Raw genomic sequence first — 57508 nt, 5'->3', positions numbered from 1 at the left:
AAGTGCATAATCAATCGCTTGCTGTTTAAATTCGGGACTAAAACGTTTAGCCATTTCTTGAATCTCCAAAGATTAAAGTTACGTTATCTTTAGAGGCACGTGCTGTCCATTATTTTGTCTAGGATCACCATGAGAGAAACAGCAAGGATGACAAGGAAAATAATGCCGCATATTTTAAAGAGATACATATCCAGAACCTAAAGCAAAAACTATACTTTCAAGAAGCAATATTTGTTCCTTTTTTAAATAATTTTTATATTTATTATCTATATAAATTGATCAACATTCTATCTATTAGTACGAAGCTAGAATATGAAATACAGATCTATTCAGTAACCATATTTCGAACAAAATTCAGAAATCCAGACATTAAAAAGCCACTCTAAAAAGTGGCTCAATGATCAAATGTTTTTATTGATATTCAATTATAGCGGTCACTATTTTCAAATAAGAATTTTAATAAATATTCTTTCTTTACCCGAAATAATCACGACATGCATTCCTCCATGAAAGGTCAAAATATTCCTGATCGACCTGCCGTCTTTCAATCAGCACAATATTTTTATTCACTACAATAAACCTCCGATGCTTCATTTCATTCGTAGATTTATCTCTGAAACTAACCTCACCACATTCTCCCTCTTGTTGATGAAATTGAACCAGGTCTGAATTCGGTAAAGCATTCCTTACCATCTCCCTAAATTTTTTTAAATCCTCATCCTGTAGGATCTTAGAGTCAGCTTCTTGCTGTGTATTTGGTTGACTACACCCCAGAAGTATTAAAGCTACAAGAGGCAAGATAATTAGTTTTTTCATAAGCTGTCCTCCTGAGAAAGAGGATCACATTATTTTTAAAGTATGGCTATTATTAAAATGAATAGTTTTGTAAACCATTCAACTTTATCAATAAATTTAATCAGGAAAATTTAGAACAGATGAAAAGGTATAATAGCTAAAAAGAGCTTGCTGTTTCTCTGAAAATATCAAAGTTCTGAATATTATATAACCCGAATCATGGATAAGAAATTCAGTTGAAAAAAAAGATGGCTAAGTTGATAAGTGAGTTACCACACAAACTATTTAACCAGCCATCCTATGTTCGAGTTTACAACTTTATTCTGTACGATTGACGATTTTTTTCAGAAAAATGAAGCCATCCATTGGCAATATTTAAAACAAGAAAATCCGAAGGTCAGGCAGAGATCAGGGGTTCTTTGTTTATCTGAAATCATTTTTATCGCGGTCTGGTATAAGAACTCTCAACTTCATCATTTCAAAGCCTTTTATGGCATGATACAGCGCTTTTATTATAAGCTTTTCAAGGCCCTCCCATCCTATCAGCGGATGGTTCATTTAATCAATCAACATCAACTCGCACTTCAAGCATTGCATATTTCTCTAACTTCTAGCGCTCAAACAGCTTGTGCCTGGGTTGATTCTACAACTTTACCCGTATGTAAGAATCAGCGTATCCAACGTCATAAATCTTTAAAAAAGATTGCCACACGAGCTAAAAGCTCAATGGGGTGGTTCTATGGATGTAAATTACATGTATTAGTAGATGCTCAGGGTCAATTTATTCAGACCCAACTGTCAAATGGCCATACTTCAGATATAAAAATTCTGCCGAAGCTAGCTCAAGGCTACATCGGTAAAATCTTTGGTGATCGTGGCTACATCAGTGAAACTTTAAAAGAAAAATTGGTAAAGCAGGATATTGAATTAATTACCTATCATCGCAAGAATATGCGACCAGTGAAGCTATCATCAGAAGATGAAATGATGCTAAGACAACGCAATAAAATAGAGACCATCTTTAGCTTACTGAAGCAACAATATAACTTGGTAAGCAGTCGCCATCGTTCCATTTCAGGTTATTTGGCTGGGATTTATGCATCCTTGTGTGCTTATCAAATCTGTCATCACAATAAGCCTCAATTTACAACGATGTAAAACTAGGCTTATCCATGATTGGGGTTTATATAAGACTTGTCAGAGATGACTCTACTGAAAGAATGGGAGACCTCACAACCTTTTCTTGCTAGTTGTGAGGCCCTTTAAAGGCATTATTCAACAGGGTTTGCTGCTTGACTGTCTACCTGTTCATTCTGAGGAGTAGGATTGTTTGAACCGTCCTTTTTGTATTTCATTTTCTTATAACAATAACCTGCAAGTACACCTGCACCAATTAACGTTAACAACTTCATCTTTCACCTCATGCTCATAAATGCAAGCCTATATAACTAACATCTATATTTGTAGCTTTCCAAAGCCATTTAGAGTGTTTTTTTAAATAAAAAGTTAAATTATGTATATCTGTATAGATTAGACCTCTTTCATAAATCATTTTTTGCTCAGTTCCAAGTTGTAGATTCCAGCGATTAAATTGAATCTCAAACCAAGCCTTTTACCTCTATTTCGATAACGCTCAGCAAGAATTTTGAAGGTTTTCAGGCTGCCAAATACATGCTCAATTCCGATTCTTCTTTTATTGATTTCTTGATTATAGATTTTCAATTCAGGATCCAATTTACAGTGTCTTTTGGCTTTTAATGGCAACAGGCTATTCGGATACAACACATAAATCCCCTGATAGCCTTTATCTGCAAGGATAAAAGCCCCAAAAGGAATCTGGTTTAAATTGCGTTTGAACAACTCGAAATCATGCACTGCACCGCGACTGGTACATAAACTCAGGATTTTTTGAGTTTGATAATGAATGATGGCCTGTACTTTAAAGGTATGGGTCTTTTTCTTGCCGCTATAGCTTTTCTTCTGTTTTTTTAGGCCTTTGGATTGGAATTTCCGTGGCATCCACGATTACAACATTCCAGTCGATGCCTTCGCCCTCGGGTAAATCTTTGGGTAAATTAAACAGATTGGACCGAATCAGGCAGTCTTCAACATGACGGACAATTCTTGAGGCTGTGGGCTCTGAAACCCCGTAACTCGTCGCAACGTGAAATAAGGTTCGGTATTCCCGCCAATAGCTCAGACAGAGCAGAACCTGATCCTCCAGGCTTAACTTGGGCGGTCTGCCTTTGGCAGAGACATGCTTCTGCAATTGCTCAACCATCAAATAGAAAGTTGACCATGAGATGCCTGTGTATCGCTTGAACTGAGGATCAGAAAGCTTGTTTGAATCGATGTATTTCATCCGCAGATTATGCACGAATGCTAAGAAATCCGGAGTGCAAATATTAACCAAAAAGAAGATCGTTTTTTGATTTATGAAAGATATCTAGTGAAAATATAAAACCAAGAATCAGGAGATACATAATGAACGAAGCATACATCTACTGCGATAGAAAAATTATCAAGTGTTCTATTTGTGAAGCACAGGATGACTATAGCTTTAATGATACTCAGCAATTTTCTATTATTGCTGCTGCAGAAGGCAAGCAAACTCATGGGCGCTACTCTATTGAAAGTATCAAGTGCAAGAACTGCAATAAAGTGGCAAAAAACAGTCAGGATCCCTATTTTTATTATTAAGTTGAATTAAAAGTAAAAACCTACTTTGAAATAGAGTATCTAATAAAGAATGATAATCAAACAAATATGATCATTATTATTGGTCTAAAGGGCCTTCAAAGAATTTCAGATCATAAGTTAAAACTAACTTTAGCGGTATATCAAGGAGATACTCAATGCCTGACTTTATAAGAGCTGTAGGCTTGGGCCTACTTTACCTCCCGCTGATGACCATCAATATCTTTAACACTATATATGCTGATACCTCGCCTATAACCCCTGAATCTCCCAAAGCTATCACATATTCCAATATAGATCGTGGTTTAAATGAAAGCCTTTATCCTGATGAAGAAATCACAGCTAAAAAGATCGCAGACATTATTGAGAAATCTATTCGGAAAGAGTATTCGACCGGTATCGCGCTACGTGATGCACACCCTAAGGCACACGGTTGTGTACGCGCAGAGTTCAAGATAGCTGAAGCACTTCCCAAAGAGTTGGCACAAGGTATTTTTCTTCCCGGAAAAACCTATCAAGCCTGGATACTTTTTTCTAATGGATCTAGTAATGCTCAACAAGCAGATATTAAAAAAGATGCCCGTGGCATGGCAATAAAGCTTTTGGCAGTACCGGGAGAAAGACTTTTAAATCATGATGAAATGTCTACTCAAGATTTCATCATGATTAATCATCCGGTTTTTTTTGTGAATGATCCAGCTCGTTATATGGCATTTATGCAGGATATAAATAGTGAAAGCTTTCTCAAAAAATTGCATACCCCTTTTGCATTAGGGGCTAAAGGAACCTGGATTGCCTTAAATACGAGAAATACAATATCTAATCCTCTGCAAACCCGATATTGGTCCATGGTGCCCTATCAATTAGGAACAGGCAGTGGTCGTCAAGCTGTAAAGTATTCAGCCCAAGCATGTTCAAGAGGAACAGATCCTATACCCTATAATCCCCACAATAATTTTCTAAGAGAAAATCTACGGAATCAATTGCAAAAAAGTAAGGCATGCATGGAGTTTTTAGTACAACCCCGAACATCAAACAGCATGTCGGTCGAAGATTCGATGACCGAATGCCCAGAAAACCAGGCACCTTTTTACAAGCTAGCGACTATTCATATTCTTCAACAGGTTTTTGATACACCTGAACAAAACGAATTTTGTGAAAACCTCTCCTTTACGCCATGGCATACAGTACCGGAACACAAACCTCTGGGAGGAGTAAACCGGATGCGAAAGGTGATTTATGAGCGTATCAGTCAGCTTAGACATGAGATGAATGCTACTAAAAGATTAGAACCACACTGAGAACTAAATATATATGAATTATTAATTAAATTATAACTTAAACTAAAATTAGGGCGATTATTGTATCATTTATTTAATTTAGCTTAATAATTTTAGTTTACAAAGTTTGTTAATAGTTAATTTAGAAACATGGCTAAGACTGCTACATTATAAATGAAATTATAAAAATTGAAATGGTATCTGTGATGAAAACAAAAAGTCCTCTCCTGAAAATTATAGTGGGCTGTGCGGGCTTAGGCTCTGCTTATTTGCTCGCCTCTCCTGCTATTTCCCGGAAATGCAAGAATCAGGATTCCCAGAAATGCAATCATCATAATTGTGATATTGCTGCAAAGACCCCCGGAACTCTACTCGCTATCGAAGAACAAAGTACTGATTTATTTCCCCATGCCGCCCAACGATTTTTAATTACCTATCGCAGCCGTGGTATACATTCAGAACCCATTGTTGTCTCCGGATTTGTTTTATTGCCACAAGGCAAACCACCTAGAGGTGGCTGGCCCGTTTTAGCCTGGGCACATGGCACCACCGGAGTGGCAGATACCTGTGCCCCTTCTGGTGATTATGTCGGTGGACCCGTGCATGCCTATCAAGAGCTGGCTTCCAAACCACTTGATGCCTGGCTTGCCCAAGGCTATGCAGTAGTTGCCACCGATTATCAGGGCTTAGGTACACCCGGCAAACACCCCTACATGAATGCACAGAGCCAACTGCATACTGTGGTTGACTCTGTAAGAGCACTTCATTTTTTAAAGCCTTATCATTTTAACAGGAAATGGTATGTCATGGGTCACAGTCAGGGAGGCGCTGCTGCCCTAATGGTAGCTGCACATGGGCAAAAAGATGCACCTGAGTTAAAGTTACGTGGAGCACTGGTCGTCGCCCCAGGAGGATATCAATATGAGGGAATTGCTCAATACGCAGCCTCGCATCCTCAAATCGAAAAAAGTGTGGTTGCATTTCTTCCTATCGTTCTTTTAGGTGCTGAAGCCGCGGATCCTAGCCTCAATATTATGAATTTATTGAGTCCTGAAATGGCCCAGATTGTCAATTATGCGCGTAATCATGGCTTATCGGAATTACAAGCTGATGTGAAAGAAGCACCTCAAACAGTTTTCAAAACTGATGCAGATCTTAATCCCTTAATAGAATATTCAAAAAAACAATCCATCGAAAATATGATACCTACTGTCCCTGTAATGATAGTTCAGGGTAATAAAGACCAGATTGTAGATTATCAAGGTACTCATGCCTATTATCAGCTAATGTGTACCAAACAAAAGCCGATTGCATTTAAAACTGTTGAAGGTGCAGATCATCATGGCTCTTTAAGACAAAGTCAATTTATGGTCGAAGACTTTATCAACTCAGTTGAACAAGGAAAATTTATGAGTACTTGTGAGACAAATTAATGTTCATATTTTTGTCGATTAGATATTTATGATCATGGTAAGTCTATGAAATATGCAGTCTGTTACTAGACTGCATAGCATTAAAAGTTTAGCTCTTATGACCTTAGTATGTCCTTAACACGCTTATCGCAGTTAAGCAGTAACGAATATCGAAACGTAATATTTCATTTATTTGAGATTAATCCGGGCCTGCTACAGGCCAACTAACTTTAATTAATCCAAATTTTATTCCTTCGCAAACGTGTAGCTAAAGCAAGTATTAGAGCTTTTGCTGAAACTCATAATTTTGATTTTTGAGTTCCCCATTTTGATTCCTTAATTCTTTAGCAAACAACAATGAGAATTAAAGAGGTTCTTTATGTGCTCGAACTATGAATTCCCTTCAAAAAAACGTCTTTCCTTACTAGATATTCATGAAGAACAACTGGAACTCGGAATAAAAATACATGTTTATCCATTAGCACCCGCCCCAATCATTATGCGTGGTGCGGACAAGTTTGAGCTGGATATTGCACGTTTCGGACTAGTTCCATCTTGGGCAAAAGAGTTGAAATATGGCAGACATACCTACAATGCCCGGAGTGAAACAGTGGCATCCAAACCAAGTTTTCGACATGCCTGGAAAAATAACCAGTTTACTTTAGTCCCAGTCGATACATTCTTTGAGCCTAAATATATAGACGATAAACCACACTGGTTTGGTATTTCACGTGAAGATGGTCATCCTTTCACGGTTGCAGCAATTTATGAGGATGCATTGATTGAAGGTGAGAAAATCAGATCCTTTTCGATGCTTACCATAAATTCGGATCAGCACCCATTTATGAAACGGTTTCACAAGCCGAATGATGAAAAACGTTCGATTATTGTGATTCCTGAAGAATTACGACACGACTGGCTCAACTGCGACCATGAACAAGCTCATAATTTTTTCTTTGAAATGAAAGATGAATTTATAGCAAGGCCTAAAGAGCAAGGTTTGTGGACCAACTGAAAAGCCCTAAACCAAGCTAGGGCTTTATTCATATAAAATACTTATTTCTGCTCCCTCAGCGGATGCTCTGGCTCGGCATTAGGCTTTTTCTTAGGCTTTACGCCCTTATAGGTTGCTTGATTGCCTTTATCATCATTAGATTCTTTTTGCGGATTATCTTCTTGCTCTGTTTGGTGTTCTGCATGAGTTGTCATATATATTCCCTTTCCTCTAGATGCTTAGAAAATTATTAGGACATATAAGGTTAAACATCAATAATATTTATGTTTTCCATACATTTTAATAAACATACATTCTTCTAATCAGAGCTTATATAGACTTCTGGTTCGAATCTAAATCTATTTGGCTGTGCAACCTGCTTTCAGGAAACACAGCTCATCGATCTTAAAATTTGGTTTCTTATTACTTAAAAGAAAGTATCTGCAGAAACATTAAAACGTTCAGACAAAGCTTTAATATGACGGATATTGAGCTGACGTTTACCATTCAGGATTTCAGAAATGACCGACTGGGTAGCTATGTCAGATAGATCTGATTGGCTGAGACCATGCTGTTCCATCAGGAAAGCCAGTGCAGTACGACCATCGCCTTCTGGCATCGGCAAATGCTCATGTTCATAAGCTGAGACTAAATCACCCAGTTGAAGAATCAGCCCCATTAAGGGATGCGACTCATCATCACCTACAATATCCAGAAGTTCATCTAAAGCTTCAGTGAGCGTATTAAAGTCTTCTTCAGTTTCTGGCTTGCTGAGCAAAGGTGCAACATAACGCCAGTGATCAACGGCCTGTTTAATCATTGCATTCATATTAAGCCTCCTTCCAATGACCTTTGTCATATTCCTGATGGGATAAGACATGGCGAATATAGACACGTTTTGCTTGATACATCACAACTGCGATCAACCTGATCTTGTTGCCACCAATATCAAAGACATGAAATTTCCCGACTTTATCGACTGCGGGAAATAATCGCTTCATGTCGGCAAAATCCTTAGGATCATTGGCCTTGATAATTCGATACCAACCATCCAATGCAGTTTCAGCGTGTGGCCACTTTTGCATTGCTTCCAGAATCCGAGCGTGAGTGATCACATGCATAATTATTTATCGCATTTTGCTATATTCAGAGTATAACCTAAATATCGCATATTGCAATAACGCTTAAAGGATGAATTTAGTTGAGATGAGTATTGTTATGGTCAAATCACAAGTTAAAATTAAATAAACCCTTATTTTTAGTAATTTTATTAATTAACTATCAATAACTTATAAAAATATCGCTTTGATATATTAGTTCTATTTTCAAATATCAAATATCAATAATAAAAAATGAAAACCCCGTCGATCTATATCAAACGGGGGTTCAACATCCATCTATACCGCGAAGGTCTAGAGAGTTAATTTAAATCTTTCAAGCAATCACGACACTTTTTGACTTCAAAATCATCGACTGTGTAATCAATTTCAGTCGCACCATGAAGACCAAATAAACAACATATAAATTGGAACATGTGTTTCTCCTGACTGTGAACAGCTCGATCATGGATCGAGCTTAGTTGCTTTAAAGATAATGGCTTACAGCTCCACGATTTATTTACCTTGAAACGATTGAATCACTCACCTGTACTGCGATCGCACAGGCAAGCTATAGCCTCTAAATTTGTACACTCTCTTCATGTTTTGGCGCTTGGTCTTTGGTACCCTGATCCTTGCTCATCATCCGGCACATTTTTTCTTTGCAAGATTTAAAGCAACATCCCACCATGACACCCATACCAAATGCACAGATACATCTCATCATAGCTCTACCCTGTCTTTTCATGAAAAGAGATATATAAATAACATCTATTCATGTTTCACACTTGAACGTATTTTCAGGTTTTATGTTGTATATGAAAACTTATGTGAAGGATAAATATCGGAGAATCATCTGTTTTAGACATATTTATGATCTAAAAAATGGGCCCTGTTTAACTGTCTAGATTAAACAAGGCTTTTTAACTTGCTGATTTTAAATTATTTTATCTGAGTTGTTATAGTGGTGATAAAGTACCACTTGTCATGCATCTAATATGTATATGAAATATAGAGGCTATTTTACCAAATGTTGAATATAGGTTATGTTTTATATTTTATTGGCTATTTTTCATCAACTTAGATGCAATTAAATACAAAAAACTTTGATTCATTCAGTTTTCATTCAATCAAGTGAGTCATAAAAGCAGAGATGCAACTTATACATATTGGTAGATATTTTATTTATTTTATCAAAGTCCTTTTAATTTTCTATTTTCTCAGCTGTCAATGAGTTTAAAGGCAGGTGCTCTTTCACTCATTTCTCTTTATAATTTTTCCAACGACTGATAACAATATATTGTTGCCATGAAAATATCATTATTCATAATTGCCCTATTGGCATTGGCCATCACAGGCTGCCAAAAACAACAGGCAGATGTATCAGCTGAACCTGATCCGGCAGTGAAAGCTCAGTTTGAACAATCCGATGCCCGATTGAGTGCTTATTTAGATAAATTAGATTCTTCTACTATTAGCCTTGAGGAAAGAACACATATTTTATGTGAGGATTATCCTAAAGAATATAAAACTTATTATATGCCGGCCCTAATAAAACTAATGCCACAAGAATATGAGGAGCAGGAATTACTGAAAGATCTGAAAAATGCGCTCGACTTTTATAAAGTAAAATCCAATATTCAATGCTGATTTATTCTGAACAATAAAAAAACCGCCTTAAAGAAGGCGGTTTTTTGTAGAGATTACACAGCTTAGATATGAACGCTGCAGCTTTGACTAATCTTATTGATTACGCAAATTTTGCTGCTGGTTATCTTGTTGTGGCTGTTGCTGTTGTTGCTGATTGCGTTGCTGGTCCTGTTGGCCCTGCGGCTGTTGTTGCTGCTGGTTCGGCTGTTGCTGATTTTGATTCTGGTTTTGCTGACGTTGTTGGTCTTGCTGTTGTTGTTGGTTCTGTTGGTCTTGCTGATTTTGCTGTTGATTATTAGCCATGGTGTAACTCCTTACTATTTGCTTTAAATCGCCGATGATTAGGATTCGACTTAATATTTACTCTACCTATTTTTAAAAATTCGCCAAGTTATTACCTGTTACATATTAATTCAATGTAAAAAAAGGTAAGTTAAGTAATTGAAGTCTGGATTTATAAGAAACATAAATTACTTTTAATAATAGAATGAACACATATTGAAAGCTTTCTATCTTTTATAAATTTTATTTTTCAATTAAAGTCATAACTTAATCAAAAAATTGTATATAAACTTAAATTTAAAATAAAATTTAGAAATACATTTTGCTACTTATATAAAATATGATTATATTTATAAGATATTGAATTTTATTAATTATTTAAAATTATAATTTCTTATACATGTTTAACCTAATTTTCTAAAAATTAGATCATTAAATATAAAAACGAAAAAAACCATTTTTAAATAGCAGAATATATTACATAGAATCACAAATAAGGCCTTTTCAGTTGCCAATTTACCTTGACTTTATATTTTTAAAATTATTATTAGATTTTTTTATTAAATCTAATCAAATTTTATTTTAACGATCTTTATCCAATAAATAAGCCTCTTATTTTAAGAGGCTTATTTTTAATAAGTTATTTTTAGATTGCGACCACTTTTACAATAATGGTTTGGCTTTCTTCTTGCTCTTCGGCCAGATATAAACGCTTTAATTCTTTGCTTTTGACTTTAAACTTTAAATTCTGGTAATGAATGATGCTTGGGATCTGATCAAAATATTGACCATCTGCCTCAATTTCTTCCTGAAATAAAGGAGTACCCAGTTGATAATCTAGACTTTTTAATACGGAATACTTTACTGTGGTTTTCATTCTTACAACCTACTTTCCTTACGCACTTTATTTTTATTTTTACCACTGATCAGAGCAAGTTAAAACCATTAATTTCAAATATTGTCCAAGCATTAAGCAATCAGTTTAACAACTGCCAAACTTACGTTTGGAATACTAAAATTACAAAAATATTTTACCTTTCATCATAATAAAGAAATAATCTCACAGTTGATACAAAAGCAAAATGGGACTACATTGGAATAAGGATTACCTTCTAAGACAAAATAGACATTATGATTAAAACATGTTGTGGCCTGCTGGAACAAAGAAACATCAAGATTGCTTTTATTGAAAGTGCAAGTTCTGGCTATTTAACCAGTCAGTTTTCAATTTGCAAAAATGAAGGTGCTGAAATCTTGCTGGGTGGTCTAGTGTGCTACGATCCGTCTGTGAAGATTAATGTCTTGGGAATTTCTCCGAATCTGATTAGTACCCATTCAGCTGAATCCATGCCTGTAACGGTTGCTCTGGCTGAGGCAGGCAAAAAAATGTTTCAGGAAGCTGACTGGATTATTGCTTGTACAGGCTTGCTTAAACCAGGCGGTAGCGCGACCCCAGATAAGCCGGAAGGTACTTTCTTTGCCGCTGTTTATGATGGTCTTCAGACTCACCAGTTCCAGTATTATATTAAAGGTACTCCACAGGAACGTCTCAATAAACTGGCAGCCGTCATCGCACATGACATGATTAATCTACTCAACACCTAAAGCTAAAACTGTTTATATTGAGTGCTGATCAAACTTCATTATTTCTACTGTATTTATAGTTAAATTATTTCTATAAAAGTACGTTTTTTTAATGAGGCCTGATCAGTGATGAAAATAAGAATTGCAGCCCTTTTGCTCGCCCTTGGTATTCCTGTATCCGCTTTCGCCACTGTTGGTGGCCCACAGAATATTGAAGTTTTGGGTTATGAAGTCAAAGACCAGAAACTTTATCTGTTGCGGCATTATCTCGATGGTCGCGGACGCCTACCTCAACTGTATTATTATAATTTTAAATCCAAAACTCCGAATCAGTTAATTCAGGTGAACTCCCTGTATATCAATCCAAAAACCAAGCAGATTGACTACGATCAGGACAGCCGTAAGTTTAACCAGGAAATTGCCAAAATTAAAAAGCGACTAATTCCGCTGGTACCACTGAGAAAGCAAGCCATCCAGCTTAAGCTATTAAAGACCAGCAAAGGTACCGCCCCTGCATGGCATGACCCTAAACAGAAAGTCCCAAAATGGACTTATCAATATCGAGTGCAATCTGGCCAGTATAAAAGTCCTGTTCAACAAGCAGTCAGCTATAAAGCAGATTTAAGATTAAACCAGACTTATAAAGTACCGAAACAGAATAAAATACTGGTGACGGTAAAATACTTAGGCCTCCCATTCGAAACCGGTTATCATATTGAAGATCCAGCATTATTAAGTCGTTAAACCAACGTCAATAAATAATCAGAAAAAAAATAAGGTCTCGTGGAGACCTTATTTTTTATATTTAGAATATCTCTGGCTTACGCAGCAGAAGTGCGTTCAGCAATTGGAACCACTTTACGCAATTCTGGACCGGTATAATCCGCGCTCGGACGGATAATCCGGTTATCTGCACGTTGTTCCATCACATGCGCCGCCCAACCTGTGACGCGTGACATCACAAAGATTGGCGTAAACAGTTTGGTTGGAATACCCATAAAGTGATAAGCAGAAGCATGGAAAAAGTCTGCGTTACAGAACAGTTTTTTCTCGCGCCACATCACTTCTTCACAACGTACTGATACTGGATAGAGCACAGTATCACCCACATCTTTTGCCAGTTTTTCAGACCACTGCTTGATAATGCCATTACGCGGATCATTGTCTTTATAGATCGCATGACCAAAGCCCATGATTTTTTCTTTACGCTCCAGCATGCCCAGCATTTTGCGCTCGGCTTCTTCTGGAGATTTCCAGTTTTCAATCATGTCCATTGCCGCTTCGTTGGCACCGCCGTGTAATGGACCCCGTAGTGAACCAATTGCGCCGGTAATACATGAATGCAGGTCAGACAAAGTTGATGCACAAACACGCGCTGTGAAGGTTGAAGCATTAAATTCATGCTCTGCATACAGAATCAGGGATACATTCATCACCTGTTCATGCAGCTGATTTGGCTTCTTGCCATGTAGCAAATGAAGGAACTGAGCACCGATTGAATCATCATCGGTATTTTCATCAATGCGTACGCCGTCATGGCTATAGCGATACCAATAGCAGATAATTGCTGGTAGCGTCGCCAGAATACGGTCTGCAACATCCTGTTGCTGATCAAAAGACTGTTCAGTTTCAAGGTTGCCCAGCATCGATACGCCAGTACGCATCACATCCATTGGATGTGAGTCCGCTGGAATGCGCTCAAGTACTTCTTTCAATGCTTGTGGCAGTACACGCAAAGATTTCAGTTTTGCTTTATAGGCTGCCAACTGTTCTGAAGTTGGTAATTCACCAAAGAAAATCAGGTAAGCGACTTCTTCAAACTGACAGTTTTCTGCCAGATCCTGTACGTCATAGCCGCGATAGGTCAGGCCTGCACCACTTTTGCCTACTGTTGAAAGTGCAGTTTTGCCTGCGACTTGTCCGCGCAATCCTGCGCCAGTGAGTACTTTTCCTTCAGCCATTGTTTTAATTCTCCTGCTTGAACAGTTTATCTAATGTGTTTTCGAAGCTGTGATAATCTAAAAATTCGTATAATTCTTTACGCGGTTGCATTTTATCCAGAACATGCACCTGTGTACCATTTTCACGCACTGAGCGCATCACTTCCAGTGCCGCTTTTTGCATCGCACGGGTGGCTGATAGCGGGTAAAGTACCATGCGAATACCCTGCTCAGCCAGTTCTTCAGTGGTGTAATATGGGGTATCACCAAATTCGGTAATATTGGCCAATACTGGGACACCAACTGCATCACATACGGTGCGATACATCGTAATATCCGTCATTGCCTCAGCAAAAATGGCATCTGCACCTGCTTCGACACAGGCACAAGCACGGTCAATCACTGCCTGCAGACCTTCTTTCTGTAATGCATCGGTACGTGCCATCACCACAAAGTTTGAATCGGTTTTGGCATCGACAGCTGCCTTAATCCGGTCAACCATTTCCTGTTGGGTCACAATTTCCTTATTCGGACGATGACCACAACGCTTTTGTGCAACTTGGTCTTCGATATGCACAGCTGCAGCGCCAGCAGCAATCATCTGCTTGATGCTACGTGCGATATTAAATGCACCGCCCCAGCCTGTATCGATATCAACCAGCAAGGGTGTATCCACACGTTCAGTAATGCGACGCACATCTTCCAGAACATTATCTAGGCTGGTCATGCCTAGATCAGGTAGACCATAAGAATAGTTGGCAACACCGGCACCAGAGAGATAAATGGCTTTATAGCCGACCTGTTTGGCCATCATGGCAGCATAGGCATTCACTGTGCCCATAATTTGTAATGGTTTTTCGACTTCAAGCGCTTGTCTAAACTTTAAACCTGCAGACATTTGTTCTGTCATCTTCCCTTCCACAGTCTTGGCTATAATTATTGAGATTTGAGTATACCGATTTGAAACCATGATGCTATAAGCCAATAGAATAAAAACTCTAAAACTTTAGTCAAACTTTTAAGTTTTACTTGATTCACTGAATAAATTCCGCCTTCATCCGGTCCGATTGTGAAATCTGCGGATATATTTGTTATGATGAACTACCAAGTTTATATAACCTGTTGATATACCATCCTCTATGCAAAACCTTGTTCATCTGGAACCACTCGCCAAAGATCTGCCACAAACCAAACGTGGTCATGAGCGCTGCGTTGCGCTGCTGATCTCTGCGACCGAACTGTTTCTGGAACATGGTTATGATGCAGTTTCTCTTGATGATATTGTCCAGCATGCAGGCGGTTCCAAGGCTTCTATTTACAAGTACTTTGGCAACAAAGAAGGCTTGTTTAAGGCCATTTGCGATTATCGTCGTATCAAGTTTTTTGAAGATATCAGTATTCCGATCGAGCTGATGGCTCTGGATTTTCGTAGTTATCTGGTACATACGCTGCTTAATTTTTATCATCAGATCATGCAACCGGAAAATTCAGCCTTTATGCGTCTGGTGCTGGAACAGAGTCAGCGTAATCCGGAACTCGCGCAGCATATTCATGAACGAGGCCCAGTACATGTACAAAGTGCGATTGCCACGGCTTTAGAACAAGCAGATGCGCAAGGTTTATTGCATTGCGAGAATCCGCAATATTCGGCCCAGTTATATTTTGGCATCTTGCGTAATCTGGAATGGCGGATTCTGATGGGAATTCCGGTACAGGAAGATGATCAGGAAATCGACAAATACATCAGTTATTGTGTGGATCGATTTTTAGACGGTCATCAAAAAGTCTAGTTTTTTTTGCATTTTTCATTGCTTATAGTATATTAGCCGATTCCGTATTTTTTCTTAAACTAACCAACAACTGATTGTTGATCGAGTTTTTCGGCAATTATTGTGGAGTAACGAATGGCTCTCCGTCACTTTCTCACCTTACGCGATTTATCAACTTTAGAACTTAACCAGATTTTGCAACGCGCAATTGAGCTTAAGCGCAAACAGCATAACAATGAAGTGTTCCAACCCTTTGTTGGTAAAGTGATGGGCATGATTTTTGAAAAATCGAGTACCCGTACGCGTGTTTCGTTTGAAGCTGGCATGAGCCAATTTGGTGGTAGCGCCATTTTCCTGTCTTCACGCGATACCCAACTGGGTCGCGGTGAGCCAATTGAAGATTCTGCACGTGTGATTTCCAGCATGCTGGATATTGTGATGATCCGCACTTTCGGTCACGATATCGTAGAACGTTTTGCTTCTTATTCAAAAGTTCCAGTGATCAACGCTTTGACTGATGATCATCACCCTTGCCAGTTACTTGCTGACATGCAGACTTATCTGGAACATCGCGGTTCGATCGAAGGTAAAACTGTTGCCTGGATCGGCGATGGCAATAATATGTGTAACTCTTATATCGAAGCAGCGCACATGTGGGGCTTCAAGCTAAAAGTGGCTGCACCGAAAGGCTATGAGCCTCAAGAACAGTTCCTGTCTGAATTCGCACACTGTGTAGAACTGGTCGATACTGCTGAAGATGCAGCAGTCAATGCCGACCTGATCGTCACTGACGTTTGGGCAAGTATGGGCCAGGAAGAAGAACAGAAAATCCGTGAAAAAGCTTTTGCAGATTATCAGGTGAATGAACGCCTAATGGATCTTGCACACCCAGACTGCCTGTTCATGCATTGCTTACCTGCGCATCGTGGTGAAGAAATTTCTGAAAACATGCTGGATCACAAAAATGCTGTGGTTTGGGATGAAGCAGAAAACCGCCTTCATGCACAAAAAGCACTGGTTGAATTCCTGTTGAATGAAAACCTGAAAAAAGACTGATTCCTTCAAAAAATCTTCACAAATTAAGCACCAATCTCTGGTGCTTTTTTTGTTTCAGCTCTTATAATCAGAATTGAAATGACATAAAAAGTGATGCGATACAATGCAAAAAAAATATTGGACTTTGGCACTCCTGGCAGGTTTTAGTAGTGCTGCTTTACCGGTGTATGCTTCTGAATTCGACCAGTATCTCCAAGGAAAAGGCATTCTGGACAGCAAGTTTAAAATTGAGAAAAAAGCTGAGCTGAACGAGCTGCTTACCGTGCTAAGTGCGGAAGATTCCAAGACTTTACCGCTACAGATCGATCAGAATACAATCATAGAGCAGTTACAACTTACAGCCAATAAAACCACGCTTAAAGGCATGATCACGACACCCGACTTTAGCCAGTTTGAGAAAGACTTAGGCCGTAAAGAAGTTCTTAAAGTGATTCGTAATAATCTTCTAAATAACTGCCAGATCTTTTTTGAACATCGCTATCAGATCGTCAATCCTTATAAAATCGAACTTAGTCTCAGCTCCCAAACACACACTTATAATGTTGACCTCTCCCAGAAAGACTGTAATGTAAAATAATCTTGTCTAGAATCAATAAAGGCAGCTTTAGCTGCCTTTTATATTTTGATAAATTCTATTTTGGTAAATATAAACAGACGGTCAACGGATCAAACCTTGCGGCTGTAAAATAATAATTAATGCACCTAGAATGACCACGATTCCCCCAAGCAGATCCCAACGTGAAAGGCTGATCTGATCAACGAATCTCAGCCACATCAATGCTGAGAAAATATAAATTCCCCCATAGGCGGCATAAATACGCCCAGAAGCGGCTGGATGCAAAGTCAAAAGCCAGACAAAAGCAGCTAAAGCTAATGCCGTCGGAACCCATAACCACTGGCTCTTCGCCTGATTTAAAATCAGGTAAGGAAAATAACAGCCCAAAATTTCCATCAATGCTGTTAATAAAAATAGAAAAAACGTAGTTAAAAGTTTGCTAATTTGGATATCCATATATTCCGCTAAATCAGAAACTCTTTAAACCAAGAGTACATAAATTAAGGGCAAATAAAACAACAAAACCCGTGCGAACACGGGTCTGATGATGATCTATTCAATGATTAAGCTGGTTCAGCAGTCTGATCTTCGAAGACTTCAAGTTTCAGACCGACAGATTTACCATTTTCTTTCTTCACAGAAACTGAAACGTTACCACCATTTTCAGCCAGTTCACCAAACAGGATCATTTCAGCCAGTGGTTTTTTCAGATGTTCCTGAATCAGACGCTGCATTGGTCGAGCACCCATCAAACGGTCATAGCCATTTTCAGCCATCCATTCGCGTGCGCTTTGATCCACCTCCAGCACCACTTTCTTCTCATCCAGTTGTGCCTGAAGTTCAGTCAGGAATTTATCCACGACATTTTCAATAATGGTATTCGGCAATGCCTTAAACTGAATTACACCGTCCAGACGGTTACGGAATTCTGGCGAGAAGGCTTTCTTCATCGCTTCCTGATTATCATTACTGTTGTCCTGTTCCATGAAACCAATGCTGACGCGGGAAATACTTTCCGCACCAATATTAGTCGTTAGAACCAGTACCACATTACGGAAATCGGACTTACGACCATTATTATCCGTTAAGGAACCATGATCCATGATTTGTAATAGCAAGTTGAATACATCTGGATGCGCTTTTTCAATCTCATCTAGAAGTAATACACAATGCGGATTTTTGTGAATCGCATCGGTCAGCAAACCACCTTGGTCAAAACCAACATAACCTGGAGGCGCACCGATCAGACGAGAGACTGCATGACGTTCCATGTATTCGGACATGTCAAAACGTACCAGCTCTACACCCAAAATTTTCGCCAATTGCTTGGTGACTTCAGTTTTACCTACACCCGTTGGACCTGCGAAGACAAAACTACCGACTGGCTTATCAGGCGATTTCAAACCTGCACGAGACAGTTTGATCGCAGAAGCTAAAGCTTCAATTGCTTCATCTTGGCCGAAGACCACACGTTTCAGATCACGCTCAAGGTTCTCCAGTACAGACTTGTCATCTTTAGAAACCGTTTTCGGTGGAATACGGGCAATCTTGGACACAATGTCTTCGATGTTTTCAACTGTAATCAGGCTGTCATCTTGCTCAGCTTTCAAACGGCGTTGTGCACCGGCCTCATCAATCACGTCAATCGCTTTATCTGGCAAGAAACGGTCATTAATAAATTTCGCTGACAGTTCAACCGCAGAAACCAGTGCCTGATCGTCATACTGCACATGGTGGAAATCTTCAAATTTAGATTTCAGGCCACGCAAGATATCAATTGTTTCTGTAATCGAAGGCTCATTCACATCTATTTTTTGGAACCGACGTGACAAGGCATGATCTTTTTCAAAGACCTGACGGTATTCCTGGAATGTGGTTGAACCGATGCAACGCAATGAACCATTTGCCAATGCAGGCTTGATTAGATTCGATGCATCCATGGTGCTGCCCATGCTTGAACCTGCACCGATGATCATATGAATTTCATCAATGAACAGTACTGCATCTGGTTTTTTCTTCAAGGCATTTAATAGTTGTTTTAAACGCTTTTCGAAATCACCACGGTATTTAGTTCCCGCCACCAGTGCGCCGATGTCTAGGCTATAGATTTCAGCATTTTCCAGTGGCTTAGGTGCCTTGCCATTCACAATTAACCAAGCCAGACCTTCAGCAATCGACGTTTTACCCACACCTGGATCACCAACAAGTAAGGGATTATTTTTACGACGGCGGCATAAAATTTGCGCTGCCCGCTCAATTTCTTTTTCACGGCCAATCAATGGATCTGTCTTGCCGCGTTGAGCTTCCTGATTCAGGTTTGTCGTATATAACTCTAGCGGACCAGAATTATTGGAAGAGGCCGATTCACCGTCCAGTTCTTCAATTTCTTCTTCAGACTGTACTTCGTCTTTACGCGTACCATGAGAAAGGTACTGAGTTAAAGTCAGACGGTTAATCTGATGACGTTTAAGCAGATAAACTGCAAAAGAATCACGCTCAGAATACATCGCAACCAGAATATCGGCGCCTTCTACAGTACGATCACCGCCACTGGATTGAACATGGAAAATTGCACGTTGCAAAATCCGGTCAAAACTTTCTGTAGGATGAGGTGCCTGATCACTATTTTCACCGAGTTTAGGGGTATGTTGTTCTACGTACTCTTCTAATTCTTTACGCAAAACGATAATATCTGCACCACATGCTTTTAAGGCATTCACGGCAGAATCATTGTCGAGTAAAGCTAATAATAAATGTTCTACGGTCAGGAACTCATGTCTCTTTTGACGAGCCATGCTGACAGCCAAACGTAGTGATACTTCTAATTGACGACTGAGCATGCAACCCCCTTAATCTTTCGGCTCAATCTGGCAAAGTAAAGGATGACCTTGAGATCGAGCGTAATTATTGACTTGGTTCGCTTTGGTTTCCGCAATGTCTCGAGGATAGACCCCAGCTACACCTTTTCCTTCATAATGTACAGTTAGCATTACTTGTGTAGCTTGGTCAAGATTCATTGCAAAGTATTGTTGTAAAATTTCAATTACAAACTCCATTGGAGTGTAATCGTCATTCAATAATACCACTGCATACATCGGTGGACGCTTCAGTTCAGGAGGTGCAGTCTGGACTGCAAGGTCAGCGTCATCATCGTGAAAAGGCTCGTCTGTTAAACGCGGGCTAATATGCCAATCAACCATGCCGGACTCGTAAAAAGAATTTTTGATCTCACTTAAACATTTTGGACGTTTATTGCTTGGCATACGATTTCTATTTCACACTTAATTTGCATTTGCTTCAGTTTTTGGAATCTCTGACAGGACTGTTGACTGGCTTTCAACAGCTTTCCCCTGATCCCAGCTAAAACGGCGAATCACAGGCTTAGTCCCTGAGAGGCGCACTTCAATAAATTCTGGTTTAAAACCTTTAGGCATGGTCCAGCGACCAGTCAAACGTTCGTAATTGTCAAAATTAAAGTTTTTATCTTCAAGCGGCACGACCAGAATTTCAGTACCCTTAATCAAGCGCAGTTCCACTGTACCAGAAGCACGATTTTTGCCTGGGCTGACCTGAACCAGATCAATCTGGTATTCGAAGGCATTATCAGGCAATGCCTTAATCCCCAGATGTTGAACTGTCAATGCTAAACCACCGCGTTGACGCAAGATCTCGCGGTAGATCGTACCAACGCTTTCAGCCTGCTCCTGGGCATCACGCGCCTTATTTGCAGCCAGATAAAGATCATTGGCATTGCTAACGGCCAAATCACGTTCCTGAACCGCTGTATTCAGAGATTTATTCAGTGTTTCCAGACTAGTTTTCTGTTTTTGTACCACTTCAACCAGTTGTTCCGCATCCGCCTCAAAACCTACCGCAGTCAAACCTTGCCGATGCCCGACCGTATAGCCCAGCAAGCCACTACCCAGAATCAACACAGCAGCACCGATTACCAAAGGTGTATTGCCTTTCATCAATGGTTTCTTTGTAGAGGGTTCCTGGATCGTCATGTTTGACTCATTATTCGGCATTTTGATCTCTGTATACTTTGTTCAAGACACACATTTAAATCCAAATCTAAATGTGTGTGAAGTTCTAATACGTTTTTTATGGTAATAAACCAATATTATTCAAGCCTGCATTTTCTGCAAAGCCAAACATCAGGTTCATGTTCTGTACTGCCTGACCAGCTGCACCTTTGACTAGATTGTCCTGAGCCACCAGAATCACCAGCTTGGTTGGTTGTGGTTTGTATAGTGCAATACGCAACTGGTTAGCACCACGCACCGAACGGGTTTCTGGTGAACTGCCTGCTGGCATTACATCAACAAACTGTTCATTGGCATAGAACTGCTCGTACAGTGACTGCAAGTCAGCTGCCTGACCTGCTTCAGTCAAATCGATATAAATCGTTGATAACATCCCACGAATCATCGGCACCAGATGCGGCACAAACAGGATATGGTCAAACACGCCTTTTTGACCTGAAATATTTTCTAATGCTTCTACGATTTCAGGATGGTGACGGTGGCCCGCAACGCCATAAGCCTTAAAGTTATCAGCATTTTCAGAATAGATCATGCCCAGGCTGGCTTTACGGCCTGCACCTGATACCCCAGATTTTGCATCGATAATAATGCTTTCTGGTTTTACCAAAGCTTCTGCCGCCTTTAAAACTGGTGCCAAACCAAGCTGAACCGTCGTTGGATAACAGCCCGGATTACCAATTACACTCGCCTGTTTGATCTGGTCACGGTTAAGCTCAGACAGACCATAAACAGAATCTCTTAACACTTCTGGGCAAGCATGTTCCATGCCATACCATTTTTCGAACTGTGCCAGATTTTGCAAACGGAAATCCGCTGCAAGGTCAATTACCTTGGTATTGGCAGCAACAAGTTCTTCAGCATGTTTCATGGCAACGCCATGTGGTGTCGCGAAAAATACCACATCACATGATTTTAATAGATCAAGGCTGAGATCAGAAAACTGAAGATCCGTATGTCCACGCAGACTCGGGAACATATCGTCAACACGACGGCCTGCTTCAGTACGTGATGTCAGTGCTTTAACCTCTACATTCGGATGTCGCAGTAATAGACGTAAAAGTTCAACGCCTGTATAACCTGTACCACCCACAATACCCACTGAAATCACGATGATTACCTCAAACTAGATGTTTCCTTTATGGGCTGTAGTATGACAGGAACTTGAGGTTTTCTAAACTGTTTCACTAGGGATTGATGGTTTTTTATTTACCCTTTTATTTTGAGTGTTTTTAAAAAATTTGAGAGGATGATACCTATTGCTTAGGCTATTTGGAAGTAAATAAATACTATCCTCGTTCCTTTAAAGATATTCTTAAGCTGCCCACCAATATGGCATGACAGTATTTTTCAGAATTTTACGGTGAATTAAATAATTTGGATCATGCTTTGCTACCTCTGCCCAAAATCGTGGACTATGGTCAAAATGCCGGGTATGGGCCAGTTCATGCACACATAAATAACGCACGATTTTTTCAGAAAATAAAATGATGCCGCTATTTAGCATAATGTCATGTTTGGCCGAACAACTGCCCCATCGTGTTTTCGGCTGGCGAACATTACAAATGTTAAATGATAATCTTGTTTCTTGACTTACTTTGTTCAGATAAACAGACAGCTGCTCTTTGGCATAAGAAATAATAAAAGCTTTTAAATATCCTTCAGGATTTCGATCACTAATCGACAACTGTAATATTTCAGCATCAAAAAGGAAGTTCTGCTTCTGACTTTGATAAACAATCTGAATGGGTGAAGTCTGATTAAAAAGCTGCAATTCTGCTGGTAAAGATCTATCAATACTTTGATTTTTTTCCTGCTGCAATTTCCAGGTTTTGAGTAGCCAGCTTTCCGCTTGGTCAATAAAATTTTGAATCTGTTTTTTGCTACAAAATACAGGTGCGGTTAAACGGATTTGATCACCCTCTACACGCAGTCTGAGACGTGTTGAGCGAACATTTCGGGTGATTTGAATTTCGGGCAGGTCGTTTAGGATCATTTTTTATATTTAATCGTTATTTTACTAATCCCCCTCGATCCCCCTTTAATAAAGGGGGAAGTTCAAACTTATAGAAGTTTCGAGGAGCTTTATCAAATTAAAGACTTTTCCCTCCTTTGAAAAAGGAGGGTCAGGGAGGATTTCTTAAATCGCTGTACGCTCTTCAATACCATTATTGGTCGCAACAATCGCAATATCCGCTTTATTGATCGCGAAAATACCGTTACATACGACGCCTGGAATGTCATTAATCGTTTTTTCCAGCTCAAGCGCATTCAGAATATTCAGGTTATGCACATCCAAAATAACATTTCCATTATCAGTCACTACACCTTCACGGTAAGCAGGATCACCACCTAATGCCACCAACTTACGTGCGACTGCTGAACGTGCCATTGGAATCACTTCAACAGGTAATGGGAAATCACGACCCAACTGCTCTACCCATTTCGAATCATCGACGATACATACGAATTTTTTCGCAATCGACGCCACGATTTTTTCACGTGTAAGCGCAGCACCACCACCTTTGATCATGTGCATATGACGGTCAATTTCATCAGCACCATCGACATAGGCATCTAAACCGCCCACGCTATTCATATCAACCACTTCAATGCCTAATTTTTTCAGACGCTGTGCAGTCGCTTCAGAACTTGCAACAGCAGCTTCCAATTGCAGTTCTGGTAAAAGGTCAATTAAAAAGTTAACGGTACTACCTGTACCTACGCCTAAAATGCCCCCTTTTGGTAAGTGTTTTAAAGCCGCTTTGGCTGCAGCTTGTTTTTTCTCATCTTGGGTTGCATATAGACTCATGACATCACTCAACTAATTTGGACTTTTGCAGTAATTTTAAACCGCAAAGCCGTGTGGTTTGTTACAATAGAGTCTTATTTTAAACTGTTAGATGGAAAATTAACATGCTGTCTCGTTTGGTTCGACAAATTTTACAAGCAACGGTCTACGATGTTGCAATCGAAACCCCACTCGAAGCAGCGCCACGAATTAGCGAACGCTTAAATAATAACATTCGCTTTAAACGTGAAGATTTACAACCGGTCTTTTCATTTAAACTACGCGGTGCCTATAACCGTATTAGTCAATTACCGAAATCACAACTCGAACGTGGCGTTATCACAGCTTCAGCAGGCAACCATGCACAAGGCGTGGCACTGTCAGGGAAAAAGCTGGGTATTCGCGCGATTATTGTGATGCCAAAGACCACGCCCGACATTAAAGTCCAAGCAGTAAAACGTTTAGGGGGTGAAGTAGTATTACATGGTGATTCATTTGACGTTGCCAACAAATATGCCATTCAACGTGCCGAAGAAGATGGCATGACCTTTATTCCGCCTTATGACGACGAACTGGTGATGGCAGGTCAAGGTACGATTGCCAATGAAATCCTGCGTCAATGGCGCGATGTAGAATATGTCTTCGTTGCTGTTGGTGGTGGTGGCCTGATTGCCGGTGTTGCAGCGTACTTGGGAGATGTGGCTCCGCATGTCAAAGTGATTCCTGTGGAATATGATGAATCCGCGTGCTTAAAAGCGGCCTTAGAAGCCAATGAACGTGTGATTCTTCCATCTGTCGGTTTATTTGCCGATGGTACTGCGGTGGCACAAATTGGTGAAAAACCATTTGATGTGATCCGTCTGCAAAAATCAGATAATTCTGGCCCAATTGTTGAACCTGATGTGGTACTGGTCAATACCGATGAAGTCTGTGCAGCAATTAAAGATACTTATGATGAATGCCGTAGCATCGTAGAACCGTCAGGTGCAATGGCATTGGCCGGTATCAAAAAATATGTCGCTGAACACGGCATTCAAGGCAAAAACATCGTATCGATTGTTTGCGGTGCGAACATGAACTTCGACCGTCTGCGCTATATTGCCGAACGTACAGAACTCGGCGAACGCAAAGAAGCTATCTTTGCCGTAACTATTCCAGAAGAAAAAGGTTCATTCCTGAAATTCTGCCGTGCACTACAAGGCCGTAATATCACAGAGTTTAACTACCGTTCAAGTGATGCTTCTGCAGCTCAGGTCTTTGTCGGTATCAGCCTGAAAAATGGTGAAAAAGAACGTCAGGAAATCTATGAAAACCTGAAATTCGACTACGATGTTGATGATCTGTCTGATGACGAAGTCGCAAAACTACATATCCGTTACCTGATTGGCGGTCATGCCGATATTGAAAATGAACGCCTGTTCCGCGTGGAATTCCCGGAACGTCCAGGTGCCCTGCTAATGTTCCTGGAACGTCTTGGCCCAACGCATAACATCACCCTGTTCCATTACCGTAACCACGGCGCTGCAGAAGGTCGCGTACTGGTCGGCCTGGAAGCAGAAGATGCACAGCAAAATCCAGATGGTTTGATTGAGACATTGGAAAGCATTACTTATCCATATGAAGAAATCACCAACAACCTGGGTTATCAGCGTTTCTTGAAATAATCAGTTTGATATAAACCGCCTTTCGAGGCGGTTTTTTTATGTCCAGCTAAAAAAATGTATGAAGTATTTATGTAAGGCCAGATAGCTGAAAACTATAAAAATCTTTAAGATACGCACTTAGACATGAACTAATTTGAAATAAAAAGATTTAGGGAAATATGCATGGCATTATTTGCAGTCATTGGGCTGGGCAGCTTCGGTGCAACAGTAGCGACTCAACTGATCAGCCTGAAACATGATGTGATTGGAATCGATCTCGATAAAAAATATGTGGAAAATATTTCCGATCAGCTTACCCATGCGGTGATTGCCGATGCAACCGATGAGCATGTCCTGGATGAACTGGATATCCAGCGCTGTGAAGCAGTCGTAGTCGCGATTGGTGAAGATATTGAAGCCAGCATTCTGTGTGTACTGCATCTAAAAAATATGGGTGTAAAGAAAATTTGGGCCAAAGCCAAATCCAAAGCCCACCATATGATTTTGACTCATCTGAATGTCGAAAAAATTATTCACCCAGAAGAAGATATGGGCGTTCGTGTGGCACAATCACTCAGCTACCCGATGGTTAGCCGTTATATGTCACTTGAAGATGATCATTATATTGTCAAGATCGAGATTCATGCCGATCATCATGACACTCCCTTACACCAGTTAATGAGTCAGGTTCCCGAAATTAAAGTTCTTTTACATAAACGCGGCACTGAAATACAACATATCGTGGATCTTGAGCTGCTACTTAAGGAAGGTGACATTCTGGTGGTCGAAGGATTACTAGAGCCTCTACGCCGTTTGTCCAAGCATTTTAAGGCCATATGAAAAGCTCAAATTTAAACCAGAACAGGATTGTCAATCTCAGTCCACCGAGTCTGCTGGCCTTAGGTTTTCTCGGACTGATTTTTATTGGTTCTTTATTACTGATGCTGCCCTTTGCGCATCAAACTGAAATCAGCTGGTTAGAAGCGATTTTTACAGCAACTTCTGCAGTGACAATTACCGGGCTATCTGTGGTCAATGTTGGTGAAGCTTATACACCCTTTGGGCAGGTCGTGATTATGTTCCTGCTGCAATGTGGTGGCCTCGGTTTTATGACCTTTGCCATACTCGCTTTTATGAGTCTGTCACCTAAACTTGGTTTAAGACAGCAAGTGATGGCACAGGAATCTATTGGCCAGACCAGTTTGAAGAAAGTCAGTTTTACCATTAAAGCGGTATTCCTATATTCCCTGTTTTTCGAAGCCATTGGCACCCTAATTTTAACCATGGCGTGGCTGGAAGATTATCCTTTTGGTGAAGCACTGTTTTATGCGGCTTTTTATAGTGTTTCTGCGTTTAATAATGGCGGATTTTCCCTTTTCCCCAATAGCTTGATGAGCTTTTCCGGCCAGTATTTCGTGACCTTTACGATCAGCATGCTGTATATCATTGGCGGGATCGGTTTTCTGGTTCTGATGGATGTAAAACAGAATAAAAGCTGGCGCAAGCTTAGCCCGAATAGCAAGCTGATTCTAACGACGATTATGGGCCTTAACCTGAGTGCTTTTATTGTACTCTGGCTATTAGAAGCCTCTAATCCACAGACTTTAGCGCTGATGAGTGTAGGTGATCAGGCACTCAATGCCTGGTTCCATGCCACTGTTCCCCGCTCTTCGGGTTTTTATAGTCTGCCCATGGACCAGATGAGCGATGCCTCAAGTCTAGTCACCATTTTTTTAATGTTTATTGGTGGCGGTTCCTTAAGTACGGCGGGCGGAATTAAAGTTGGTACCTTTATTATTGTGGTGATCAGCGTAATCAGTTTTCTACGCCGTGAAGATGAAATCCGCTTGTTCAATCATTCTATTTCTGAGAAAACTACTTTTAAAGCCTTAGCGGTTGTGTGTATTACTGCAGGTCTGGTCATGACCGGTTTTATGAGTTTACTCATTCTAGAACCCGATCATGATTTTTTAGATTTGCTGTTTGAGGCGGTTTCTGCCGCCTGTACAGTTGGATTAACACGTGGTGTCACTGGAGAATTGCAGCCAGCGAGTTTAATCATTCTGATGCTGATGATGTATGCGGGTCGTCTAGGACCTTTGACCCTTGCCTATTTAATTGCAACACCGAAGAAAAGCCGTCTTAAACATCCGCCTTCAGAAATTCAGATTGGTTAAGATTTAAATGAATAGGTATAAGCAAAAAAACCACGCCTAAGCGTGGTTTTTTACATGAAACAGATTAGTACCAATTCATTAAGGATACACCCAAGCCCACATAGGTCGCACGGTGATTATAATCAATCAGACTTTCACCATAACCATCAAAGAGCTGGAATTGACCGCGTAGACGCCCACTGATCGGAAATGACCAGTCAAACTGGACTGCACCACGGTTATCATCTCCACCTTTTAGCGTATGACGCAACATCAGGGAAAAATCGTGGGCATTATGACGATAAAATGCAGTTAAATCCCCACGCCCGATATAGTTTTTAATCTCGGGATTATTGTCATCAGCCCGGTCTTCTTCAATACGATACCAAGGGCGCAGCATCATGGCGAAGTTGTCTTTTTCAAAACCGAGATTCAGCATTACCCGGTTCCAGCTACGAGATAATGGATCGGAACGGCCATTAGACTGGTGATTAAGCGTCAATCCCAGCATACGCCAGTTCAAACCAAACAGATCATAATTGGTACGGAAGATCAGGCTGGCTTCGGGCTCATAATTGGTTTCACGAAATGGTCGGGACTCTTCCGAGTTATACACCTGCCAACGTGAAGACTGGGTATAGCCCAGCCAGAGATCACCGTTATCACCCAGAATATTTTCAACCGCCTTGGTTTTTAAAGATAACTGGAATTTCCCTTCAATCGAGGTCAAATTCTGGTCTTCTTTAACCGTGTTATTTGGGTTTTCGCTTTGCGGAAACTCGTTTTTCTTGGAAGTCCAGAATCCTGGCATCAGATAAATCGGCTGATAGGAACGGATATTCCAGGTACCCAGTTTACTTTCTGGCGACAATTCCCAACGGCTATCCAGCAAGGATAAAGCCGGAGTCAGCTTTGATCCTTCAGAAGCATAGATATTGGAAACGGTCTGTTCAATTTTCGCTTTGAGGTTGTCGGGTTCGGGCGCAATTTCTATGGCTGCACGCCGTTCAGAAACAATATCAGGCTTACTATCGGCCGGTATTTTAAATACCGCATCATAACAGGCCAAGCGTTCTGAATTGGTTTCAACCGCAGAGCAAGCCTCAGCCGTTGCCGGCATCGGACTACTCGCTACAGTTTTATCTTCCGCATTAACTTGCGTCCCAACTGCACAGCCAAGCAAAACGCCTAGCTGCAAAGTTGAGCGCTTAATAGAATTAAGCGCCATCCTCTATCCTCATTGTTTTTATTTATTGAACTTGCTGAATTGTAAAGCCGAGTTGTTCTAAAGTTTCTCGTTTGGCAAATGGCGCAACCACCGCTTTTGAAGCTTGCTGTTCAACCAGATAAGTCTGTGCGACACGTTCCAAATCATCTAAAGTGACATGCAACAAACGTTCCCGAAGCTGTTTATGGAATGCTGGCGTACGTTGATGCAGGTAGGCATAACAGGCTGTAATCGCTTCACCTGCTGGTGACCCCGGTTTGTCCATACTGGCAATTAAACCCAAGATGGCTTCTTCCAGCTGATGCGGTTGTTGAGGTGCGTTAAGCAACCATTGGATACTTGCATCAAAGTCCTGGAAAGTCTCTGCTAAGCGTGGATCGCGATAACTATAGAAGCGGAAAGAACATGCATTTCCGTCATAGCTTGCGCCACCACCATAAGCACCGCCTTTTTCACGGATTGCGCTATGCAGATAACCATTACGCAAGTAGCCTGCCAATACCATCAAGGCAGCAGCATCAGGATGTGAAACTTCTACCGCAGGATAAGCTGCTGCACAGAACTGCACATTAGTCTGAATCAACCAGGCTTCATCATTGCTATGATTAACTTTTTCAACCTGAGTCAATTCTGCAGGTGCAGTATTCACTTCCAGTTTGTCCCACACGTTTTGAATTTCTTCAATCAGACGCTCAGACTGCTGTTCTTCACACACCAACAGGAATTGTTTTGGCGCTTGTAGCAAGACTGCATGAATGCGTTTTAATTCCTCAATCATGGCGTCATAAGCTGCTGGATCTTTTTCAGCGTGATTGACCAAGTTAATCAGCCAGTTCAAGGCACCCAGACCGGTATTATGATAATCACGCAAGGCTAGAGCACTATGCTGACGTGATGCTACTTGCATCGCATAGCTATGACCAGAACCGGAAATACGCGACTGCCAGCGAGTTTTACGCTGTTGTAATAACTCAATAATACGGCCTTTTTCATCAAAGCGTAGCTGCTCGAAACCGATTTTTAACAGACGGATCGCATCCAGATGGCTAGCCAAAGATTTAGTCGTTAAAGTTAGCCACGCACTGATCTTGTTTTTGTCATCCACTTTAGAACGCAATGAAGCGCCCATGCCCAGACCACCACTGACTGCTGTTTGCAGTTGCTGGAATTGCAGGTAATCATATTCACCCGCACCAACTTCACCCATTAAAATAGACAACAGGTTGAAATACGGTGATTGCACCACTTCATCTGGAATTTTCACCAACACCTGTTGGTAATAAATCCCATTGGTACCTGCATGATAAAGATTCAACGGCGTATCTACGCGGTTACAGATAATCTCACGCAACTGGCCTTGAACAATCTGCAATTCCGCAGGCACATCTTCCAGACCCACCTTAGGTAACAGATTCAAATCATCTGGAGTATCTTGGCGGATATTTAACGCTTCAGTTTGAGCATTGATCTCTGCTTTTTGCTCTTCAGTTAAAGCTTTACCAATTTCAGCCAGACGTGCTTTTTCTTCTTCCGCTTCTTTGGCAGATTTAGTTGCATCTGGAACTAAAGTCAGTTGAACACGGTGCGGGTTATCTAAAAGATGATCTTTAATCAGATTCGACAGCCACATTGGATCTTGCAACTCTTCTTTTACTGAAGCAATTGCAGAGTCCACATCCCAGACTTCAACTGGATCACGATGGTGAATTGCACTGCTTAAGCCGCTTAAAATCAGGCTTAGACCATACGGTGTACCATCACCATTGATTTCACGCTGATGCAATTCGATCTGATGTAGGATCGCATCTACTGCCTGTTGATCAACAGGTTTAGAGGCAACTTCTTCCAGAACTTTGAAAACTCCGTTTTTGAATTCTTCAGCATGTTCAGGGTTTGAACCTTGAACCGCGCAGTAGAAGGTCATTTCAAAGTTGGAATCATCTACGCCCATGAATGGGCCAGTTGACTGTGCATAACCACAGGTTTCCAAGTAATGACGTAAGGGAGATGCTGAATCTTCCAGCAAAATCCCTTCTACGAGACGCAAGCCTAAACGTAACTTGATATCACTCGCTTCTGGCAATAACCATGACAATACGTGATAAGTCTTGTCCTTCAGATCTTCCCCATCAACTGCATAGGTTTCTGTCACATTGAGTGGCGCAGTTAAACGGGTTTCTGGTATTGAATAAAGTGTTTCACCTTTTTCAAATTTAGACAGCGCCAGATTTTCAAACTGTTCCTGTAACTCAGCAGCAGATTTATTACCAAAGGTCATAAATACAGCATTACTTGGGTGATAATGCGTTTTATAGAAGTTCACCAGCTCTTCATAAGTCAGGTCTGGAATATCTTTAGGATCGCCGCCTGAGTTGTAGTGATAAGTGGTGTCCGGGAATAAGTGATGTGCCAAAGTATGATAAAGCTGATCTGAAGGTGAGCTCATTGCCCCTTTCATTTCATTAAATACCACACCTTTATATACCGGTTCTCCATTTTCCAGTTCAATACGGATGCCTTCCTGAGCAAAATCCAACGGATTCAGGTTCGCAGCGAAAGCCGCATCCATATACACTTCTAATAAGTTCTGGAAGTCTTTATCATTTTGAGTTGCGAATGGATAAGCCGTCCAGTCTGCCGCTGTAAAGGCATTCATAAAAGTATTAAGCGAACGGCGAATCATCAAGAAGAACGGATCACGTACCGGGAATTTTTCTGAGCCGCACAGTGCGGTATGTTCCAGAATGTGCGCTTCACCTTTTGAATCCATTGGCTGGGTGCGAAACGCAACCAGAAAAACATTTTCATCGTGATTGGTCGCCAGATGATAATGGGTGGCGCCAGTCACTTTATGCTTATATTCAGACACTAAAATGTCTAAAGCTTCAACATGTTGTTGACGTACCAACTGAAACGCAGGATGTACAGTTTGAGAAATGGTTTCAGTGACATCTACAGTCATGCGATCTCCTAATGCTTAAATTAAAAAATTATTATTCGCATTATAGCTGTAGTTGTTTGAATTATTCACGCAGAAAACCGAGGATTTTGATCGAATTAAGTAAACCTGATCATCTGATTTTTAAATGATCAGGTTTGGCAATGATCTCTAGATCATATACTTGAAATAGTTATAACTCGGGTGGTTTTCAACAAAGACATAGTTCTGTTTTTGATAGAAACTGGCGGCCAGTTTGGTATCGGTCTGTAAACAAAGTGCTGAATAAAATGGTCGTGCCAACTGCTCCAGATAAGCTAGAAGCTGCTTACCTACACCATGTTGACGATATTTTGGATGCACATAGAAGCGACGTACCCGGCCAATTCTTTCTTCAATGCCGTTATCGCCCCATTGCTGGTTTAAGCCGCCACAGGCAATCAGTTTATTGCCATCATAGGCACAGGCCAGAAATTCATTATTTTGACTGAAACAGTTTTTTCCAGTGCGGTATTCTTCAATTAACTTATCAATCAGGTCATAACCTTCTTTACGCGCCAGTGTCGCTAAAGTGTCAATCTGATCAGGGAGCTGCTCGGCTGTTACAATCTTAATATCCATATACCCACACTGTTTTAGATGATTGTTCAAATGTCGCACCAGTATAACTGCTTGGTACTCTAATCTTATAAATAAAATCCAACCTTTAAATCAATGGCTGCACTCGCTACCGTTTAAAAATAAATCAATTCTTAGACCAAAGATTCAAGCTGAATAAGTTACAGTATTTTTTAAAGTATTCTGAAAATGTTTCAGTGAACTACAGCAAACCCGAGCAATCGTGTAAACTTAGCACTTTCATTTTTAATGTGATATTTGGATATGTCTACTGTTGACCTTTTTGCGATTGGCAATGCGCTGATTGACCAGGAATTTAAAGTTTCTGATGAGTTTTTAACTGCACATCACTTGCAAAAAGGCACCATGCAACTTGCGGATGGTGAAGCTCAGGCTACTCTGTATCAAAACTTAAAAGCAACTCAAACTTATAAAGGTCAGGCTTCAGGCGGTTCAGCAGCCAATACTACAGTTGCATTTGCAGCTTTGGGCGGCTCTGCATTCTATGCCTGCCGTGTCGGTAATGATGATTTGGGTCATATCTATCTGCATGGCTTAAATGAAGCTGGCATTAAAACTACAACCCAATCGATTAGTGAAGGCGTAACAGGTACCTGTATGGTTCTGGTCAGCCCAGATTCTGAACGTACCATGCATACCTATTTAGGTATTACTGCTGAACTCACAGATGAACAGATTGACTTCCAGCCTTTAACAACTGCTAAATGGCTCTATATCGAAGGTTATCTATCCACTTCCGAAACAGCACGTCAGGCCGTAAAACAGGCGCGTGAAATTGCCAAAGCCAATAGGGTTAAAATCGCATTTACCCTTTCTGATCCTGCGATGGTGCAATATGCCCGTGCCGGTCTGGATGAAATGATTGCAGATGGCGTTGATCTCTTGTTCTGCAACCAGCAAGAAGCATTGATGTATACCGAAACAGATACCATCGAAGCAGCTCTGGCTAAACTCAAGGAATTAAGTCAATACGTTGTCATTACAATGTCAGCTGATGGTGCGCTTATTTCCAATAATGGTGAAACCTTTACTGTGCCGGGCCGTGCTGTAACTGCAGTGGATGCCAATGGGGCTGGCGATGCTTTCGCGGGTGCTTTTTTATATGCACTTAATGCGGGTCTTGGCTTAAAAACAGCAGCAGAACTGGCAATTTTGGTGTCTAGTCAAGTGGTAGCGCAATTTGGGCCACGACTGGCGGTTTCAGAATACACAGCATTATTAAAAGATGTTCTTAAGGAATGTGCTTAATGTTTAAAATTTGCATGACTGACGATATTCCAGAGCGTGAAGCACGCTCTTTTGAACTTCCGAATGGGGATACAATTTTTATTACCCAGCGTGATGGTTCGTTTTATGCTTACCAGAATATTTGTCCACATTTACAGGTAGAACTGGAATTTCTGGAAAACCAGTTTCTGGACCGTGATCAGGAATTTATTGAATGCTCTACTCATGGCGCGCTGTTCGTAGTCGAAAGCGGTGAATGTATTTCTGGACCTTGTCAAGGCCAATCACTTGAAAAAGTTGATATTACCGTGCATTCTGATGGCGGAATTTATCTTTCAGAATAATAGCTAAAACGGATTTTGCCATGCCTGAGTTTTTACTTAACTATAACCTGATGCCATTTCATCTCAGTTTATTGTTCATCATTCTGCTTGGCGTGGCAAAAACAGTTGCCTTCTATTTTAAGCTTAAACCCAGTCAACTCCTGGAACGCATTTCTCCATATGACTTTCAGAATGTTGAATGGCTAAATGTCAAATTTTCCAAAACCCTGATTGTTTTTTTCTTCCTGATGAATTTTAGCTTTTCCGGCTATTTTCTTCAGTTTCTGATCTATTCACAGGAATATCATTTCTTACCTGCCTATTACATCATTCTACCGGCATTGATCATTGCGATTTTCTTTACCGTATTTATGATTCATTGTCTGGATCAGGTTATTCCACCTAAATATAAAAAGAATGATGTAAACCTATTAGGCCGTTTAGCTACAATTTCAAGCGGTAATGCCCGTCCTGGCTTTTCTGCCCAAGCACGAGTTCGGGATGAGTATGGTCAGTTACACTATGTTCAGGTTGAACCTGAATTTGGCGAACTGGAATTTCAGTCTCAGATTATTTTAATCCGTCTTAGAAAATCGCATTATGTGGCCAAGAAGATCTGTAAATCCAACCGACTCTTTAGCTTGAATCTGGAAGAAGCTTAAAGAATTCAATAGAAAAAATCCCGGCTAAAAGTCGGGATTTTTTATTGGATAGATAGATTTATTTTTTAAACAAGCCTGAGACCATATTCAATACATTCTGAATATCATTATTGGCTTCCTGCTTGCTGGTTTGCTCACCTTGTGGTGTCAGTGAATCAATAATCTGCGGCAAGACCTGAGAAATGGCGCTATAGACATCCTGTTTAGGCACATGGGTCTGTTCTGCGACCTGTTCTACTTCCTGGTCATCAAACAGGTTTTGTACCTGCTGCGGATCGACATTGGCATTTTCACCCGGGCCAGTAGAGACCCAGTCATCAACCTGGCTATTTAAACCTTGTCCTTTGAGCTTATCCAATGCTCCTTGCAAACCGCCCTGTTTCTGAATCCAGGCCAAGACCAGTGGCAAGACAGCAATCAATAAAGTCTTTGTTGTTGAACTGCCACCCAGTCCAGAACTTGGTCGAGCGGAAGATTGGCTCCCACCGCCGAGCTGGCTGAGTACAGAACCTAAAATTGCACCTAGGCCATTTTGCTTGTTTTGCTGTTGTGAGTTTTGATGCTGCTGATTTTGATTCTGGTTTTGCTGATTAGCATTATTGATATGACCCAATACTGATCCAAGAATATCTGCCAATCCCCCTTGCTGGGATGAACGCTGCTGGGATTGAGCTTGGTTATTTCCTAAAGCTTGCTTGGCCAGCATTTCTACAATACTACTAAGATTGGTCATAACTCATTCCTGTATACGCCTTCTCTACAGAATAGAGTGTGAGTTCATATTTTCCATGCAGGATTTTGTTAATATTTGCAATACTGATATAAGTCCTTCCTAGCTTTCCAATTTTACCAGCGATATTTATCCCAGTTTTCAGGGTTAGCCCAGAATTTAGAGTTAAACCAGTCTGGCACATGTTTATAAGTTAAAATATTGAATTGCCAGAGTGCAAAATCCGCCCCATGAACCGTCTTGTCAATCAACTGGGTCAGACCTAAAGACCTGAGCAGTTTTTCATCCTGCAAGCGACTCACCACAACCAGACGTTTTGCAAATAAATCACGCATTTTAACCAGAATTTGACTCTTCTGCTGTTCTGACAATGCTAAGGTTTCAGGAGTGTCCAGCATCACTACTGCCAGGTCATAACGCTGTTGAAAAGGCAGATTTAAAACCTCAGATACGTTAAAATAGTGCCATTGAATAGATTGCTGAAACTGAGATTGGGTTAAATCCTGCCCGATACAAATAGCAGTATGAATTGGCTGTTCTTTGGCGAAGTCGTCTAGCATTGAAGTGATGACATTCTGTTCAGCCATGACTGCATCCTTATGATTTAAGTGAGTAATTTTTTATGGAACTTCAGGGCATTTGCCATAAAATGCACGTCGGTCTTACAGACCTTAGTGTAACTGATCAAAATACCCAGCGGGCAAATGTTGAATATAAATTAATATTAGATGGATCAGAAATTAACCTTCCATTCCAGTTAGGTCAGGAAATCGAGATTGAATGGACTGGAAATATCTATTGTGTTTCTTGCGGCAAAAAAACTTCTAAATCATTCTCACAAGGCCACTGTTTTAAATGTTTTAAAACTAAAGCGTCATGTGATATGTGCATCATGAAACCAGAAACCTGCCATTATCATTTAGGCACTTGCCGGGAAGATGAGTTTGCACAGAATGTCTGCTTCCAACCACATATTGTTTATCTGGCCAATTCTAGTGCTTTAAAAGTCGGAATTACCCGGATCAATCAAATGCCGACTCGTTGGCTGGATCAGGGTGCAACTCAAGCCCTTCCTATCATGAAAGTGGGTTCTCGCCGTCTTTCCGGTAAACTGGAAGTGATGTTTGGTACCCAAGTCGCAGATAAAACCGACTGGCGTAAATTACTCAAAGGTGAAGCGAAACCTTTAAATCTGATTGAAGTTCGCGATCAGTTGATTGAAGAATTTGCACCGAAAATCCAAACTATCCGTGAAGAGTTTAATCAGAATTTGCAGTTTAATGAGAATATTGAAGTTTTAGATAAGGAATTACCACGTGAGTTCATCTATCCGATAGAGCAATATCCAGAAAAAATCAAATCTCACAATTTAGATAAAACTCCAGTGATCCGAGGCAAACTACAAGGGATTAAAGGCCAATATCTGATTCTGGATACTGGTGTGATTAATATCCGTAAATATACAGGTTATGAGCTAATTTTTAGAGCGGAATAAAATGACCGGATTTCAGAAGAGAGTTATATGCTCTCTTCTTATTTTGGATATTATTTCTTACTTAAGAAAATAAAAAACCAGCCCGTAGGCTGGTTTTTTAAAAGCGAATCTTATTTGATTTTTGCGTGAGATTTTAAGTAACGCGTATAATCATCAAATTCTTGTTGACCACGAAGCTGTTGATACAATTTCACCAGCTCACTACGTTGCTCTGCACTTAAAACATCGATCGGATTTTTCTTCACTTCAGAAACTGCCACAACCACCAATTCATTTGGCATATTTGCTGTCGTTACTGACCAGTGACCTGCTTTAGGCGCTGGCACGCTAAATGCTGCACGTTGTACATCACGCTTAAGCAGACCTTCTGCGCGTGTATAGATGCCTGCATCTTCAAATACCAGTTTACCTTTCGCAACGGATGCTGCAGGCTTGGTTTTAAACTCATTCAATGCAGTTTGAACTTCAGCTTTGGCCGCAGCAAATGCTTTATCTTGAATCAGTTTCGCTTTTACTGCTGGTTTAGCTTCTGCCAGTGTCTGCTCCCCTGCTGCATGATAATTGCGAACTTTTACCCAAGCCACATCACCATTGGCTAACTGAATGCTTGAAGATGCATTACGGTCGCCATTTTTCACGTCATCGTTAAACAGTTTAACTTTGACAGCCGCATTACTTAGCAATGGATCACGTGTCGCAAGGGTCACACCATTTGCTTTCTGAACCTGAACGCCCTTCACTTCCTGAGCAACAACATCCAGCGAGTCCGCACTTACGACCATGTCATTCAGACTGTTTACCGTATCAGAGAATGCATTAGATTTTTTCGCTGTCAATACTTCTTCAGATAAACGTGCTTTTTGAGATTCAAACGATGGAACTGCTACATCAGGCAGTTGGACTGAAATAATATGGTAGCCATAATCCGTTTTAACAGGCGCTGAAACTTGACCAGATTTTAAAGATGCAACAGTCTGATCAAATGTAGTACCGAACACGCCTTTTTCATAGACAGCGATAGCACCACCTTTAGATTTAGATTCAGGATCTTCAGAGTATTGAGCTGCTGCTTGTGCAAAAGTGGTACCAGCTTTGATTTTAGCTGCAATTTCGTTTGCCAGTTTTTTGGCTTCAGCATCGCTACGGCTATCTGCAGTCACTAGAATATGTTTAACCTCTGGTTTCACATTCTGCTTCTGGTCAGCCACAAATTTATTATAAGCTTCCTGCAATTCTGCATCAGTGACGGCTACATTGGCAGTATCAATATTGCTCGGCTTGATCACCACATAATCCACATCAACGCTAGTCGGTTGCTTGAACTGGGATTTGTGCTTTTCATAATATGCTGCAATATCAGCTTCTGATACTTTTACTGCTTTTTTATAGCTGTCCAGATTCACGCTAGCGATATGAATATGACGCTGTTCAGTTTGCAGATCTGCAATTTGCTGCATCTCAACCGGACTGACCAGTGGATAATCCATAAAAGTAGAAGACAGCATTTTCAGTGCATGATCTTTACGTAAACTTTCTACTAAAGCATTGTTAGTCATGCCGATTGATTTCAGGTAATTTTCATATAAAGCATTAGAAAATTTGCCATTCTCCTGGAAAGAAGGTTGCTGAGAAATCATTTGTGCAATTTGTTGGTCACTCAGGCTAATCCCGAGTTTTTCAGCCTGTTGCAAGAGCAATGTACGCGCAACCAGGGTATCCATCGCTTTTTGATCGATGAAGCTTTGATTTAATAAGGTTTCATCACCATTGGCATAACTTAAGTATTGTTGTTTGAATGATTTTGTCAGTGACTCTAATTCTTGTTTAGAGATATCAGTTCCATTGACTGATTTTGCTGCATCAGAATTCCCGCCGCTAAAATATCCTTCAATACCTACAAGCGCTAAAGGGGTTAAAAACAGAACGAGCAAGACCTTGCCCAACCAACCCTTAATAACTTTACGAAAAGATTCCATAAGTATTCCAATATTTTATTTGCAGAGGATTTTAACCGAAAAAACCCATTGAATGAATGTGTTAATCAAAACAATTAAATCTATCAATAAAAAACGCGCCAAAGAAGGCGCGTTTTAGGATTGAAGCAGCTTAAGCAACAGCGTCTTTTAAGCCTTTACCTGCTTTGAAGCTAGGTACTTTGCTTGCTTTAATTTCAAGAGTAGCACCAGTTTGTGGATTACGGCCAGTACGTGCAGCACGCTCTTTAACGCCGAAAGTACCGAAACCAACTAGAGTTACTGTATCACCCGCTTTTAAAGCTTCAGTAACAGAAGCAATTGTAGCATCTAAAGCTTTACCTGCGTCAGCCTTAGATAATCCCCCTTTCTCTGCAATTGCATCAATTAATTCTGATTTATTCATGAAAACTACGTCCTCTTAATATCGTTTATTTAAGGTCCAAGAATTTGTTTAAACTACCATAACGCCTTTATAGCAATGCTTTAGGTATAAACGCAATACTTATAAACCTCTTTTTTTTCAAAATATATGCGAAAAAAACATTGAATTATGAAGAAAATCATTTTGTGTGTATTTTTTCCGATAATTCTTTCTGTATTTTTTCTTGCTGCAAGGTCAATTCATCAACCTTGGCATGCAACTGAAGAATTAAACGCTCCAGATGTTGTACATCCTTCAGTGTGACTAATCCTATACGATTCAAGGAATGATGAACAGAGTTGTCGATCAGTTTTTCAACCTTATCTTTGGTATCTGTCACAGATTCGCGTGCTTTTTCGGAGACTTTTTCCACAGTTTGATCTGCAATATCGACTGTTTTGGATTCTAGCTCTTCTCCGACCTTGACCAGCGAGTCAAACAGTTTATTGCCTTCTTCCTCTGCCCGGGAAAATGCCCCAAGGCCAGCCAACCAGATCTGCTTGGTATATTTACGAAAATCCAGCATTGAACGTCGCTCTGAAGCAGACTTTGACTTACTCTTCACTGGTTTTTCAATCAATTCCTGATCTGTATCTTGTGTCGTTTTTGTTTTATCCATGTACACGACTCCTGCTTATTTTCTATGCAAATATCATAAAATTATCTACAAAATCACCGCATAATAGCAAATTAAGGGCTTGATAGATTTGCTAAACTGTTCTACAAAGCACTTTATTTCAAGTCTAATTTGATTTAACCCTGAAATCTTTTACTCAGCAGGATGCTTTTTCATTTTAATTTTCAGGTAAGGATTGGTTTTATATATGAGTGAATCGCAACAAAGTCAAAATCAACCACATTTGTTGCTTACGATGACTTTAATCGTTTTAGAAACAATATTCACGTTCATTCTCAAACATGACCGTGTTGTTGCTCTTCAGGCGAAGAAGTTTGTAGATGAGAATATTACAATAAAAATCAATAGTTATATTCCATATTTTGATTTCTATGTTCAGTTTACCAAAGACGGGCTGTTATTTGACTATAAAGCACCAGGCAGAGTTATTGATCTGGATGTTCGCACTACTTTAATGGATCTGATTAAGATCTTTATCTTTGGCAATCGCAGAAGCATTCGTGCAATGCGAATTGACGGTAATCAGGTTTTAAAAGACGAGTTCCGTGATTTACTGACTTTATTTGCCTTACCTAAAGTATTGTCCGACTGGAAACACTGGTTATCTGAACCACCGGCAGATGAGACCGATATTGTTTCATCAAGAAAACGTATTGCGCCTTTATTAAAGAAAATTGAAGATCAGCGTTCTAAAATTAATAGCCTGCAAGTTGAAGTTAAACAGTATCGCAACCGCATTAAACGTATGGAACGCCGTCAAAAGCGGATCAATATGGTCTTTAGTATAATCACAGTACTTTTGATTGCGTTATTAGTGTATAATTGGATCAGCGCGTAATTCTTTCATTTTCAGAAAATTAAATACGCTCGCCATTCACAAAAATAACTTGACTAATTTAGTCGGGATTCATAAAATCTACACATCTAGTCTAACCATGTGTATCGAATCATGCGCCTAACCACTCGCGGTCGCTACGCAGTGACTGCTCTACTTGATTTAGCTTTGCAGCCATCTGAACAAACGATCACGCTTGCTGAAATTGCAGCACGTCAAACTATTTCTGTTGCCTATCTCGAGCAGTTATTTGCGAAACTAAAACGTCATGGTCTAGTTTCGAGTGTTCGCGGTGCCAATGGTGGATATCATTTAGCACGCAGCGCAGATGAAATTACTGTGTTAGCAATTATTGAAGCTGTAAACGAAACAGTTGATGCGACTCGCTGTGACCATAAAGGCAACTGCCAAAATGGCGCGATGTGCTTGACTCATGATTTATGGCAAGAACTCTCCCACCACATTGCCGATTATCTCGCAAAAATCACCCTTGCTGACCTTGTAGCCCGTGACAACGTACAAACCGTGTCATTACGCCAAAATTCAGCAAACATTGATTCAGCCCTTTTATCGGTTACAGGTATTTGACATGAAACGTCCGATTTATCTTGACTATGCAGCAACAACTCCGGTAGATCCTCAAGTTGCAGAACGTATGATGGAATGCTTAACTTTCGAAGGCACCTTCGGTAATGCAGCATCTCGTTCACATGCTTATGGCTGGCAAGCGGAAGAAAAAGTTGAATACGCCCGTGAACAAGTGGCGAATTTAGTAAAAGCTGATCCGCGTGAAATCGTATGGACTTCAGGTGCAACTGAATCTGACAACCTTGCATTGAAAGGTGTGGCTCAGTTCTATGCATCTAAAGGCAAACACATCATCACTTCTAAAATTGAACATAAAGCAATTTTGGATACTTGTCGTGAGCTAGAGTCTGAAGGTTTTGAGATTACTTATCTTGAGCCGCAACCAAAAACTGGCTTAATTACCCCAGAAATGGTTGAAGCAGCGATTCGTCCGGATACCATTCTTGTTTCCCTGATGATGGTAAACAACGAAATCGGTACGACAACTGATGTTGCTGCGATTGGTGAAATCACCCGCGCGAAAAAGATTTTCTTCCACGTTGATGCTGCACAGGCTGCGGGTAAAGTTGAAATCGATCTTTCTCAATTGAAAGTCGATTTGATGAGCTTCTCTGCACATAAAATCTATGGTCCTAAAGGTATTGGTGCCCTGTTCGTACGTCGTTCACCACGTGTACGTCTAAAAGCACAAATGCATGGTGGCGGTCATGAACGTGGTATGCGTTCTGGTACTCTTGCAACTCACCAGATCGTTGGTATGGGTGAAGCATTTGAACTTGCAGGCAAAAATTTACAGTCTGAACAAGCTCGTTTACGTGTCCTTCGTGACAAGCTTTGGAATGGCTTACAAGGTCTTGAACAGGTATTCCTGAACGGTCACCCAACTCAAAACGTTGCAAACTACTTAAACGTAAGTTTCAATTTTGTTGAAGGTGAATCATTGATGATGGCACTGAAAGATGCAGCCGTATCTTCAGGTTCAGCATGTACATCTGCAACACTTGAACCATCTTATGTACTTCGTGCATTAGGTCTTTCTGATGAGCTTGCACACAGTTCGATCCGCTTCAGCTTTGGTAAGTACACCACTGAAGAAGATATCGATCACGTTTTAAATATCACTAAAGCTGCTGTTGAGAAATTACGTGAACTTTCTCCGCTTTGGGATATGTACAAAGAAGGTATCGACCTTTCTACAGTTGAATGGGCTGAGCACTAATTTTTGACTCTGAGATAGTTGTATTTACACTGCTATCTCATTGATAAAAAATTTTTAATCCCCATATTTATATTAAGGCTGACCCCGAGTTTTGGAGAAGCAACATGGCTTATAGCGAAAAAGTAATTGATCATTACGAAAACCCACGTAACGTTGGTGTTTTAGACAAAAATGCAGAAAACGTTGGTACTGGTATGGTCGGTGCACCTGCTTGTGGTGACGTAATGCGTTTACAGATCCAGGTAAATGATGAAGGCGTGATTGAAGAAGCACGTTTTAAAACTTATGGTTGCGGTTCTGCAATTGCATCCAGTTCATTAGTGACTGAATGGTTAAAAGGTAAAACCTTAGACCAAGCACAAGCAATCAAAAACATTGATATCGCAAATGAATTGGCTCTTCCACCAGTAAAAGTGCACTGCTCTGTACTGGCTGAAGATGCAATTAAAGCGGCTGTTGAAGACTACCGCAACAAGAAGTCTAAAGCTTAATCATTCGTTTTTTGAAGAAAGATTCACGGAGTTTTCATGATCCACTTAACTGAAAATGCAGCAACTCATATCAGCAATTACCTCAAAAGTCGCGGTAAGGGTGAAGGCATTCGTGTTGGTGTGAAAACTTCAGGCTGTTCTGGTCTTGCTTATGTTCTTGAGTTTGTCGACGAAGTCGATACTCATGACCAGGTCTTTGAACAGTTTGGTGTTAAAGTTTTCGTAGATCCAAAAAGTCTGGTGTATCTCGAAGGTCTAGAAATGGACTACGTAAAAAACGGCTTGAACGAAGGCTTCGAATTTAACAATCCAAATAAAAAAGGCGAATGTGGTTGTGGTGAGTCATTCACTGTCTGATTGCAGCAATAATTCTCTTTTTTCAGCATTAAAACAGTGTGAAATACACTGTTTTAATTGCATTTAGGCAGTTATTTTAATTGTCATCAAGCTTAATCATTTTTGCATATTAATCGCGGACTCTATCTCCCATGAATCATTTTGAGTTGTTCAATCTTCCTGTAGCACTCGATATTGATTTAGCCACTTTAAAAGCAGAGTTTTTAAAGTTGCAGCAACAATATCACCCCGATAAAGCTGAAGATAAAGATCAGGCTTTGATTAAATCAAGCGAGATCAACCAGGCATTCAAGGCTTTGTCAGCGGTTGATAGCCGTGCAGCTTATTTACTGTCTTTAAAAAAACAAGACTATCATCTGGATCAGTCTATTAGCGATTTTGAATTTCTTCAGGATGCGCTGGAAATTCGCGAACAATTAGATGAAGCCTCATCGGCTGAAGATCTTTCCTCTCTGAAAGTTGAAGTTCAGCAATGGATTGATGGTCTGGTTCGTGAGTTCAAAATCGACTATGAAGATGAAGACTGGAGTGAAGCTCGCGATACCGTGCGTAAACTGCGTTTCTTTGTTAAAGTCATGGCAGACATCGACAAAGCGGAAGACCGTTTCCTAGATGATGACAGCTTTGATCTTGATGATGAATTTTAATTTTTCTATTTAATTTTAACGTGCAAAGGATGTAACACTATGGCTCTCTTGCAGATTGCAGAACCAGGTCAATCAAGTGCACCACATGAACACCGCATTGCGATTGGTATCGATTTAGGCACCACCCACTCTTTGGTTGCCACGGTTCTTTCAGGTCAAGCCAAAGTACTCAAAGATGAACAAGGTCGTGTGTTACTTCCTTCTATCGTTCATTATGCAGCACAAAGCACTGAATATGGCGATGACGCCAAACCTTTTATTACCACCGATCCTAAAAATACGATTGTATCCGTAAAACGTTTTATGGGTCGCTCCCAAGCAGATATTAAATTCCAGCATCCTTATGCCTTGGTGGGCGAAGCGAATGAAATGCCGGCATTTGAAACTGCGCAAGGACGTAAAACGCCAGTTGAGATTTCTGCGGAAATTTTAAAGCAGCTTAAAGAACGTGCTGAAGCCAGCTTAAAAAATGAGATTAATGGTGCCGTGATTACGGTTCCTGCATACTTTGATGAAGCACAACGCCAGGCAACACGTGATGCCGCGCAACTGGCCGGTTTAAACGTTCTGCGTTTATTGAATGAACCAACGGCTGCTGCGGTAGCTTATGGACTGGATCAGGAAACTAACTTGAGCACAGATCGCAACTATGTGATCTATGACTTGGGCGGCGGTACCTTTGACGTTTCAATTCTGCGTTTCTCTCAAGGTGTGTTCGAAGTATTAGCGACTGGCGGCCATACTGCTCTGGGTGGTGACGATCTGGATCGCCTGATTCTAAAATGGGCTAAAAAACAGCTTAATATCGAAACCCTAGATGATGCTGAATATGCGCATTTCATTACTGCTGCGCGTAAAGCTAAAGAAGCATTATCTAATGCTGACTCAGTTGAATTAAAGCTGCTTGACCAAAGCCTGACTTTAGATCGTCCGACTTTTGAAGAAATCATCAAGGTTGCTTTGGATAAAACCATCAGCGTATGCAAGCGTGTCATGCGTGATGCCAAGCTGGAACTTGATGATATTCAGAATGTGGTGCTTGTAGGTGGTTCTACCCGCTCGTATGCCGTGCAAAAAGCAGTACGTGATGTATTTAACCAAGAACCTCTGTGCACCATTAACCCGGATGAAGTAGTTGCGATTGGTGCGTCAATTACAGCGAATCAGCTCATTGGCAACAGCAAAGATGGATCATTATTATTAGATGTGACTCCACTTTCTCTTGGTCTGGAAACTATGGGCGGTCTGGTTGAACGTCTGATTTCACGCAATACCGCAATTCCAGTTGCACGTCGCCAGGAATTTACAACGTATCAGGATGGCCAAACCGCTATGCTGATTCATGTGGTACAAGGTGAACGTGATCTGGTAGAACATTGCCGTAGCTTAGGCCGTTTTGTCCTGCATGGTATTCCACCAATGACCGCAGGTCAGGCACGCATTGAAGTGACTTTCCAAGTGGATGCGGATGGCTTATTAACCGTTTCTGCCAAAGAAATGACTTCAGGTGTGACTGCACAAATTGATATCAAACCATCTTACGGTCTGTCGAGTGAAGATACTGAACGTCTGCTGTTAGAAGGTTATCAGTTTGCTGAAGAAGATAAGAATCTTCGTCATTTGCAGGAAACCAAGGTGGAAGCACAACGTGAACTTGAAGCACTGGTTCAGGCATTGAAAGTAGATGCTCAATTGATGAATGAACAGCAATTGGCAGAACTGACTGCTGCGCAAGCACGACTTGAGTCCGAGCTACAAGGCACAGATATCAAAGCCATTGAATCTGCAGTAGAACAGCTTAAAATACATAGTGATGCATTTGCTGCTCTGCGCATGAATCAACATATTGATGCTGCCCTTAAAGGCACTAAACTCGACGATTGGTCAAACTCAAACTAATTTAAGGTAAAGACTATGCCACGTATTAAAGTTCTTCCACATGCGCAAATTTGCCCTGAAGGCGCTGAGTTTGAAGTTGAACAAGATGCCAATCTATGTGAAAGCATGCTGAAAAACGGAATCAAGATTGAACATGCGTGTGATATGTCATGTGCATGTACCACTTGCCACGTAATTGTTCGTCGCGGTTTCGACAGCCTTGAAGAAATGAATGATGTCGAAGCTGATCTGCTCGATCGTGCTTGGGGTTTAGAGCCTGATTCCCGTCTGTCTTGCCAAGTGAAGATTGTGGATGAAGATCTGGAAGTTGAAATTCCAAAATATACCATCAACCATGCTTCAGAAAATCACTAAGATTCTGCAATCAAAAAACCACGCTTAGGCGTGGTTTTTTTTATGGTCTTTATCATTTATTTAAATCATAAAAATTAGATGACTTTTGATCGTTCAGCTGCTCGAAATGCTTCTTCAGCAGACAAAGGTTCAATGACTTCATCTTCAAGTTTTAATTTCACAATTCCTTGAGAGTTGGTCAGTTGCTGTTGGGTTTGAATGCGTTTAATCATTTTCTCCAGCACATGCAGCAACTCTGGATAATCATAGTTTTGCACTTCATCCAGATTTAACAGTAAATGGAAACCTTTATATTCATAATCAAACCAGCGCTGATATTCAACTTTCTGGAAGGCATATTTTTCCATCACTTGCCAGGTGCGTACCGGCGCCTTAATCCCTTTCAGGAAAATTGGCTTTTTAGGTGCACATAGATAATCATTTTTGATCAGGTTATGGGTATCTTCAGAAATCAGGATTTCATCAACTTCCGCAGCACTTTGTAAGCGTGCAGCCAGATTGGCATCACGACCAACAATGGTATAGGCCATACGGTGATTGGCACCATAGTTCCCCACGTGACAATAACCGGTCGAAATCCCCATACGGATATGTAATGGCGGATAACCCATTTTAATCCAGCGTTCGCGTAGTAATTTCATTTGCTGACGCATTGAAATCGCCATTTCCAGACAATTTTTAGCATCCTGCTCTACACCATCAGAGTGCGGATCGCCAAAGAAGATCAGGATGGCATCCCCCATGAACTTATCGACCGTTGCTTCATATTTTTTTGCGATTTCAGTCATATGGCTTAAATAGTCATTCAACAGGAAAGCCAAATCATCCGGAATCAGAGTTTCAGAAAGCTCTGTAAATCCCTGAATATCCGAAAAGAAAATCGTGAGTTTTTTACGTTTGTATTCGATCTTAGCTTCAGACTCGCCTTTCATGATGGATTGCCATAACTGCACTGGCGCATAACGGCTGAGCTGGTTAGCAAATTCCATATAACGGTTCATCTGGTCAAAATAATGATTTTTCTTTTGGGTCATATATTGCATACGACCGCTTTGATAGAAATTTCCGACACCAAAATAAGTAATCAAACAGATGAAACCTAGTACGGTGAGTTCGGTACTGGTGGGACTGAAATAGCTGGTAAACCCAAAAATGCCAATGGTAGACAGATAAAAGATCATGGTGCCAATCAGGCCAGCCAGTGACACCATCATGAACGAAATCTTGTTATTAATGGCGGTATATAGCAATGTGACCACTGCCAGTAGAGACAACACCAGATCCAGATGCACAGCTGCAAGTACAACCGATACGATAATCACATCTAGAACAAAGAAGAAATTACGTTTTAAATTATAGTCGTATTTATAAATCATCCACCGGGATAATTTCGGTGTGATCACCAAAACCAGTGCCAGAAATAACGGAACAAAAATCTGGTAATTGGTGTCCGGTTCCGTGTAGTGATAGACGATCAGAACCAGAGACAGCATGATATATCCCATCATCCGATGGAAATATTCAAACTGTTTTGGTTCCTGATGAATCCAGTCGTCTAATTGCACTCAATTACTCTCTTAAAGTCCAAAATCCTGAATGGACCATAAAATGTATGTCAACGCTTAGTCCATACGCCAGTCAAATGGCATATCTCCTTGACCGCGTAAAGCCAGCATCAAGGTTTGACGCATATGTGCCAATACTTCACTGCTATAAGGAACTGCTGGAGTGCCCCATACCGGCTTAGGCCATGCCACATCGTTTTGATAACGAACCACATGATGAAAATGCAGTTGCGGCACCATATTGCCCAAAGCTGCGACATTCATTTTGTCGGCACGGAATACACGCGCTAACTGGCTAGATAACCAGCTTGATTCACGTAAAAACTGCTCTTGGTCAGCTTGGCTCAATTCATATAATTCGGTAATGCCTGGTACACGCGGAACCAGAATCAACCACGGAAATTGCATATCATTCATCAAACGACATGTTGATAAAGGAAAGTCGCCTACAAAAAACGTATCTTGAGCAAGTTGTGGATGCAAACTAAACATATCTTTATAAATGATGCAAAATTAGAATGATGGCTAATACTACCATATACAATTGCGGCTGAGTATTGTAAGCGGGTGCTTTAGGGCAATTTTGTATGAATTGTGAAGGACAAAACGGCAAACTATTAGCTTAAATAATTTCATATGAAAACAAGCTGATATTCACACTATATTTATAAAAATGAAATATAGCGTGAATATTCATATTCTATAAAATCTAAAACTATTAATTTAGCTCTTTTAATAGGCTATCCAGTAAATCGCTGATGAACTGGATTCTTTTTTGATAATCTTCCAGCATCACCATCACTTTTAATCGCTGACCGCCTTCCATCCTGAAATATGTCGGATGTTTCTGCATCATCTGGATAATACTCATGGCTTGAACTGGCGTATCTGGTGCAAATTCGATATGGCCACCCTGCCCACCAATGTCAATTTTAGTGATGCCCAATTGCTCGGCTTTAAGACGTAGCTGATGCACAGCAAATAATTGTTTCACCGGTTGCGGCGGAATGCCAAAACGGTCAATCAGTTCCATACGGATATTATCGAGTTTTTCCTGAGTATCAGTATTACTGATGCGTTTATAGAACAGCAAGCGCTGATGTACATCACCCAGATAATCGTCCGGAATCAGGGCTGGCATATGCAGGTTGATTTCCGCAGTTAAAGACAGTGGTGCATCAAAATTCGGCGTTTTACCTTTTTGAATCGCTTTAGTCGCCTTTTCCAGCATTTCCATATACAGGCTATAGCCGATCGCCTGCATCGAACCACTTTGCTGCTCACCTAGAAGTTCACCTGCACCGCGAATTTCCAGATCTTCGGTGGCCAGCATAAAGCCTGCACCCAAAGTCGAGGCACGTTGAATCGCTTCCAGACGTTTTTCTGCATCACCTTTCAAGGCTTTTAGGGATGGCACTAACAGATAGGCATAAGCCTGGTGATGCGAACGCCCAACCCGGCCACGCAACTGGTGTAACTGTGCAAGACCGAGCTTGTCTGCCCGCTCAATAATAATAGTATTGGCATTAGGTACATCAATCCCGGTCTCGATAATAGTCGAGCACACCAGAACATTGTATTCCTTGTGATAGAACTGCTGCATCACCTGCTCCAGTTCACGCTCACGCATTTGCCCATGGGCCACAATGACACGTGCTTCCGGCACCAGATTCCGGATATTTTCTGCAGCACGGTCAATGGTATCGACTTCATTATGCAGGAAATAGACCTGACCACCACGCAGTAATTCACGCAGAATCGCCTCTCGAATGGTGTCGCTGGTATGTTCCTGCACAAAAGTTTTTACAGCCAGACGGCGTGCTGGTGGTGTTGCAATAATGGACAGATCACGCATACCACTAAAGGCCATATTTAGGGTACGTGGAATTGGCGTTGCTGTTAGGGTCAGCATATCCACATCGGCACGCAAGGCTTTAATACGTTCTTTATCACGCACCCCGAAACGATGTTCTTCATCGACAATCATCAGTCCCAGATTATGGAACTGGACATTTTCCTGTAAAAGCTTATGGGTGCCGATGACAATATCGACTTTGCCATCCGCTAAACCCTCAATCGTTTTGGTATGCGCTTTAGATGAACCGAAACGGGAAAGCACCTCAATCCGAACTGGCCAGTCCGCAAAACGGTCTTTAAAAGATTCATAATGCTGTTGTGCCAGCAAAGTGGTAGGCACTAATACCGCAACCTGACGGTTATTTTGAACTGCGACAAAGGCTGCCCGCATGGCGACTTCAGTTTTACCAAAACCGACATCACCACAGACCAGACGGTCCATTGGTTTTGCCAGTTGCATATCATATAGTGTGGCTTCAATCGCATTGGCCTGATCCGGTGTTTCTTCATAAGCAAAGCCGCTAGCAAACTGCATATACAGACTTTGATCAACCTCAAAACTGATGCCCGGCTTAGATGAACGACGTGCCTGAATATGTAATAACTCGGCTGCGACATCATGAATCTGTTCCAAAGCCTTACGTTTGGCTTTATTCCAGGCATCCGTACCCAGTTTATGTAACGGTGCGAGATCTGGATCGCCACCACTATAGCGGCTGATCAGATGCAGGTTAGTCACCGGCACATAGACTTTAGCGCCTTCAGCATAGTCCAGTTGCAGAAATTCATGGTCCTGATCATCGATACTTAAAGTAATTAAGCCTGCATAACGTCCTACACCATAATCAATGTGTACCACTGGTGCACCAATGCTTAGCTCGGTCAGACTGCGGATCAGGAATTCTTCTGATACTTCCTGCTGACGCTTGCGACGACGTTGGACCACACGATGTTCGTAAAGCTGATTTTCCGAGATCACACTGATCCGATTTGTCAGAACCAGACCACGTTCCAATGGTGCACTGGTAATCGCAATCGCATGCAGAGAATCGACAAAAGCATCAAAGTTTTCTACGGTCGGAATATCGCCCAGACTTGGGCGCAGCGCATCTTTTAAGGTTTCACGACGACCAGCACTTTCAGCAACCAGTAAAACCGGATGATCGGCCGCATCAATATATTTTTTGACTTCGGTAAAGGGCTTTTCACGTTTTGGATCAACAGGCAAGCGTGGTGGTAACTGGGTATCCAGATTAATCACGCCGGCTTTCTCATCAAAAGCTTCTTGTGCCGCAATGATGCGACTAAACTGATTTAGCTGTTCTAAAAGCTGATTGGTCGGACAGAACAGTGCTTCAGGCGGCAGAATCGGCTGATCAATATTATGGCAGCGATCTTCATAACGGCGAGTTACGTCCTGCCAGAACTGTTCTAAACTCTGCTCCAACGCCTTATCTGTAATGACAATGCCATTCTTTGGTAAGTATGAAATTAAGGTACTTTGCCCTTGCATCGCTTCATGACTAAAGAATAAAGGCAGGTAGAACTCAATTCCTGGTGAAGCAATGCCATCCATTACATCCTGATAAATTGGATTTTTCTTTGGATTAGCTGTGGGGAAAAATTCTGCATAACGGTCACGGAAAGTAGCACGACCCTCCTTCAGTGGAAATTCTTGTGCAGGTAATACGGTAAATTGTTCTAGAGTTTGCGTAGTACGTTGCGTTTCCGGATCAAAAAATTTCAGGGTTTCAATTTCATCATCGAACAGGTCAATCCGGATTGGTGCATCCTGACCTGAAGCATATATATCGATAATGCTACCGCGAACTGCAAATTCACCATGGTCATAAACGGTGTCGACCAGATGATAACCAGCCTGAATCAGTTTTTTCTTTTGCTGTTCCAGATCCAGCTTTTGCCCGACTCGAATATCGAAGTGTTCACCCAGCACCCATGAAGTAGGTGCAACACGCTGTGCCAATGTAGAAGCTGCCAGCAACAATACGCCACCTTGGGGCATATTAGATAAAATTGCCAGACGTTCAGAGACGATATCCTGATGCGGTGACAGACGGTCATAAGGCAAAATTTCCCAGTCTGGAAATATGGTCGGTTTAATCCCATAAAATTCCAGTTCACTTTCCAGTTGACCCAAATGCTGGTTATTACGCGCAACAATAACAAATAGACGCGATCGTTGCTGCTTGATAATTTCTTTCAGCAATAATGCAGTAGACGAGCCTTGCAGATTGCCTAACCAGCGTTTCTCGCCTACCTTGAGCTTTGTTAAATTAAGTTGGGAAATTTCTTGTTGGAACATGTATATAGCTTTAAAGTCTAAACAACATGAAGCTTATACTATCACGATGATCTGGTGCTATTTCGTTATTTTTATGCAGTCGTTACAGATTGACTGCATAGGATAAAATCAGCCTATGATTCAGTTATTTTTTATCACGTAAAAAGTTACGATAATAGTCATTCAACTTTTTCACAATTGCTTTGAATTGCAGCAGGTTTTCTTCAGTATTTCCTAATCTTGCATTAAAACGCTGATTGGCAATTTCCAGATCAATTTTTTCATTAATGATCATTGCAGTTGAATATAGCGCTTTTAAATCATCAAAAGTTTTCATGCGTCGGTTAGACAAATATTCCAGTCGCTCACCCAGCTCCTGATTTAAATTAATCCCATCCACAATATAGCCAGTCCCTTCTACATATTGGATATGATTCTCTTCCAGAAAAATCTGAGCCGGATCAGGTTTATTTGATTTAAATAAGTTGCTGATTTTATCAAACATGCTATGCACTCAATTCATTGTGTCATCGATATAGTCTAGATGAAAATGCCCCAAACCCACAGACGGGATTTGAGGCAAATGGTTAAAATCAGCACGAATCTATATTCGGCTCATCCTTAAACTTTCAGGATACCTGTTCCCATTGATTCATCATTGGGACTTCTGAAACCAGATTTTCAAAGGCAAAAATTTCATCCAGCTGAATTTCACTTAACAAACCCAGTTCCAGCACCACTTCGGGTACAGTTTTATTTTCACGAATACATTGCTTGCCAATTTCATCACAAGTGGCATGACCTAAAAGTGGTTCCAGTAAGGTGATAATCCCGATACTGCGCATCACTGCATTTAAACAGTTCTGTTCATTGGCCTGAATCCCGGCAATACATTTTTGTTGTAGGGTCTTCATACCTTGAGTTAATAATTGGATGGATTCATTTAAGGATACTGCAATGACCGGCTCCATAACATTAAGCTGTAATTGCCCTGCTTCTGCTGCCATTGTCACAGTCAGGTCATTACCAATCACACGAAATGCAATCTGATTGACTACTTCTGGAATAACCGGATTGACCTTAGCTGGCATGATAGAAGAACCCGCCTGTAATTCTGGCAAACGGATTTCCGCTAGACCGGTACGCGGGCCAGAACTTAAAAGACGCAAGTCATTACAGATCTTGGATAATTTAACAGCCAGACGTTTCAGGCTGCTTGATAGAATAATAAACACGCCGCAATCGCTGGTCGCTTCGACATAATCTTCCGCGCCTTTTAAAGGTAGGCCAGTAATTTTCGCTAAAGTTTGTACTGCATGTTTGGCATAACCATCTGGAGTATTCACGCCGGTTCCAATGGCGGTCGCACCCAGATTCACTTCCAGCAATAACTGACGCATTTGCTCAATCAGCTTCAGGTCTTCTTTTAATAAGGTTGCGAAAGCACGGAATTCCTGTTCCAGAGTCATTGGGACTGCATCCTGTAACTGGGTACGCCCCATCTTGATCACATATTGAAACTCTGATGACTTGCTATATAAAGTATCAATCAACGATTTTTGTACATGAAGCAGTTCATCCAGACGTGTATAAGTCGCTAGACGTAGTGCCGTGGGATAGACATCATTGGTTGATTGTGAAGTATTCACATGATCATTTGGATGCAGGATATGGTAATCGCCTTTACGATGCCCGAGCAATTCTAGCGCCCGATTTGCAATAACCTCATTCGCATTCATATTGATAGAAGTACCAGCTCCACCCTGATAAGGATCAAGCGGAAATGCCTCCTGCCAGTCCTGAGGTTGATGAATTAATTCATCACAGGCTTGTTGAATAGCACTACTTTGTTGTTCTGATATTTTCTGAAAATGTAAATTCGTTTGTGCTGCTGCTTTTTTAACTTGCGCCAATGCGCGAATAAAGTGTGCTTGCTGACCTACTGCCAGACCTGAGATCTGAAAATTCTCAATCGCACGCAAAGTATGAATACCATAATAGCTGTGCTGGGGAATTTGTTTTTTCCCCAATAAATCCTGTTCAATTCGACTTGATTCTATTTGCAACATATTGTCCATGTCATATTACTCTTAGCAATGATGCACCATTCAGAATGGCATTCATTCACTATGAAGAGAGGCCCTAAAAACAAATAGAAGTGATTTAAGCAGGATTTGAAACAAAATATGTCTAATTCGAGATTGTTGTTATTTTTGTAAAATTGTGTAATTAAAATACAAAAGTTCAATGAATTTAACTGTTTATTAAAATTATTTATTTTTCTTCAAAACCATGTGTAACTTTGTATTTTATAACCCTCTACTAATTCTTCATTTATATGAGAAAATTCTTAATTTACATAAAATATACACAAAAGCTGCTCAACTGTTACAGAGTGTAATTTTTAAACCATGTTTGAATCACTGCCCTGTGAATGCAGTTCAAAAATCATCCCGGATGATGATGTTTAAAATTTAAGGATACTCTGCCTATGAGCTCGCTTAACCCAACACTGATTACTTTTATGTTTTATATCGTCGCCATGATTGGGATCGGTTTATATGCCTATCGTGCGACGTCCAATTTTGATGAATATATTCTGGGTGGGCGAAGTCTGGGCAGTGTAGTGACTGCGCTTTCCGCAGGTGCATCCGACATGAGTGGCTGGCTGCTGATGGGCTTACCCGGAGCCATCTATTTTTCCGGTCTGTCAGAAGTCTGGATTGCGATTGGCCTGATTATTGGCGCCTGGCTGAACTGGTTACTGGTAGCTGGCCGTCTGCGTGCCCATACTGAATTTCAGAACAATGCTCTGACCCTGCCTGATTATTTCACCAGCCGTTTTGCGGATAAGAAACGAATCTTACGCTTACTATCAGCCATTGTGATTCTGGTGTTCTTTGCAATTTACTGTGCTTCCGGTATGGTCGCAGGTGCGCGTCTGTTCGAAAGCCTGTTTGGCTGGGATTACACGACAGCACTTTGGCTCGGTGCAGTGGCCACGATTCTGTATGTGTGTATTGGCGGCTTCCTGGCAATCAGTTGGACCGATACCTTTCAGGCTGGCTTAATGATCTTTGCGTTGCTTATTACACCCATCATTACCTATCTGGCATTGGGTGATAACGCTCAACAGGTGGGCACCCTACTGGAAACTGCCCGTCCACATGCATCCAATATGCTGGAAGGCCTAAGTTTTGTCGCGATTATTTCTAGCTTGGCTTGGGGCTTAGGCTATTTTGGTCAGCCACATATTCTGGTGCGCTTTATGGCGGCAGATTCGGTCAAAACTATTCCTACTGCACGCCGGATCGGCATGACCTGGATGATTCTGTGTCTGGTGGGTGCAATGTCGGCGGGCTATATCGGGATTGCTTATTTTGCAGCAAATCCTGACCTTCCTGCTGCTGCAATCGTCAACCAGAATCCTGAAACCGTGTTTATGGAATTGACCAAAATCCTGTTTAACCCTTGGATTGCAGGCATCATATTAGCGGCAATTCTGGCTGCGATTATGAGTACATTGAGCTGCCAGTTACTGGTCTGCTCGACTACCCTGACTGAAGATTTATATAAGGGTTTCCTACGTAAAAATGCTTCGCAAAAAGAACTGATCTGGGTCGGTCGTGGCATGGTGATTGTGATTGCCTTGATTGCAATTTCATTGGCCATCAATCCAAACAGTAAAGTTCTGGGTCTGGTGGCTTATGCCTGGGCTGGCTTTGGCGCTGCCTTTGGTCCTTTGATCATTTTCTCACTGTTCTGGAAACGTATGACCCTCAACGGCGCGATTGTCGGAATGGTGATGGGCGCCGTGACTGTAATTGCCTGGAAAAATTATATGGGTGATACTAGTCTGTACGAGATCATCCCGGGCTTTATTCTGGCAGCGCTAAGTATCGTGATTGTGAGCCTATTGGATAAAGCGCCAAACCACGATGTCGTCAATCGTTTTGAACTGGCAAAAGCCGAATATCAGAAAGAAATGGCTGAAATGAATAAATAATCTTTCTATTTCAAATTAAAAAGGGACTTCGTGTCCCTTTTGTTTTGTCTGAATTTATACCTTAGCTTTAGCCGGCATTTTCAGCTTGATCTGCTGGGTTTCCTTGATCACTTCCATTACTGGATAACTACGGGTTTCTTTTACCCCCGGTAATTGCCACAAAATATCACCGGAGATTTTTCGGAATTCATCCATATTGGCACAGCGGATTTTCACCACAAAATCAAAACCGCCACTAATCATATGACATTCCACGATATCGGGAATATGCTGTACCGCCTCGGAAAATTCTTCCAACACATTCGGTGTGGTTTTATCCAGCAGAATTTCGACAAAGACCACAAAACCGTTATTCAGCATAATTGGATTAAGTCGCGCTTCATAACCGAGAATAAATCCCTCCTTAGTCAGTTTTTGTACACGCGCCAGTACCGCAGTTGGTGAAAGATTCACCATCTCTGCCAGTTTAATATTGGAAATTTTCGATTCAGACTGCAGCAAATCAAGGATGCGAATATCTATTCGGTCAAGGCTTAAATATGGGCTATTCATTAGAATTATTCTCTAAAAATGATACAAACTATAGTGAGATATTCGTCAATTATTTTGGGATTATAGATTAAAACTCATTCAACTCAAAGAACCGATTGACGCAGTACAGGAAGTCACTATGTCCACCACAATACGCCCGAATTCGCACTCGAATGCAGTGAAGCAATCGAATTACATTGCTGAATTTAAGGATAAAAACCAATATGAACAGCGCATCAATACCGCATGGCGACGTGCCGAGTCCGAGTGCATGGAAACGCTGCTGGAACATAGTGAAATTTCTTCAGAACTGACAGATAAAATTCAGTGCCTGGCTTTTGATCTGGCACATTCCCTGCGCGAGCGTAAAGGCTCAGGCGGTAAAGCCGGTATCGTACAAGGACTGCTTCAGGAATTTTCGCTCTCTTCTCAGGAAGGGATTGCCTTGATGTGTCTGGCAGAAGCCTTACTACGTATTCCAGATACAGCAACCCGTGACTTACTGATCCGCGACAAAATCAATCAGGGCAACTGGAAAGAACATCTTGGTCAAAGCCAGCTGATGTTTGTGAATGCTGCGGCTTGGGGGTTAATGCTCACTGGAAAGCTGATGGAAACTCCACAGCAGAAAAGCCTGTCGAGTTTATTAACCGGTCTTTTAGCACGTAGTGGCCGTGGCATCATCCGTAAAGCGGTGGACGTCGCAATGCGCATGATGGGTGAGCAGTTTGTCACTGGCGAAACCATTGATGAAGCCCTGAAAAATGCAGAACGACTAGAAGATAAAGGTTTCCAATATTCTTATGACATGCTTGGTGAAGCAGCGCTGACCGATC

Annotated in this window: 61 protein-coding genes (1 of these 61 only partly in view); 28 read left to right on the top strand and 33 right to left on the bottom strand. The window is 41.0% G+C overall.

All coding sequences use genetic code 11. From position 1 onward, the window contains the following. Positions 1-474: 474 nt before the first annotated feature. The gene (locus tag FTV12_RS03030) at positions 475-816 is read right to left on the bottom strand and encodes a hypothetical protein (protein ID WP_034170370.1); all 342 of its coding nucleotides are present in this window, start codon (positions 814-816) and stop codon (positions 475-477) included. A gap of 279 nt (positions 817-1095) precedes the next feature. Here FTV12_RS03030 and FTV12_RS03025 point away from each other — a divergent pair, with 279 nt between their 5' ends. Then, entirely contained in the window at positions 1096-1953 is an 858-nt protein-coding gene (locus tag FTV12_RS03025) for an IS982 family transposase (RefSeq protein WP_180033479.1), read from the top strand. Positions 1954-2066: 113 nt separating this feature from the next. Here the strand turns inward: FTV12_RS03025 and FTV12_RS03020 are convergent, their stop codons facing one another. The 3 genes from FTV12_RS03020 to FTV12_RS03010 form a co-directional block, all read right to left on the bottom strand. Then, the gene (locus FTV12_RS03020) at positions 2067-2207 is read right to left on the bottom strand and encodes a hypothetical protein (RefSeq protein WP_179992472.1); all 141 of its coding nucleotides are present in this window, start codon (positions 2205-2207) and stop codon (positions 2067-2069) included. 136 nt (positions 2208-2343) lie between these two features. Further along, positions 2344-2814, bottom strand: coding sequence for a transposase family protein (locus FTV12_RS03015; RefSeq protein ID WP_179992471.1), 471 nt, complete (start codon positions 2812-2814; stop codon positions 2344-2346). Then, a complete protein-coding gene (locus FTV12_RS03010) occupies positions 2762-3157 on the bottom strand; it encodes a transposase family protein (RefSeq protein ID WP_008306679.1) in 396 nt (131 codons plus the stop codon). Before FTV12_RS03010 ends, FTV12_RS03015 begins: the two co-directional genes overlap by 53 nt. Before the next feature lie 122 nt (positions 3158-3279). On the opposite strand from FTV12_RS03010, the gene FTV12_RS03005 reads away from it, so the two are divergent. The 4 genes from FTV12_RS03005 to FTV12_RS02990 all read left to right on the top strand — a co-directional run bounded on the left by FTV12_RS03005 (position 3280) and on the right by FTV12_RS02990 (position 7199). Beyond that, on the top strand, positions 3280-3495 hold the full coding sequence (locus FTV12_RS03005; protein WP_064096117.1) for a hypothetical protein: 216 nt from the start codon (positions 3280-3282) through the stop codon (positions 3493-3495). Positions 3496-3650: 155 nt separating this feature from the next. Then, positions 3651-4793: a catalase family protein gene (locus FTV12_RS03000; RefSeq protein WP_179992349.1), complete on the top strand. Its 1143-nt coding sequence runs from the start codon at positions 3651-3653 to the stop codon at positions 4791-4793. A gap of 182 nt (positions 4794-4975) precedes the next feature. Beyond that, positions 4976-6205 carry an alpha/beta hydrolase family protein gene (locus FTV12_RS02995; RefSeq protein ID WP_373684485.1) on the top strand — a complete coding sequence of 410 codons (1230 nt, stop codon included), beginning with the start codon at positions 4976-4978 and terminating at the stop codon, positions 6203-6205. A gap of 358 nt (positions 6206-6563) precedes the next feature. Beyond that, entirely contained in the window at positions 6564-7199 is a 636-nt protein-coding gene (locus FTV12_RS02990; protein WP_179992347.1) for an SOS response-associated peptidase, read from the top strand. Between the two features lie 41 nt (positions 7200-7240). On the opposite strand, the gene FTV12_RS02985 is transcribed toward FTV12_RS02990, so the two are convergent. The 4 genes from FTV12_RS02985 to FTV12_RS02970 all read right to left on the bottom strand — a co-directional run bounded on the left by FTV12_RS02985 (position 7241) and on the right by FTV12_RS02970 (position 9002). After that, positions 7241-7393, bottom strand: coding sequence for a hypothetical protein (locus FTV12_RS02985; protein ID WP_179992346.1), 153 nt, complete (start codon positions 7391-7393; stop codon positions 7241-7243). 212 nt (positions 7394-7605) lie between these two features. Further along, positions 7606-8007 (bottom strand): type II toxin-antitoxin system HigA family antitoxin, encoded by a 402-nt coding sequence (locus FTV12_RS02980; protein ID WP_004785978.1) that lies wholly within the window; start codon positions 8005-8007, stop codon positions 7606-7608. A gap of 1 nt (position 8008) precedes the next feature. Then, positions 8009-8299, bottom strand: a complete 291-nt coding sequence (locus tag FTV12_RS02975) for a type II toxin-antitoxin system HigB family toxin (RefSeq protein WP_034706646.1) — start codon at positions 8297-8299, stop codon at positions 8009-8011. Positions 8300-8855: 556 nt separating this feature from the next. Beyond that, complete coding sequence (locus FTV12_RS02970; RefSeq protein ID WP_179992345.1) at positions 8856-9002, bottom strand: hypothetical protein; 147 nt, start codon at positions 9000-9002, stop codon at positions 8856-8858. A gap of 581 nt (positions 9003-9583) precedes the next feature. Here FTV12_RS02970 and FTV12_RS02965 point away from each other — a divergent pair. Then, entirely contained in the window at positions 9584-9925 is a 342-nt protein-coding gene (locus FTV12_RS02965; RefSeq protein ID WP_179992344.1) for a hypothetical protein, read from the top strand. 93 nt (positions 9926-10018) lie between these two features. Here the strand turns inward: FTV12_RS02965 and FTV12_RS02960 are convergent, their stop codons facing one another. Together FTV12_RS02960 and FTV12_RS02955 are read right to left on the bottom strand one after the other, a co-directional pair. After that, positions 10019-10228, bottom strand: coding sequence for a hypothetical protein (locus FTV12_RS02960; RefSeq protein WP_179992343.1), 210 nt, complete (start codon positions 10226-10228; stop codon positions 10019-10021). A gap of 625 nt (positions 10229-10853) precedes the next feature. Next, positions 10854-11084 (bottom strand): hypothetical protein, encoded by a 231-nt coding sequence (locus FTV12_RS02955; RefSeq protein WP_034702487.1) that lies wholly within the window; start codon positions 11082-11084, stop codon positions 10854-10856. 254 nt (positions 11085-11338) lie between these two features. Between FTV12_RS02955 and FTV12_RS02950 the strand changes: the two genes are divergently transcribed. Next, the gene (locus FTV12_RS02950; protein ID WP_034702490.1) at positions 11339-11812 is read left to right on the top strand and encodes a CinA family protein; all 474 of its coding nucleotides are present in this window, start codon (positions 11339-11341) and stop codon (positions 11810-11812) included. A gap of 108 nt (positions 11813-11920) precedes the next feature. Further along, positions 11921-12535: a hypothetical protein gene (locus FTV12_RS02945; RefSeq protein WP_034702494.1), complete on the top strand. Its 615-nt coding sequence runs from the start codon at positions 11921-11923 to the stop codon at positions 12533-12535. 77 nt (positions 12536-12612) lie between these two features. Here the strand turns inward: FTV12_RS02945 and prpC are convergent, their stop codons facing one another. Next, positions 12613-13752 carry a 2-methylcitrate synthase gene (prpC, locus tag FTV12_RS02940; RefSeq protein WP_034702497.1) on the bottom strand — a complete coding sequence of 380 codons (1140 nt, stop codon included), beginning with the start codon at positions 13750-13752 and terminating at the stop codon, positions 12613-12615. Positions 13753-13756: 4 nt separating this feature from the next. After that, positions 13757-14641 carry a methylisocitrate lyase gene (prpB, locus tag FTV12_RS02935; RefSeq protein WP_004785998.1) on the bottom strand — a complete coding sequence of 295 codons (885 nt, stop codon included), beginning with the start codon at positions 14639-14641 and terminating at the stop codon, positions 13757-13759. Positions 14642-14870: 229 nt separating this feature from the next. Between prpB and FTV12_RS02930 the strand changes: the two genes are divergently transcribed. From FTV12_RS02930 to FTV12_RS02920, 3 genes are all read left to right on the top strand, one after another. Continuing rightward, positions 14871-15521: a TetR/AcrR family transcriptional regulator gene (locus FTV12_RS02930; RefSeq protein ID WP_179992342.1), complete on the top strand. Its 651-nt coding sequence runs from the start codon at positions 14871-14873 to the stop codon at positions 15519-15521. A gap of 114 nt (positions 15522-15635) precedes the next feature. Then, a complete protein-coding gene (gene argF, locus FTV12_RS02925; protein ID WP_004786004.1) occupies positions 15636-16556 on the top strand; it encodes an ornithine carbamoyltransferase in 921 nt (306 codons plus the stop codon). A 103-nt stretch (positions 16557-16659) separates the two neighbouring features. Further along, a complete protein-coding gene (locus tag FTV12_RS02920; RefSeq protein WP_179992341.1) occupies positions 16660-17133 on the top strand; it encodes a hypothetical protein in 474 nt (157 codons plus the stop codon). An 81-nt stretch (positions 17134-17214) separates the two neighbouring features. Here FTV12_RS02920 and FTV12_RS02915 read toward each other — a convergent pair whose 3' ends face one another. The 7 genes from FTV12_RS02915 to rpiA all read right to left on the bottom strand — a co-directional run bounded on the left by FTV12_RS02915 (position 17215) and on the right by rpiA (position 23967). Further along, positions 17215-17568, bottom strand: coding sequence for a YnfA family protein (locus tag FTV12_RS02915; RefSeq protein WP_175967520.1), 354 nt, complete (start codon positions 17566-17568; stop codon positions 17215-17217). A 107-nt stretch (positions 17569-17675) separates the two neighbouring features. Continuing rightward, entirely contained in the window at positions 17676-19952 is a 2277-nt protein-coding gene (gene clpA / locus FTV12_RS02910) for an ATP-dependent Clp protease ATP-binding subunit ClpA (protein WP_034702512.1), read from the bottom strand. A 9-nt stretch (positions 19953-19961) separates the two neighbouring features. After that, entirely contained in the window at positions 19962-20375 is a 414-nt protein-coding gene (gene clpS / locus FTV12_RS02905; RefSeq protein ID WP_034170359.1) for an ATP-dependent Clp protease adapter ClpS, read from the bottom strand. Between the two features lie 18 nt (positions 20376-20393). Beyond that, positions 20394-21140, bottom strand: a complete 747-nt coding sequence (locus FTV12_RS02900) for a DUF6776 family protein (protein ID WP_179992340.1) — start codon at positions 21138-21140, stop codon at positions 20394-20396. Positions 21141-21216: 76 nt separating this feature from the next. Then, on the bottom strand, positions 21217-22272 hold the full coding sequence (gene argC / locus FTV12_RS02895) for an N-acetyl-gamma-glutamyl-phosphate reductase (RefSeq protein WP_179992352.1): 1056 nt from the start codon (positions 22270-22272) through the stop codon (positions 21217-21219). Positions 22273-22470: 198 nt separating this feature from the next. Further along, positions 22471-23151, bottom strand: coding sequence for a M48 family metallopeptidase (locus tag FTV12_RS02890; RefSeq protein ID WP_179992339.1), 681 nt, complete (start codon positions 23149-23151; stop codon positions 22471-22473). Between the two features lie 144 nt (positions 23152-23295). Then, positions 23296-23967, bottom strand: a complete 672-nt coding sequence (gene rpiA, locus FTV12_RS02885) for a ribose-5-phosphate isomerase RpiA (protein WP_159122734.1) — start codon at positions 23965-23967, stop codon at positions 23296-23298. A gap of 104 nt (positions 23968-24071) precedes the next feature. Here rpiA and ilvA point away from each other — a divergent pair, with 104 nt between their 5' ends. From ilvA to FTV12_RS02870, 3 genes are all read left to right on the top strand, one after another. After that, positions 24072-25610, top strand: a complete 1539-nt coding sequence (ilvA, locus tag FTV12_RS02880) for a threonine ammonia-lyase, biosynthetic (protein ID WP_179992338.1) — start codon at positions 24072-24074, stop codon at positions 25608-25610. A gap of 162 nt (positions 25611-25772) precedes the next feature. Continuing rightward, positions 25773-26429 carry a TrkA family potassium uptake protein gene (locus FTV12_RS02875; RefSeq protein ID WP_104426160.1) on the top strand — a complete coding sequence of 219 codons (657 nt, stop codon included), beginning with the start codon at positions 25773-25775 and terminating at the stop codon, positions 26427-26429. After that, a complete protein-coding gene (locus FTV12_RS02870) occupies positions 26426-27766 on the top strand; it encodes a TrkH family potassium uptake protein (RefSeq protein WP_159122737.1) in 1341 nt (446 codons plus the stop codon). Before FTV12_RS02875 ends, FTV12_RS02870 begins: the two co-directional genes overlap by 4 nt. 64 nt (positions 27767-27830) lie before the next feature. On the opposite strand, the gene FTV12_RS02865 is transcribed toward FTV12_RS02870, so the two are convergent. From FTV12_RS02865 to FTV12_RS02855, 3 genes are all read right to left on the bottom strand, one after another. Further along, a complete protein-coding gene (locus tag FTV12_RS02865) occupies positions 27831-28973 on the bottom strand; it encodes a phospholipase A (RefSeq protein WP_179992337.1) in 1143 nt (380 codons plus the stop codon). A 22-nt stretch (positions 28974-28995) separates the two neighbouring features. Then, positions 28996-31935 (bottom strand): insulinase family protein, encoded by a 2940-nt coding sequence (locus tag FTV12_RS02860; RefSeq protein WP_179992336.1) that lies wholly within the window; start codon positions 31933-31935, stop codon positions 28996-28998. Positions 31936-32082: 147 nt separating this feature from the next. Continuing rightward, positions 32083-32532: a GNAT family N-acetyltransferase gene (locus FTV12_RS02855; RefSeq protein ID WP_034170350.1), complete on the bottom strand. Its 450-nt coding sequence runs from the start codon at positions 32530-32532 to the stop codon at positions 32083-32085. 261 nt (positions 32533-32793) lie between these two features. Here FTV12_RS02855 and FTV12_RS02850 point away from each other — a divergent pair, with 261 nt between their 5' ends. Genes FTV12_RS02850 through FTV12_RS02840 form a run of 3 tightly spaced genes read left to right on the top strand, consistent with a single transcriptional unit; the run spans position 32794 to position 34762 of the window. Next, positions 32794-33798, top strand: a complete 1005-nt coding sequence (locus tag FTV12_RS02850; RefSeq protein ID WP_166136667.1) for an adenosine kinase — start codon at positions 32794-32796, stop codon at positions 33796-33798. A 14-nt stretch (positions 33799-33812) separates the two neighbouring features. Next, positions 33813-34121 carry a Rieske (2Fe-2S) protein gene (locus FTV12_RS02845; RefSeq protein ID WP_373684488.1) on the top strand — a complete coding sequence of 103 codons (309 nt, stop codon included), beginning with the start codon at positions 33813-33815 and terminating at the stop codon, positions 34119-34121. A gap of 20 nt (positions 34122-34141) precedes the next feature. Further along, the gene (locus tag FTV12_RS02840; protein WP_179992335.1) at positions 34142-34762 is read left to right on the top strand and encodes an OB-fold-containig protein; all 621 of its coding nucleotides are present in this window, start codon (positions 34142-34144) and stop codon (positions 34760-34762) included. Between the two features lie 58 nt (positions 34763-34820). Here FTV12_RS02840 and FTV12_RS02835 read toward each other — a convergent pair whose 3' ends face one another. Beyond that, positions 34821-35495 (bottom strand): YidB family protein, encoded by a 675-nt coding sequence (locus tag FTV12_RS02835; protein WP_179992334.1) that lies wholly within the window; start codon positions 35493-35495, stop codon positions 34821-34823. Positions 35496-35608: 113 nt separating this feature from the next. Then, positions 35609-36079: a DUF6231 family protein gene (locus FTV12_RS02830; RefSeq protein ID WP_004786043.1), complete on the bottom strand. Its 471-nt coding sequence runs from the start codon at positions 36077-36079 to the stop codon at positions 35609-35611. A 35-nt stretch (positions 36080-36114) separates the two neighbouring features. On the opposite strand from FTV12_RS02830, the gene FTV12_RS02825 reads away from it, so the two are divergent. Further along, a complete protein-coding gene (locus tag FTV12_RS02825; RefSeq protein WP_179992333.1) occupies positions 36115-36987 on the top strand; it encodes a DUF2797 domain-containing protein in 873 nt (290 codons plus the stop codon). A gap of 110 nt (positions 36988-37097) precedes the next feature. On the opposite strand, the gene FTV12_RS02820 is transcribed toward FTV12_RS02825, so the two are convergent. The 3 genes from FTV12_RS02820 to FTV12_RS02810 all read right to left on the bottom strand — a co-directional run bounded on the left by FTV12_RS02820 (position 37098) and on the right by FTV12_RS02810 (position 40003). Beyond that, positions 37098-38963 (bottom strand): SurA N-terminal domain-containing protein, encoded by a 1866-nt coding sequence (locus FTV12_RS02820; RefSeq protein ID WP_180025371.1) that lies wholly within the window; start codon positions 38961-38963, stop codon positions 37098-37100. Positions 38964-39093: 130 nt separating this feature from the next. Then, positions 39094-39366 (bottom strand): HU family DNA-binding protein, encoded by a 273-nt coding sequence (locus tag FTV12_RS02815; protein ID WP_004786051.1) that lies wholly within the window; start codon positions 39364-39366, stop codon positions 39094-39096. Between the two features lie 157 nt (positions 39367-39523). Continuing rightward, entirely contained in the window at positions 39524-40003 is a 480-nt protein-coding gene (locus tag FTV12_RS02810; RefSeq protein ID WP_034170344.1) for a phasin family protein, read from the bottom strand. A gap of 205 nt (positions 40004-40208) precedes the next feature. On the opposite strand from FTV12_RS02810, the gene FTV12_RS02805 reads away from it, so the two are divergent. From FTV12_RS02805 to fdx, 8 genes are all read left to right on the top strand, one after another. Further along, positions 40209-40859 carry a hypothetical protein gene (locus FTV12_RS02805; protein ID WP_104426168.1) on the top strand — a complete coding sequence of 217 codons (651 nt, stop codon included), beginning with the start codon at positions 40209-40211 and terminating at the stop codon, positions 40857-40859. 111 nt (positions 40860-40970) lie between these two features. Beyond that, entirely contained in the window at positions 40971-41444 is a 474-nt protein-coding gene (locus tag FTV12_RS02800; RefSeq protein ID WP_004786058.1) for an Rrf2 family transcriptional regulator, read from the top strand. 1 nt (position 41445) lies between these two features. Further along, entirely contained in the window at positions 41446-42663 is a 1218-nt protein-coding gene (locus FTV12_RS02795; RefSeq protein ID WP_166136649.1) for an IscS subfamily cysteine desulfurase, read from the top strand. A gap of 104 nt (positions 42664-42767) precedes the next feature. Continuing rightward, on the top strand, positions 42768-43154 hold the full coding sequence (gene iscU, locus FTV12_RS02790) for a Fe-S cluster assembly scaffold IscU (RefSeq protein ID WP_004786061.1): 387 nt from the start codon (positions 42768-42770) through the stop codon (positions 43152-43154). 36 nt (positions 43155-43190) lie between these two features. Next, positions 43191-43511 (top strand): iron-sulfur cluster assembly protein IscA, encoded by a 321-nt coding sequence (gene iscA / locus FTV12_RS02785; protein WP_004786063.1) that lies wholly within the window; start codon positions 43191-43193, stop codon positions 43509-43511. Positions 43512-43642: 131 nt separating this feature from the next. After that, positions 43643-44158 (top strand): Fe-S protein assembly co-chaperone HscB, encoded by a 516-nt coding sequence (gene hscB, locus FTV12_RS02780; RefSeq protein WP_104426170.1) that lies wholly within the window; start codon positions 43643-43645, stop codon positions 44156-44158. Positions 44159-44197: 39 nt separating this feature from the next. Next, complete coding sequence (hscA, locus tag FTV12_RS02775) at positions 44198-46057, top strand: Fe-S protein assembly chaperone HscA (protein WP_179992329.1); 1860 nt, start codon at positions 44198-44200, stop codon at positions 46055-46057. A gap of 15 nt (positions 46058-46072) precedes the next feature. Further along, complete coding sequence (gene fdx, locus FTV12_RS02770) at positions 46073-46411, top strand: ISC system 2Fe-2S type ferredoxin (protein ID WP_034702567.1); 339 nt, start codon at positions 46073-46075, stop codon at positions 46409-46411. 74 nt (positions 46412-46485) lie between these two features. Here the strand turns inward: fdx and FTV12_RS02765 are convergent, their stop codons facing one another. The 5 genes from FTV12_RS02765 to aspA all read right to left on the bottom strand — a co-directional run bounded on the left by FTV12_RS02765 (position 46486) and on the right by aspA (position 54213). Beyond that, positions 46486-47976, bottom strand: a complete 1491-nt coding sequence (locus tag FTV12_RS02765; RefSeq protein WP_159122747.1) for an adenylate/guanylate cyclase domain-containing protein — start codon at positions 47974-47976, stop codon at positions 46486-46488. A gap of 57 nt (positions 47977-48033) precedes the next feature. Then, positions 48034-48468, bottom strand: a complete 435-nt coding sequence (locus tag FTV12_RS02760; RefSeq protein ID WP_004786072.1) for an HIT domain-containing protein — start codon at positions 48466-48468, stop codon at positions 48034-48036. Between the two features lie 226 nt (positions 48469-48694). Beyond that, positions 48695-52156, bottom strand: coding sequence for a transcription-repair coupling factor (mfd, locus tag FTV12_RS02755; protein WP_179992328.1), 3462 nt, complete (start codon positions 52154-52156; stop codon positions 48695-48697). 124 nt (positions 52157-52280) lie between these two features. After that, complete coding sequence (locus FTV12_RS02750; RefSeq protein ID WP_179992327.1) at positions 52281-52640, bottom strand: hypothetical protein; 360 nt, start codon at positions 52638-52640, stop codon at positions 52281-52283. 124 nt (positions 52641-52764) lie between these two features. Further along, the gene (aspA, locus tag FTV12_RS02745) at positions 52765-54213 is read right to left on the bottom strand and encodes an aspartate ammonia-lyase (protein ID WP_180033478.1); all 1449 of its coding nucleotides are present in this window, start codon (positions 54211-54213) and stop codon (positions 52765-52767) included. A gap of 413 nt (positions 54214-54626) precedes the next feature. On the opposite strand from aspA, the gene putP reads away from it, so the two are divergent. Then, positions 54627-56141 (top strand): sodium/proline symporter PutP, encoded by a 1515-nt coding sequence (gene putP, locus FTV12_RS02740; RefSeq protein ID WP_179992325.1) that lies wholly within the window; start codon positions 54627-54629, stop codon positions 56139-56141. 54 nt (positions 56142-56195) lie between these two features. Here the strand turns inward: putP and FTV12_RS02735 are convergent, their stop codons facing one another. Beyond that, the gene (locus FTV12_RS02735) at positions 56196-56693 is read right to left on the bottom strand and encodes an Lrp/AsnC ligand binding domain-containing protein (protein ID WP_004786082.1); all 498 of its coding nucleotides are present in this window, start codon (positions 56691-56693) and stop codon (positions 56196-56198) included. A gap of 118 nt (positions 56694-56811) precedes the next feature. Here FTV12_RS02735 and putA point away from each other — a divergent pair, with 118 nt between their 5' ends. Then, positions 56812-57508 carry the 5' end (the start) of a trifunctional transcriptional regulator/proline dehydrogenase/L-glutamate gamma-semialdehyde dehydrogenase gene (gene putA / locus FTV12_RS02730; RefSeq protein ID WP_179992324.1) on the top strand. It continues 3056 nt past the right edge of the window, so only the first 697 of its 3753 coding nucleotides appear in the window; it begins with the start codon at positions 56812-56814; its stop codon lies beyond the right edge, outside the window.

This window comes from Acinetobacter sp. YH12233 (assembly GCF_013417725.1).
GTDB lineage: Bacteria > Pseudomonadota > Gammaproteobacteria > Pseudomonadales > Moraxellaceae > Acinetobacter.
Note: the sequence above shows the minus strand (reverse complement) of the source record. Positions and strands in the feature narration are given on the sequence as shown.

Coding starts and splice junctions, on each gene's coding strand:
- FTV12_RS03030 (WP_034170370.1), bottom strand. CDS start 816: ATGAAAAAACTAATTATCTTGCCTCTTGTAGCTTTAATACTTCTGGGG.
- FTV12_RS03025 (WP_180033479.1), top strand. CDS start 1,096: ATGTTCGAGTTTACAACTTTATTCTGTACGATTGACGATTTTTTTCAG.
- FTV12_RS03020 (WP_179992472.1), bottom strand. CDS start 2,207: ATGAAGTTGTTAACGTTAATTGGTGCAGGTGTACTTGCAGGTTATTGT.
- FTV12_RS03015 (WP_179992471.1), bottom strand. CDS start 2,814: ATGCCACGGAAATTCCAATCCAAAGGCCTAAAAAAACAGAAGAAAAGC.
- FTV12_RS03010 (WP_008306679.1), bottom strand. CDS start 3,157: ATGAAATACATCGATTCAAACAAGCTTTCTGATCCTCAGTTCAAGCGA.
- FTV12_RS03005 (WP_064096117.1), top strand. CDS start 3,280: ATGAACGAAGCATACATCTACTGCGATAGAAAAATTATCAAGTGTTCT.
- FTV12_RS03000 (WP_179992349.1), top strand. CDS start 3,651: ATGCCTGACTTTATAAGAGCTGTAGGCTTGGGCCTACTTTACCTCCCG.
- FTV12_RS02990 (WP_179992347.1), top strand. CDS start 6,564: ATGTGCTCGAACTATGAATTCCCTTCAAAAAAACGTCTTTCCTTACTA.
- FTV12_RS02985 (WP_179992346.1), bottom strand. CDS start 7,393: ATGACAACTCATGCAGAACACCAAACAGAGCAAGAAGATAATCCGCAA.
- FTV12_RS02980 (WP_004785978.1), bottom strand. CDS start 8,007: ATGAATGCAATGATTAAACAGGCCGTTGATCACTGGCGTTATGTTGCA.
- FTV12_RS02975 (WP_034706646.1), bottom strand. CDS start 8,299: ATGCATGTGATCACTCACGCTCGGATTCTGGAAGCAATGCAAAAGTGG.
- FTV12_RS02970 (WP_179992345.1), bottom strand. CDS start 9,002: ATGATGAGATGTATCTGTGCATTTGGTATGGGTGTCATGGTGGGATGT.
- FTV12_RS02965 (WP_179992344.1), top strand. CDS start 9,584: ATGAAAATATCATTATTCATAATTGCCCTATTGGCATTGGCCATCACA.
- FTV12_RS02960 (WP_179992343.1), bottom strand. CDS start 10,228: ATGGCTAATAATCAACAGCAAAATCAGCAAGACCAACAGAACCAACAA.
- FTV12_RS02955 (WP_034702487.1), bottom strand. CDS start 11,084: ATGAAAACCACAGTAAAGTATTCCGTATTAAAAAGTCTAGATTATCAA.
- FTV12_RS02950 (WP_034702490.1), top strand. CDS start 11,339: ATGATTAAAACATGTTGTGGCCTGCTGGAACAAAGAAACATCAAGATT.
- FTV12_RS02945 (WP_034702494.1), top strand. CDS start 11,921: ATGAAAATAAGAATTGCAGCCCTTTTGCTCGCCCTTGGTATTCCTGTA.
- prpC (WP_034702497.1), bottom strand. CDS start 13,752: ATGGCTGAAGGAAAAGTACTCACTGGCGCAGGATTGCGCGGACAAGTC.
- prpB (WP_004785998.1), bottom strand. CDS start 14,641: ATGACAGAACAAATGTCTGCAGGTTTAAAGTTTAGACAAGCGCTTGAA.
- FTV12_RS02930 (WP_179992342.1), top strand. CDS start 14,871: ATGCAAAACCTTGTTCATCTGGAACCACTCGCCAAAGATCTGCCACAA.
- argF (WP_004786004.1), top strand. CDS start 15,636: ATGGCTCTCCGTCACTTTCTCACCTTACGCGATTTATCAACTTTAGAA.
- FTV12_RS02920 (WP_179992341.1), top strand. CDS start 16,660: ATGCAAAAAAAATATTGGACTTTGGCACTCCTGGCAGGTTTTAGTAGT.
- FTV12_RS02915 (WP_175967520.1), bottom strand. CDS start 17,568: ATGGATATCCAAATTAGCAAACTTTTAACTACGTTTTTTCTATTTTTA.
- clpA (WP_034702512.1), bottom strand. CDS start 19,952: ATGCTCAGTCGTCAATTAGAAGTATCACTACGTTTGGCTGTCAGCATG.
- clpS (WP_034170359.1), bottom strand. CDS start 20,375: ATGCCAAGCAATAAACGTCCAAAATGTTTAAGTGAGATCAAAAATTCT.
- FTV12_RS02900 (WP_179992340.1), bottom strand. CDS start 21,140: ATGCCGAATAATGAGTCAAACATGACGATCCAGGAACCCTCTACAAAG.
- FTV12_RS02890 (WP_179992339.1), bottom strand. CDS start 23,151: ATGATCCTAAACGACCTGCCCGAAATTCAAATCACCCGAAATGTTCGC.
- rpiA (WP_159122734.1), bottom strand. CDS start 23,967: ATGAGTCTATATGCAACCCAAGATGAGAAAAAACAAGCTGCAGCCAAA.
- ilvA (WP_179992338.1), top strand. CDS start 24,072: ATGCTGTCTCGTTTGGTTCGACAAATTTTACAAGCAACGGTCTACGAT.
- FTV12_RS02875 (WP_104426160.1), top strand. CDS start 25,773: ATGGCATTATTTGCAGTCATTGGGCTGGGCAGCTTCGGTGCAACAGTA.
- FTV12_RS02870 (WP_159122737.1), top strand. CDS start 26,426: ATGAAAAGCTCAAATTTAAACCAGAACAGGATTGTCAATCTCAGTCCA.
- FTV12_RS02865 (WP_179992337.1), bottom strand. CDS start 28,973: ATGGCGCTTAATTCTATTAAGCGCTCAACTTTGCAGCTAGGCGTTTTG.
- FTV12_RS02860 (WP_179992336.1), bottom strand. CDS start 31,935: ATGACTGTAGATGTCACTGAAACCATTTCTCAAACTGTACATCCTGCG.
- FTV12_RS02855 (WP_034170350.1), bottom strand. CDS start 32,532: ATGGATATTAAGATTGTAACAGCCGAGCAGCTCCCTGATCAGATTGAC.
- FTV12_RS02850 (WP_166136667.1), top strand. CDS start 32,794: ATGTCTACTGTTGACCTTTTTGCGATTGGCAATGCGCTGATTGACCAG.
- FTV12_RS02845 (WP_373684488.1), top strand. CDS start 33,813: ATGACTGACGATATTCCAGAGCGTGAAGCACGCTCTTTTGAACTTCCG.
- FTV12_RS02840 (WP_179992335.1), top strand. CDS start 34,142: ATGCCTGAGTTTTTACTTAACTATAACCTGATGCCATTTCATCTCAGT.
- FTV12_RS02835 (WP_179992334.1), bottom strand. CDS start 35,495: ATGACCAATCTTAGTAGTATTGTAGAAATGCTGGCCAAGCAAGCTTTA.
- FTV12_RS02830 (WP_004786043.1), bottom strand. CDS start 36,079: ATGGCTGAACAGAATGTCATCACTTCAATGCTAGACGACTTCGCCAAA.
- FTV12_RS02825 (WP_179992333.1), top strand. CDS start 36,115: ATGGAACTTCAGGGCATTTGCCATAAAATGCACGTCGGTCTTACAGAC.
- FTV12_RS02820 (WP_180025371.1), bottom strand. CDS start 38,963: ATGGAATCTTTTCGTAAAGTTATTAAGGGTTGGTTGGGCAAGGTCTTG.
- FTV12_RS02815 (WP_004786051.1), bottom strand. CDS start 39,366: ATGAATAAATCAGAATTAATTGATGCAATTGCAGAGAAAGGGGGATTA.
- FTV12_RS02810 (WP_034170344.1), bottom strand. CDS start 40,003: ATGGATAAAACAAAAACGACACAAGATACAGATCAGGAATTGATTGAA.
- FTV12_RS02805 (WP_104426168.1), top strand. CDS start 40,209: ATGAGTGAATCGCAACAAAGTCAAAATCAACCACATTTGTTGCTTACG.
- FTV12_RS02800 (WP_004786058.1), top strand. CDS start 40,971: ATGCGCCTAACCACTCGCGGTCGCTACGCAGTGACTGCTCTACTTGAT.
- FTV12_RS02795 (WP_166136649.1), top strand. CDS start 41,446: ATGAAACGTCCGATTTATCTTGACTATGCAGCAACAACTCCGGTAGAT.
- iscU (WP_004786061.1), top strand. CDS start 42,768: ATGGCTTATAGCGAAAAAGTAATTGATCATTACGAAAACCCACGTAAC.
- iscA (WP_004786063.1), top strand. CDS start 43,191: ATGATCCACTTAACTGAAAATGCAGCAACTCATATCAGCAATTACCTC.
- hscB (WP_104426170.1), top strand. CDS start 43,643: ATGAATCATTTTGAGTTGTTCAATCTTCCTGTAGCACTCGATATTGAT.
- hscA (WP_179992329.1), top strand. CDS start 44,198: ATGGCTCTCTTGCAGATTGCAGAACCAGGTCAATCAAGTGCACCACAT.
- fdx (WP_034702567.1), top strand. CDS start 46,073: ATGCCACGTATTAAAGTTCTTCCACATGCGCAAATTTGCCCTGAAGGC.
- FTV12_RS02760 (WP_004786072.1), bottom strand. CDS start 48,468: ATGTTTAGTTTGCATCCACAACTTGCTCAAGATACGTTTTTTGTAGGC.
- mfd (WP_179992328.1), bottom strand. CDS start 52,156: ATGTTCCAACAAGAAATTTCCCAACTTAATTTAACAAAGCTCAAGGTA.
- FTV12_RS02750 (WP_179992327.1), bottom strand. CDS start 52,640: ATGTTTGATAAAATCAGCAACTTATTTAAATCAAATAAACCTGATCCG.
- aspA (WP_180033478.1), bottom strand. CDS start 54,213: ATGGACAATATGTTGCAAATAGAATCAAGTCGAATTGAACAGGATTTA.
- putP (WP_179992325.1), top strand. CDS start 54,627: ATGAGCTCGCTTAACCCAACACTGATTACTTTTATGTTTTATATCGTC.
- FTV12_RS02735 (WP_004786082.1), bottom strand. CDS start 56,693: ATGAATAGCCCATATTTAAGCCTTGACCGAATAGATATTCGCATCCTT.